Origin of the sequence: Cohnella algarum (genome assembly GCF_016937515.1) — a bacterium.
Taxonomy (GTDB): domain Bacteria; phylum Bacillota; class Bacilli; order Paenibacillales; family Paenibacillaceae; genus Cohnella; species Cohnella algarum.
The window spans coordinates 5,986,324-6,043,994 of record NZ_JAFHKM010000002.1; the positions used below are offsets into that span (position 1 = coordinate 5,986,324).

Below are 57,671 nucleotides of genomic sequence, written 5' to 3' on the forward strand. Positions count from 1 at the left end.
GCATCTCGTCCGCTTCCGCGGATTCGCCGGAATCCGTGCCGGAATTAGTGCCGGCCGAAGCCGTCCCGTCGTTCGGCACGCGGACGAAATAGCGGCCGCCCATCGTTTCGACCGCGTCGACCGGCACCATCAGCGCGTCGTCTTTTTGCTCGATGATGATTTCGACCGATCCCGACATCCCCGGCAGCACGTTCTCGATTTCATTCAGCGTGACGATGACCGGAAACGTGGAAACGCCGTTGGAAGCCGTGCCGTTTTTGGAAATTTCCGTCACCGTGCCGGTAATTTGCTGATCGCTCAGAGCGTCAAGCGTCAGGTTGGCGGTTTGGCCGACTTTCAGCTTCGTAATATCCAGCTCGTCGGCGGATATCGTCATTTGCAGCTTGTCGTAGTTCACGATCGTGAAAGCTTCCAAACGGGCCGCAACGTCGTCCCCCGGCTTGATGTTGACGGCCGTTACCGTTCCGTCGATCGGCGCGACGAGCGGATCCGGCGCTTTGGCTTTTTCCTGATAGTCCTGAATTTCAAGCTCGGTTTGTTGAATGTTCAACTGCGCGCTTCGAATGCTCATTTCCGCGGCATCCAGCTCCGATTGCTCGGCCCCGGAAATTTGCAGGCTTTTCCACTTCTCTTGCGCGGTTTCGAGCGTCATCTTCTGCTGTTCGAGCGTAAGCTGCGCCTTGCTGAGCGAAAGGCTGACATCCTCCCCTTCGAACGTTGCGAGGACGTCGCCCTTTTTGACGACATCGTTTTCCGCGACCAGCACTTCCGCGACCGTTGCCGCTTCCGACACCAAAGCCGTATCGGTCTCGGACACTTCGACCGAACCGGAGCCGGCGACGCTTTGCGTGATCGTCCCTTTCGTCACTCTCGATTGCGTGTATGTAATGCCGCTCGACGCTTCCGCCGTATTGTTTTCCCGGTACCACCAGTAGCCTCCGCCCCTGCGCCCGCAAGCAGCGCGACGACCGCGATCCATGTGATCCACTTTTTAATTCGATGTTTCTTCACCTTTTGAACCTCCCGCTCTTGGCCTGCTATGTACGACAACATAATTGGATACTAGCACCATCAAATGAACGGAAGATGAACGGGTCCTTAAGGCCAGATGAAAACTTTTCAAGCATTTCCGGTTTGCCGAATCCGAATCAAGCGGGGAACAACCGGAAGTACGTTCCACGGGACGCAAAGCTTCGTCGGCTTTAGCGGGATTGCGCGGGGGGCGGCAGCATGCAGATACTTGACGGACCTCCTGACGAGCATTTATCGGGGGGATCGAGTGAGGATACGCAGGAATAGGTTCCTCTTTGGATAAAATCCACTCTAGATAACGACTTCTCCGTTTTCCGCTAAAAAAACAACGCCCGCTCCGGAATGACCCGGAACGGGCTTGACGGCGCGATGCGCCGAGATCGAGGCAAACCTTAATACTGCACGAGCGATACGATGTTCGGGATGTCGGCAAGCTTCTCCCGGCCGTCCAGATAGCTCAGTTCGATCAGAAACGCGGCGCCGACGACGTCCGCGCCCAATTGCCGCAGCAATCCGCTCGTCGTGGCGATCGTGCCGCCGGTGGCCAGCAGGTCGTCGGCGATGAGCACCTTTTGCCCGGGTTGAATGCCGTCCTTGTGAACGGCCAGCTTGTCCTTGCCGTATTCCAGATCGTAACCCGCTTCGATCGTTTCGCCGGGCAGCTTGCCGCTTTTGCGGATCGGCACGAAGCCGACGCCGAGCGCGAGCGCGAGCGGAGCGCCGATAACGAAGCCGCGCGCCTCGGGACCGGCGACAACGTCGATGTCCATCCCGGATACCTGCTCTTTCAGCGCGTCGATCGCGGCCCGGTACGCTTCTCCGTCTTTAAGCAGCGTCGTGATGTCCTTGAAGCGGATGCCGGGCTGGGGGAAATCGGGAATGACCCGGATGTATTCCTTAAAATCCATGAATTTAAAATCTCCTTTGCGATTTCGCTTGTATGATAGCATTATACACCGGATCGAGAAGTCAAGCTATGCGCGAATTTCGGCAATTTTGCGGATTCGGTCGGCAAGCTCCCGCGGGCCGAGCGAGCCCAGCGCGGCGAGCTCGCCGTATTCCTTCTCCCGGCGGTAACGCGGCGATTGATCCAGTTCGCGGCGGGGAGGAGAAGCGTGAACAGTCACGTTCGATCGATCGACGGTCAAAAATCCGAGCTCGGCGAACACATCCTGCATCATCCGTACGACGGAAAGCGGCCAGCCGACCGCTTCGGAAACTTGGCGCAGAAATCCGTCCGGGCCGTCGATCCATTTCGCTTGCTTTCGAAACAGCGTATAAACCCGGCCGAACAGCTGGCGGTCCGGAAACGCCCGAATCCGCGCGCCGGAGCCGGCGGGAGCAGCGTAGATGTACACCGCCTCGATGGGGCGGCGTTCCGCGGACAGCGCGGACTTTAAGCCTTCCGCGTCCTCGCGGCTTTGCGGCAACCCGGCCAAAACGAGCCGCACGGCGTCCTGCTGCCGCTTCTCCGTTTCGCTGCCGATGTCGGCTTCCGAAGCCGCGGCCGCGGACGGTTCCGAACCTGACGCTTCCCCGGCGGCGGCTTCGCCCGCCGTCCATTCCCGATAAAGCGCGTAAACCGCCCCCGTCCTGCCCGCTTCCTCGGCGGCGAGCAGTTCCCGCTTGGCTTCGGCGGAAGCGCAAAGCACGAGGCAGCGGCCTTCTTCCTTCGCCCGCAGCCGAACCCCTTGCACGAAATCGCGTTCCTTGCGGCAGTCGTAAACCGGAAAAGCGTCGAAGCGCCAATCCTGCAGCACGAGTTGAACCCGGCTCCGCCCGTTCCATTCGTTTACCGAAAGCTCGCCCAGCAAATCCACCGATACGTCGGGCAGCAGGCGGCCGGCCTCCTCCCCCATGCCGAAGCCGACGGTTTCGAGGCGCCTCCCTTCCGCTTCGGCAACCAGGCGCAGATGCTTCCCTTCTTTGCCGATGGCGCGGGCTTCCGTCACGAAGGCGCCCCGAACGGCAAGGCGGGGAGCGGGGTTCGCGTTCCCGAAAGGCTCGAGCCGCTTCAGCGCTTCGGCCGCTTCGAGCGTCAGTTCCGCTGCGCCGCACACGAGGTCGGCCTTCTTTTTCGGCGTCCAATCGTCCGGCAGGATCCGCTCCCGGGCCAGTCTGGACATCTCGCGCTCCAGATCGGCCAGATGCTCCCGGCGCATGGTCAGTCCCGCCGCCGCTTGGTGCCCGCCGAAATGCTCCAACCATTCGGCGCATTCGGTTAGCGCCGCGTACAAATCGAAGCCGTCGATCGACCGCGCCGATCCCTTGCAAAGACCGGTCGCCTCGTCCTCGGCCAATATTATCGCCGGTTTGTAGTGCCGCTCCACCATCTTGGCCGCCACGAGGCCGGCGATGCCGGCGTTCCATCCTCGTCCGGCGATCGCGATGACTTCCGGCGCGCGGCCCGAAAGCTCCTTCACCCTCTCCTGCCACATGTGCTCAGCCGCCTCCACCGTCTCGTCGACGAGCCGCTGCCGCTCCACGTTCAATTCGTCGAGCCGGAGAGCGAGTTCTCCCGCCTCGTTCTCGTCTTCCGTCACGAGCAGCCGCACCGCGCCGTCCGCCCTCTCCAATCTTCCGCCCGCGTTAAGGCGAGGCGCCAGCCCGAAAGCGATGCGTCCGCTCGACAGTTGTCCCGGTTCGGCTCCGGAAATGGAAGCGAGCGCGCGCACCCCCGGCGTCGGCGCCGCGTTCATCCGCTCGAGGCCCAAGCGAACGAGGGCCCGGTTCTCCCCGACAAGCGGCATCAGGTCTGCGACCGTTCCGATCGCCGCGACGTCGGCAAGCTCCGGCTCCATCCGTCCGAGCAGCGCATGAGCCAGCTTGAATGCGACGCCGGCGCCGGAGAGGCCCTTGAACGGATAGCCGCAATCGGCCTGCTTCGGATTGACGAGCGCGACCGCCTCCGGCAAAACCGCCGGCGGCTCGTGATGATCGGTCACGACGACGTCTATCCCGAGGCTGCCCGCGTAAGCGATTTGTTCCACGGCGCTGATTCCGTTGTCCACCGTCACGATCAGGGTTACCCCGTTTTCCTTCGCCCGGTCGACGGCCGGAAGATTCAAGCCGTAGCCTTCCAGGCTCCGATGGGGATATATGTATCGAATTGCCCGTTCAGCCGGCGGAGCAAACGGATCATGAGCGCCGTCGACGTTACGCCGTCGGCGTCGTAATCCCCGTACACGAGAATGCGCTCGCCGTCCCGCAGCGCCCGCCGGATTCGCTCCACCGCTTTGTCCATATGTTTCATGCCGAACGGATCGTGAAATTCATCCGTTCCTTCCCCCAAAAAAGCCGCGGCCGCCTCGGGCGAAGATAAGCCCCGGGATACGAGCAGGCGGGCGACCAGCAATGGCAGCTTCAACTTGCGGGCCAGCTCCGCGGCCCGGTCCTCGTCCGTCGTTCCCAAATCCCACCGGTAGTTCCTTTTCACCTTGATTTGTCCTCCTGACAACAACACCGCCGGCTCCGTGCGGCCGTCGCGACGTCAACTCTCGTCTGCATTCGGTTGCCGCGCCGGTTTCCGGCGGTGCTTTCAATCGCGTTACTGCATAAGAATCGGCAGCTCTTCTTCGTGATGATTGGATTTGTACGGGTAGCCCGGATCGAAAGGCTCGACCTGAATGCTTGCGTCCGATACGTGAAGGAATCGTTTCATCAGCTGCCTCCGCACCCTCATGGCGATATCGTGACCTTCGAATACCGAAATGCGCGGGTTCACCCGGATGACGGCTTCGACGATGACGTAATGACCGCATTCGCGGGCTTTCAGCCGATCGACAGTCACGACGCCGTCGACCCGCTGGATCGCTTCAAGCATCGCCAGGTGATCCGACTCGCCCAGCTCCCGGCCTTCCGAAGGACGCGTAACCTTGATCACGAGCTGGCTGCCCATCCGCAGGACGAACACCGCGATGACCGCCCCCGCGGCCGGATCCAGCATGTAGAGAACGGGCATATCGAACAGCTGCCCGGCCATGGCCCCGGCCGTGCCGACGATCGCCGTCAGCGAGGCGAAAATATCGGACCGTTGATCGCCTCGTGCCGGTTCGAACCGGATCCCGAGCTTGGCCTCGTGTCTTTTCTTGTATCGCACGAGTCCTTCCCGTACGACGATCCCGGCGACGATGACCGCGACGGCGCTCCAACCGGGAGCTTCCGTCACGCCTCTGACCATGGAACGCAGCGACGTCAGCCCGATTTCCAGCCCCGCCACAAGCAGAAGCGCGGACAGGATGACGCCGGATACCCTTTCCGCCGCCCTGCGCTCGGAAGCCGAGTCGTGGCGGGTAGGCTTTGCGCCATTGCGATAGGACATGCAGGAAAGCGCCGCCCCGGAAAAATCCGCGGCCGAATGGCAAGCGTCGGCGACCAGCGCTTTGCTGCCCGTCAAATATCCGGCCGCGCCCTTGGCAAGGGTTAACCCGAACAGACCCAGCATCGATACGAAAGCCCCGTGTTCGGCGGGTTGCGAACGCTGTTTCGCCATATGGTTTGCCTCCCCTTAGTCGAAGTCGATCGGTTACGGCGCGTTTTGGACTTTTGCGGGCTTGCGCTGCTTCGCGTTGCGGCGGAGCAAATACCAAAGCGGACTGGCGATGAAAATGGACGAGTAGGCGCCGCTGATCAAGCCGAAAATCATGGCGAGCGAGAACATTTTGATCGATTCGCTGCCGAACGCGAACAGACAGATCGCCGCGAACGCGACGGTAAGCACGGTATTGATCGAGCGGGTCAGCGTCTGGCTGACGCTCGTGTTGACGAGTTGAATAAGATCTTCGTGCGATTTGATTTTGGCGAAACGCAGGTTCTCGCGGATCCGGTCGAAAATAACGACCGTGTCGTTGATCGAATAGCCGATAACCGTCAAAACAGCCAGAATGAAGGGCAGATTGACTTCGAGACGGAAGACCGAGAACAGCGTGATGACGAAAAAGGCGTCGTAAACCAAGGCGACGACAGCCGAAACCGCAAACCGCCATTCGAAGCGGATGGTGATGTAGAGCAAAATGCCGATGCTGGCTACCAGAATTCCGATCAGGGCGTTTCTTTCTTGTTCTTTTGCGATTTCCACGTCGACGATATTGATTTCAAACGAGGCATTCTCGTCGAACTTACTGCGAAAATCCGATTGCAGTTTTTGCTGTTGGGCCTCGTCGAGCACGGCTTCGAAGCGGATCGACAGCCGGTTGTCTCCGGTCGTCAGCGTATATCCGCCCAGCTCCTCGGCGTCAAGAAACGTCCTGACTTCGCTCGCGTCGTACGATTTGGTCACCGCAACGTCGACCGAAGAGCCCGATTTGAAATCGATGCCGTAATTGAGTCCGAAGATTAATAGCGAAACGATCCCGATGACGGTCGTGACGATCGAGGCGATAAAGAAACCTTTGCTCTTGCGGACGAAATCGATGTTTCTGAAATTATAGCGCACGGATTTCACTCTCCTTTACGCCATAATAAGACGGTTTGTCGAAACGACCGCTCCGGACGAGCAGATGCAGCAGGAAACGCGGCAGAAACAGGTTCGTGACAATATTGATGACGATGCTCCACAGCTGAACGACTGCAAAACCTTTGACCGCCCCTTGCCCCATATAAAACAGGACGGCCGCAGCGATGATCCCCGTAATGTGCGCGTCGATTACGGTACGGAAGCTGTGCTTGTTTCCGGCCCGAAGGGACGAGGCCACGCTTTTGCCGGAACGAAGCTCGTCCTTGATCCGCTCGGCGGTAATGATGTTCGTATCGACCGCGACCCCGACCCCGAGGATGAACGCCGCGATGCCCGGAAGCGTTAGCGTCGCATCGATGAGCCAGAATACGACGAGCAGCAGCCAAACGAACACGATCAGGCAAATGCTGGCGATGACGCCGGGCAGCCGGTAAAAAATAAGCATGAAAAGCAAAATGGCAACGGAAGCGATTATGCCCGCGATCGCCGTCTCTTCCAGCGATTTCTGGCCGAGCGTCGCGCCGACGCTTTGCGTGTATTTCTCGGTAAGCTTCAGCGGCAAGGCGCCCAGATTGATGATTTCCGCCAGGTCCTGCGCCTCCGACAGCGTGCGCTGGCCGGTAATGACGGCATTGCCGTCCGTCAGCGGCTGATTAACGACAGGATCCGACAACAGTTCCCCATCCAGAAAAATCGCCAGGTTCTTGCCGACCAAGCGGGTGGAAATTTCGGCGAAATCTTCTTTGTCTTTCACCTGGATTGCGATCATCGGATTGTTGAATTCGTCGAATTGGACTTTGGCCGCGCCTTCCACGAAATCGCTGCCGTCCAGCTCGACCTTGCAATAGTCCGTCGCGCTCGTGCAGCCGTCGGCGCTGCGGAATTGGAGCTCCGCGGGTTTCTTCATCAGCTCGCGAACTTTGGCCTCGTCTGCGATGCCGGCGATTTTGACGCGGATGCGGTTGCTGCCCTCCGTCGTTACTTCCGGCTCGGCCACGCCCGTCTGGTCCGCGCGTTTAGCCAAGCTGTGAGCCGTTTGGGTCAGCGATTCCTTGGTGACCGTCCCGCCCTCCGTCAGAGGCTCCGCCTCGTACAGAATTTCAAATCCGCCTTTCAAGTCGAGCCCCAGCTTCGTCGAATTCAGCAGTCCCGGGCTCGTCCAAGCGATAAGCCCGAAACAGACGACTACGACGAACACAAATGCGAGCAGTCGTTTCATTTTGTACTGGCGTCCCCTTTCAATCTCAATGTTCCTATTATACCTACCGGCCAAAATGGAAGTCAATTTGGGCCGTCTCCGGGGCGGTCTCACAAAAAAAGGCAGCCGCGGAAAATCCCGTCGGCCGCCTTGTCCGTATGATGGGCGCATCGTGCCGCGCTTCCCGATCGTTATCGGAATTCTCCGCGATAGATGCGCAGCGTGATGAAATTCATAAATTGCGTAACCCGCAGCGACAGAATGTCGCTGACGATTTGATGGAGCGAGGGCGTCCCGGTCTTATGATACTTGTCGCTGACGCATTCCCACACTTCTTCGGCTTTCACTTCTTCGTAGCCGAGAAGCCGGAATTCGTCCGCCTTGCTTTCGCAAAGCTGCTTGACGATACGGTTCAATTCCGGGTCCCCGATCTGCGTTTCGGAATTATTTCCGTTCATGGCCGCTTCCTCCCTCTTTCCCGGCGCGATGCCGGAACCTTAGTTCATTATTCGCCCCCGTCCGGCCGATATCCTGCCGCCGGCGAAAATTGGCAGCGCGATTTTTTTCCCGGACGGACAAGCGCGAGGAATGAGCGGACAACTCCCGCATATGCATGTACCAAGTAACCTAACGGGGAGTCGAGGTGGGCTATGTCTGCACGCAAGCAAACGTTTATCCAAGGCGCGATGATTTTGCTCGCCGCCGGGCTGATCAACCGGCTGCTCGGCTTCGTCCCCCGGATCGCGCTGCCGCGCATCATCGGCGCCGAAGGCGTCGGTCTTACGCAGCTCGTGCTTCCGTTCATGACGGTCGTCCTGACCGTCATCATCGGCGGGCTGCCGCTTGCGGTCGCCAAGATGGTGGCGGAAGCCGACACGCAGGGCAGATCCGCCCAGGTCAGGCGAATCGTCCGGGTCGCGATGACGATCGCGGTGACGCTGAGCATCAGCGTGGCGGCCGCCTGCCTTGCGCTTTCGGATTGGATCGCCTATGAAATGATGACGGATTCCCGCGTCCGGAGCGTGTTTCTCGTCATGGTCCCCATATTGCCGCTCATTGCGGTTTCGTCGGTTTGGCGGGGATACTTTCAAGGCAAGCAAAACATGCTGCCGACGGCTTTCGCCTCGACCATTGAAACGATCGTTCGCATCGTTCTCACTCTGCTGTTCGCCTACATGTTCTTGCCGATGGGCTTGGAAGCCGCCGCCGCGGGCGCGATGCTCGGCATGGGCGCGGGCGAATTGGCCGGGCTGCTCGTGCTGGCGTATCAGCTGTACCGCGACCGCAAATCGGACGCGGAATCGATTCCCGCCGGGGACGCCCCCGATCGACCGCCGCCCGGCGGGACCGGCAACGGAGCGGAGCGCTCGCTCCTGCGCCGCATGCTCGGCATCACCGTTCCGGTTACCGGAAGCCGGCTGATCGGTTCGATGTCCTACTTGCTGGAATCGATCCTGACCACGCGGGCGCTCGTCGTCGCCGGACTGTCCGTCGCGGCCGCCACCGCGCAGTACGGGGCTTTGCAGGGCATGGTTCTGCCGCTGCTGATGCTTCCGGGCGCTCTGACGTATTCGCTGGCTGTCTCTCTCGTCCCCGCGTTGTCCGAAGCGGCGGCGCAAGGCGACTGGTCCGGCATCCAGAAGCGCCTTCACCAGTCGATGCGGCTTGCGGTCGTTACCGGGGCGCCGTTCGTCGCGCTGCTCGGGCTGTTTGCCCACCCTATCTGCTCGATTCTGTACGATGACGACTCGATGGCGGATATGCTGCGTTGGCTGGCTCCGGTCGCGGTGTTTTTGTACATGCAGGCACCGCTTCAAGCGGCGCTTCAGGCGCTTAACCGCCCCGGCACCGCGCTGTTCAACACGTTTGTCGGGGCCGTCATCAAGCTTGCCCTGATCGTTCAGCTCGCGGCCTTGCCCGAGTTCGGGATCAAGGGGGCGGTCATCGCCAGCTCCGTCAATATGGGCCTCGTCACGCTGCTGCATTGGATCAGCGTCGCGCGCCTGACCGGCTTCCGCTTGCTGCCGCTGGATTTCATCAAGGTGCTGGCGGCGATGACGCTGATGGGAGCGCTGGCCCTGTGGATTTGGAACACGCGCCTGCTTCCGTGGGATTTGTTGAATTTGGGCGCGGCTTTTCTCGGCTCGGTTTGCCTTTATTTGCTCGTTCTGATCGCGCTCGGGTTGATCGATCGCCACGACGTTTCGCGCGTGCCGATTGTCGGACGGCTGTTCCGTTGATTCGCGGTCCGTCCGGTTTTACGAACGATTGGCGGATTTGCGGCCGATGTAAAGTTTGGCGTTGTGGTCGATGCTGCAAAAAAACACGTCGTCAAAGGACCGAATGCCTCGGGAACGAAGCTCCTTTTTTAGCCAGAAACGGTTTTTCCCGAGCTTCTCCAGGTTTTCGTCCAGCACCTCGCCGTCCATGATCAGCGCGATCGGCAGCAATTCGTAACGGACTTTGGGAACGGTCGGTTCCGTCTCCTTGTCGCCGCCTTGTCCGCCGGCTGTGCCGGATTTTTTGTCCTTCGGAATGACGGACAGTTTCCCGTCGGATTCGAGAACCGCAAGCTCCACTTGCTCCACGCTGTCCACTTGATTTTCCCTGAGCTGGGTCATGAGGTCGTCCAAATTGTAGCGCTGGCTTCTCATTTCCCATGCGTTCAAGTGCCCGTTGCGGATCAGCACGCTCGGTTTGCCGTCGAACCATTCGCGAATGCGCCGGTTTTTTAACGTTACAAACGCAATCAGCAATTGAATGACAACCAGCAGGATGATCGGAATGACCGTTACTTTCATCGAACGGTCCGGATTTTCGATGGAAATGACCGCAATTTCCGCGATCATGATGGAAATGACCATATCGAATACCGACAGCTTGCCGATTTCCCGTTTCCCCATCAGCCTCAGCATGACAAATACGAAGACGTACATTATAACCGTGCGAAGAAGGATGGTCGCCAGTTCCATTTTCCGTCCTCCTATTCCTGATGCAGGTTGTAGTTTCACCGAGGCTACTTCCGCTCATTCGCCCGGCGCGGACGGAATTTATGGCATTTCGGTACTAGCCCGGAAGTCCAAGCCATAAGCTGGTACTAAACGATATGTGACAGGAGGGTACACGTATGAACCGCTTCCCGAAAGTGGCCGGAAACCGGATCGCTTCTCCCCTCGTTTCCGGGCTTCTCTGGTCGGTCATTTGGCTTGCGGCAGGGACTTTGCTGATTTCGCTGCTGCTTTATGCCACATCCCTGAACGAATCGGACCTCGTCAAATGGGTATTCGGCATTCACGGATTCGCTTCGCTGTGCGGCGGGTTCACGGCAGCGAGAAAATCGGGGGAAAAAGGATGGCGGATCGGCTTGATTACCGGACTGTTCTACGCGGTGCTCGTCCTGCTCGCCAGCTTTCTCGCCAACGATCTCGGCTGGAGCCTGCGCATCCCGATGATGGCCGGCATCGCCGCGCTTGCCGGGGCGGTCGGAGGAATGCTTGGCGTCAATACGGGCGGGCCTACGCCGGCTTCGAAAAGATAGCGGAGATGTTGCCGGCCGAACAAGCCGGGGAGCAAGAAACGACGGCGCGGGGATCTCTCCCCGCGCCGCCGTTTCGCTTGCTGACCGCTATGTTGCCGCGAATTATTCGGCGCCTTCGGCAGGTGTGTCGGCCCGAGCCGTAACGTTGTTGATCGCGGAACGATCGAACGTCAGCTTGGTCACGTCGTTTACCTTCAGGACGACCTTATCGTCGGTAATCTCCTGGATGGAGCCGTGAAGGCCGCCGATCGTCGTGACTTTGTCGCCTTTCTTAAGGGCGCGCAGCATGTTGTTGCGCTCCTTCGTCTTCTTCTGTTGCGGACGAATCAGCAAGAAATAGAAAATGACGAACATGAGCACGAAAGGCAGAAGCGTCATCAGCAGGCCGCCTCCGCCTGCGTTGGTTTCACCGCTCAACCACATTGTAGTTCCCCCCTTTCTTTAAAAACCGCTCTCGTTGCGAGCCATGCCGTATTTTTCGAAAAATTCGTCCCGAAAATCTCCAAGCCGATCCTCCCGAATCGCCTGCCGGACCTGTTCCATCAACGAAACGAGGAAGTGCAGGTTATGAATCGTCGTCAGGCGGAGACCGAACATCTCGTCCGCCCTGACCAAATGGCGTATGTAAGCCCGGGAATAATTTCGGCAAGCGTAACAGGAGCATTCCGGGTCGATCGGACCGAAATCGCTGGCGTGCTTCGCATTTTTGATTACGAGTCGCCCCTGGCTGGTCATCATCGTCCCGTTGCGGGCGATTCGGGTCGGCAGGACGCAGTCGAACATGTCGATTCCGCGCATGCTGCCTTCCACCAGGCAATCCGGCGAACCCACGCCCATCAAATAGCGGGGCTTGTCCGACGGCAACAGCGGCACCGTCTCCTCCAACACCTCGTACATCAACGGTTTCGGCTCTCCCACGCTTAGTCCACCAATAGCATACCCCGGAAAATCAAGGGAAGTCAAATCGCGCGCGCTCTGCTTTCGCAAATCGGCATACATTCCCCCCTGAACGATCGCAAACAGCGCTTGATCGTGCGGTCTCGCGTGCGCTTTCAGGCACCGTTCCGCCCATCGGGTCGTTCTTTCCATCGAAGGCTTGACATACTCGTACTCCGCCGGATAAGGGGCGCACTCGTCAAACGCCATCATGATGTCGGGGCCGAGAGCATTCTGGATTTCCATCGCGACTTCGGGCGAAATGAACAGCTTGTCTCCGTTCAGATGCGAACGGAACTCCACGCCTTCTTCGCGGATTTTCCGCATTTCGCTTAACGAAAATACCTGAAACCCGCCGCTGTCGGTCAAAATCGCCCGATCCCAGTTCATGAACTTGTGCAAGCCTCCCGCTTCGCGGATCAGCTCGTGGCCGGGACGGAGGAACAGGTGGTACGTATTGCTTAAAATAATTTGCGCGCCCAACGTCTTCAATTCTTCCGGGCTCATGCCCTTAACCGTCGCCTGCGTGCCGACCGGCATGAACGTCGGGGTGTCGATGACGCCGTGCGGCGTATGAACGCGCCCGAGGCGGGCGCCGGTTTGCGCGCACGTTTTGATTAACTCGTAACGGATCGCTGCCATTTTGACCGAATGTCCTCCCTCAAGTAATAAACATGGCGTCGCCAAAGCTGAAAAAGCGGTATTCCCGGTCAACGGCTTCCTTATAAGCGTTCAAGATAAATTCGCGTCCGGCAAGCGCGCTTACCAGCATGACCAGGGTTGAGCGGGGGAGATGGAAATTCGTCAACAGCGCCGACACGAGCCGGAACTCGTACCCCGGATAAATGAAAATATCCGTCCAACCGCTGCACGCTTCGACAGGCTTGTCTTGAAACCGTTGTCCGATCGTTTCCAGCGTCCGCGCCGACGTCGTTCCGACGGCGACGATGCGGCCTCCGTCCCGGCGGGTCCGGTTGATCAGCTCGGCGCTTTGCTCGGAAACGTTGTACCACTCGGCATGCATCTCGTGCTCCCGGACGTTCTCCACGGACACGGGCCGGAACGTGCCGAGGCCCACATGAAGCGTGATCGGACACAAATTGACGCCCATCTCCCGCAATTCGTCCAGAAACGACTCGGTAAAATGCAGCCCCGCCGTCGGCGCGGCGGCCGAGCCTTCATGCCGGGCGTAGACGGTCTGATACCGATCGCGGTCTTCCAATCTTTCCTTAATATACGGAGGAAGGGGCATTTGCCCGAGTCGCTCCAGCAGTTCGTTGAAAATGCCTTCGTACTGAAACCGGAGCCTGCGGGCGCCCATGTCTCCTTCGGCTTCGACAAAAGCGGCGAGCAGCGGCTTGCCGCCCGGCGCTTCGGCTCCGAACCGCAGTTCGGTTCCTTGGCGAATCTTTTTCCCGGGTTTGACCAGCGTCTCCCACACGTCGCCTTCGAGCCGCTTGAGCAGCAGCACTTCCGCCTTGGCGCCCGTATCCGCCTTGAAGCCGAGAAGCCGGGCCGGGAGCACCTTCGTATCGTTCAGGACGAGCGTGTCTCCCGGACGCAAATACTGTTTTAAATCCGGAAAAGACTTATGCTCGACCGTCCCGTCCTCCCGATGCAGCACAAGCAGCCGGGACGAAGTCCGCTCCTTGAGGGGAGTCTGGGCAATCAGCCGCTCGGGCAAGTCAAAATCAAAATCGCCGACATTCATTCGCCGCCATCCTTCTCGATCGTCGCATTATTATAGTAGTATTTCAGAATCGCCTGGTAGTCATACCCTTGATCGGCCAGCCCTTTGGCTCCCCATTGGGACATGCCGAGGCCGTGGCCGAAGCCTTTGCCCGCAATGACGAATTGCGGATCGGCCGTCGCCGCCCGAAGCTCCCCGCTTCCGCTTAAAACAAACAGGTTGTCCTTGCTTCCTCCGCCGATCGTCGCTGCCGCTCCGTCCGCGCCCAACACCTGAAGCGAACCGGAGACTTCCGGGTACTGCCGCACTTCGCCGTCCGCGCCGGCAATCGCAAACCTTCCGGTTTCTTCGATGTCGATCAGCGTGCTCTTCGTGCCAAGCGCCCCGCGCCAATTGTCCGGCGCCCCGACGTCGACCGTCTTTCCGTTTGCTTTGATTTCGGTTACACGGCCGGAAGGGCCCTTCCCCGTTATCTCCAACGTTTGCAGAGTGCCTTGAATTCGCGTCGCTTCGGTCGCGCGCTTGTTGATCGAGGTTTTAAGCTCTTCGGCGGTAAACGGCCCCTCGATCCAGCTGTAATTCGTATACTCGGGCACTTTATCCAACGGCACGACGAGCATTCCCGCGCTTAACCGCTTGATCGGCTCGTTCGTTTCCGCAGGTCCCGGCCGGAACGCGACGTCGCTTCCCGTAACTTTGAGCAGCGGGAGCTCCGCGGCGTTTTTTTGGCCGCTGTCCGCCAGCAGGTCGCTGCGGATATACCCGACTTCGCCGGTCGAAAGCGCCGCTTTGTACCAGTCGAGCTTTCCCTCTTGCGGCCCCGAGTCCGGACTTTGGACCGCGGTGGAAAGAAACGAGTTGTCCCCGCGCCAAATTTCCGTTTTGTTGTCGGCCGTGATGCCGCCTGCATTCGAGGAGAATACCGCGTTGACGATTTTGCCTCCGGAGACGATGACTTCGCCGGAAGTCGCCTCCACCGCCGCGATCGCTTCTTCCGTTTCGGCGGAAATGCCGTTGTACGCCTGGCTGACCGTCGTATCCACGACGTGGGCGATTTGAAAATTCATGCCCAGCGAAAGCGCGTAGGATCGCGCCGCGACGGCCTGCGCCTTTTGCGCTTCGGCGGGCCAGCCGGCATAGATTTCGGAGGCGACGACGGAATACAGGTATTGATCGAGATCGACCTCGTTGACGACGGCCAGGCTTCCGTTAAGGATGCGGACTTCCATGCTGCCGCGATACGTCCGTTTGTTCCGCTCGGCCAATTGAATCCCGTTCTCGCCGGACGGATCCGCCCGCAGCATGGCTTCGGCCGAAAGAGCGTAAGTCGGCGCCGTCGCGCCGGCCGCATCGGTCAGATCCTGACGCAGCACGACATAGGGCTCGCTCGCATCCGGGGCGCGCGCCGCAAGTCCCGCGGCCGCGACCGTCTGCTGCAGCTTGGTCAGCTGGCTTTGGTCGGCGGCTTGTCCTGCCCGGACGACGTAAACCGGCTTGCCGCCGCTCAGCTTGCGGGCGACGAACGCCTCCACATTCGCGTTGCCGAATTGCACGGCGGCGTTCTGCGCTTCGAATTCGCTGGCGTAAGGCCCCGCTTCGAGCGCCAAAGGTCCGCCGACGGCGGCGGTCGTCAGCGATTCGACGCCGCCGGCGACTCCCGCGCCCGTCCATTTGGACAATGCGGACGCTGCCTGCGCGGCGGTCGAAAAGCCGCCCTCCGCGACCTGATAGACCGTCTTTCCCTGCTTGCTGAGCTTTGTCACGTAAGCGCCGGCCGTCGATGCCTGCATCTTTTTGAGGACGGAGATCGCGGCGGTTGAATCCGCCGTCTCCAGCACGATCGCCCGGTATCCGTCCGGAGCGACCTTAACCGTCTGGCCCGGCGATACGGCGCTGATCGGCGCATTCCCTTGTCCGCTTGCGAAGACCAGGGCCATTCCATCCGCGGAGGACAGCGAAGCGACCGAAATCAGCGATTTGTATTTGCTTCCGATATCCGCAAAAATCGCGACGCGGATCGTATCCGGCACGTCCGCAGCGCCGTAGGCGATAGCGGCCGGCGCAAGCGATAGGGAGGCCAGCAGCGCGCCGAGCGCGGCCGTCCGCTTAAGCGGGCTCCATAACCGAAATGTCATGTTGGTCTTCCTCCGTCAATTAAGTTGCGTTCGATCGGCGCGCAATTGTTCGTCTGCATGTTCGCCGTTGTCGCAAAAGCCGATGAATCAGCGGCCGGCAAGCGGGTTGAACCGCTCTGAGATCCCGCGGGCCGCACTTCGTATCGCATCGCCGCTCATCCTTGCCCTTCCGGGACCGGAAGGCCCAAATGCCGATAGGCGGACGGCGTCACGACCCGTCCCCGAGGCGTCCGCTGCAAAAATCCGATCTGCATCAAATAGGGCTCGTACACGTCCTCGATCGTCTGGCTCTCTTCCCCGATGGAGGCGGCAATCGTATCCAGGCCGACCGGTCCTCCGCGATAGTTGGCAATCATGCCCTGCAGCAGTTTATGGTCGATCGCGTCGAGTCCCATCGGATCGACCTGGATCCGCTCGAGCGCTTCGCGGGCGATTGGCTCCGTAATGATGCCGTCTCCGCGCACTTGCGCATAATCTCGGACCCGCTTCAGCAAACGGTTCGCGATCCGCGGCGTTCCGCGCGAGCGCCGGGCGATCTCGGACGAAGCTTCGCCGACGATGCCGACGTTCAGCAGGTCGGACGTTCGGGAGACGATGTAGGACAACTCGTCCACCGTATAAAATTCGAGACGGCTGACGACGCCGAACCGGTCGCGCAAAGGCGCCGACAACAGGCCCGCCCGCGTCGTCGCGCCGATCAGCGTGAATTTCGGCAGGTCGAGCCGCACCGAGCGCGCGCTCGGACCTTTGCCGATGATGAAATCGAGCGCGAAATCTTCCATCGCCGGATACAGCACTTCTTCGACCGTCCGGTGCAGCCGGTGAATTTCGTCGATGAACAGCACGTCGTTTTCCTGCAAATTCGTTAAAATCGCGGCGAGATCGCCCGGCCGTTCGATGGCCGGTCCGCTGGTCGTCCGAATGCTGACGCCCAGCTCGTTGGCGATAATATTCGAGAGCGTCGTTTTGCCGAGTCCCGGAGGCCCGTACAACAGCACATGGTCCAGCGCTTCCTTGCGCATTTTGGCCGCTTCGATGTAAATCTTCAAATTTTCCTTCGCTTGCGATTGGCCGATGTACTCCGCCAAATACCGGGGACGCAAGCTGAATTCGACCGCCTGGTCCTCCATCATCAAATGAGCGGTGACAATCCGGTCTTCCACCCGTTAAGTCCCCTCTGCCTCGTTATCCCTGGAACAATTGCTGCAACGCCTGCTTCATGAGCGCTTCAGGCGACTCGTCGCCCTTGATCCTGTCTTTGAGAACGTGCCACGCCCGATCCAGTTCGGCGTCGCGATAGCCGAGGCCCGCAAGCGCCTCGCGGGCGACCGCCCAGGCGGAATCGTTCCCGGCCTCGTCCGTCCTGAACGGCGCGGGAACGCCCGCTGCGGCGGCAAACGCAAGGCCGTCCTGAACGGCGCCGAGCTTGTCCTTCAAATCCAATATCATCCGCTGCGCCGTTTTTTTGCCGATGCCGGGCAGCTTGGTCAAAAAGCTTAAATTTTCCTGCTGAATCGCCGCCGCAAGGGCGCCCGGACTTCCGCCGGACAAAATGCCCAGCGCCACTCGCGGCCCGATGCCGGAAACGTCCAGCAGCTTGCGGAACATGGCCTGCTCCTCGCGCGTCGCAAAGCCGAACAGCTGAATGGCGTCTTCCCGCACGTGGTGGTGGATGAACAGCATCGTGCTCTCTTCGTTGCGCCCGAGCGCATACGGGTTCGGCGTAAACACCCGGTAACCGACGTCCCTGACGTCGAGCACGACATACTCCGGTTCCACATGGACGATTCGCCCCCGCAGAAAATCGATCATCAACGCTTCACTCCGTTCATGCGTTCGTTCAAATTAAGGGAATGCGCGTGGCAGATCGCCACGGCGAGCGCGTCCGCGACGTCGTCCGGCTTCGGTACGGCGGAAAGCTTGAGCAGCCTTTTCACCATTTCCTGGACCTGCTTCTTCTCCGCTCCGCCATAACCGACGACGGATTGCTTCACCTGCATCGGCGTGTATTCTCCGACCGGGATGCCGCGCTGCGCCGCCGCCAGAAGAAATACGCCCCGCGCTTGCCCGACGGAGAACGCGTTGGTCACGTTTTTGCTAAAAAACAACTTTTCGACCGCGATCGTTTGAGGCTCGTATTTGTCCAACAATGCGCAAGAAGCTTCGTATATTTGAACCAATCTTTGCTCCGGCAACGTGTTCGCTTCCGTCTGAATGCTGCCGTACTGAACGGGCACAAGCCGGTGACCGATTTTGTCCACGAACCCGAACCCCATAATCGCAATGCCTGGGTCGATGCCCAATACCCGCATGAGGGTTCCCCGCTCTCTGTCTTTGCCTATGTAACGTATTCTAGTAACACGCAATATTTAATTCGTCTATTCGTAGATTATATCAAATGAAAGCAAGAATGAGAACAAAGAGCCGAACATCCTTTCGATTCGGAAGGCTCATAACAGGATTGAGCAGGGGAACGCAGGATTGCAGTTGGGTTGAGCGGGATGACTCTGAGGCTCGGCGAAGCTTGGCTGGATTTTATCCAACCAAAATCGGCTTTTTCGCGAAACTTTTCGGCTTCGTTGGATTTTGTCCAATCTGGCAAGGCCTTTTCGGTGCTTTCGTCCAAATTCAAGCTCCTCATTGGATAAAATCCACTCTAGACAACGGTTTCCGCGTTTTCCGCTCCCTTGATTGGACAAAATCCAACGTAAGCTCTCTCCGCAGAATCGGTCCCCTTCCGCCGTCCCCTAAGCTTCCACAAAACGCTTTCGCGAGGGGGAAGAACGTAAACGTTCGGATGATGCAAAAAAACCGTACCTGCAGCAGACACGGTGCCTGCATGAGGTACGGCAGTCGTAACCGGATAACGTCCGACAAGCGCCGAACGGTTGGGACGCTGGTGGTCCCCGCGAATAGAGCCGGAATCGCCATCCTTGGTTCGTTTCTTGCCTAGCGGACTCTATGGACCTGCACGTAGTGATCCACCGTGTCCACGATCCGAATGGTCGCCCGGTCCGTTTTGACGACTCCGTTGCTGTAGGTGACGGCAAACGTGAAGGTATATTCTCCTTCTTCAAGATCGACTAACGGGAAGCCGGCGTCCTCGCTTCGCAAGGTGCCGTTCCATAACGAGAGCCGGGGCGGATTCGTTCCGGACAACTCTTTCTTTAATCCCGAGCCGGCATCCGCTGTCACGCGGACCGGCTTAGTCGCGGACGCGCCCGTATCCGTCACGACGGCATCCAGCACGAACGCTTCTCCCGCCCAGAACCAATCGGCGGGCCTCTGGGCATCGGGATGCTTCGCGTTATAATTCAGGCGGTTCGCTTCCCATTCCTCCGTATGCGACACCCTTCCCGCAATCTCCAATGGCAGCACCGACAACGTCTTGGTAGCCGTAACGAATTCTTTGCCGTCGGATACGACCAGCTTGATCGTCCAAACGCCGACCGTCTCCATGCGAAGGGTCGGGCCTGTTGTCGGGTACGGATAAGTCCAATGGTAATCGAAAACTTGAGCCGGTCCGGCCGGGGGCGCAATCGAGTACGTAATCGCAAGCGGATCCCGATCGGGGTCGTCGACCGCCGTTCGGAATGCAACCGTATCCCCCTCGTAGATCAATGTCGGATTCCAGCTGAAATCCCCGGTCGGCGGCTTGTTCGTGTCTATAAAGAAATATTTCGGCGCGCTCCAATCCGACCAGTCGTAACCGTCATGTACGCGAACTTGGACGTAAAGCAGCGTTTCTTCCGGCAAATCTGCCGTCGGAACCCAACTTGGCACTCCACCTGCTCTCGCTCCGGTGTCCAAAGCGACCACGCCCCCGCTGTTGGAGCGGATAACCTGCAGCTGATATTGCGTTTGCGGATCTCCGTCGGCATCGCCGTACGTCCAATGGAACGTCGGACGCAGGATATCGTAAACCGTTGGGTTATTCGCATTTGTGCTGGCCGGTTCGATTACGTTAGCGGAAGGCTTGCGGTTTACGACCGAGACGTTATTCGTCGCTTCGCCGTACAGCCCGTAGCTGTTAATGATCACCTGACGGATCTGGAAGGTACCCATCGTGTTAAACACCTTCGTCCAATACGTCCGTGAATCGCTCTGCAGCGTCTCCGACCCGCCGGCCAAATTTTTGATCCAGTATTGATGCGCCAAGTTCTCCCGAGGCCCGTCTTGCGGATCGCTCGCCGTTGAGTTAATCAAAAACGGCGTTCCCCGATACCCAACAACGGGATCGACCGTGAACCCAGGATTCGGCGGCAACACCGGAGATCCGGAAGCGACGATCAGATCGGAGTCCCAATCGCTCCACGCGCCGTACTCGTCCTTGACGGACAACTCCACGATGTAGCTGCCGGCGGTCAACCGGTGCGGCTGCGCGTACACATACGTCATCGAATTGGCGTTTCGATATCGGTATTTCCGCTCGATGACGCCGCGCGTCGCCGCGTAGTTGATGCCGGTGTTCTCGGTGGAATACTGGCCGTTGCTCGGATCGTACCGGTCCGGATCGTACGACCGGTCGACATACGAAATCGTATGGTCCGGATTCAAAATCACATCCTGATCCGCAATCGGTGCCCGGTGCACCCGGATTTTACCCGTGACCTCGTTCGATTCCTTACGGTATGCGTCGAACGCATTGTCCGGGTACCGATGCTCCGGATGCGGATCGTCCTTCGTTTTGAACGTGAACGTGTACTCGCCCGGCCATGCGAACGACGCAACTGGATTGGCAAAGCTCTGGCCGTTACCGCTCCAAATGCCGATCGGCTGCAAGAATACGTACGGATTGTGCGAATACCTCCACGATTCGAACGCAGTCAGTCGCGGATCGCCTTCCGGATCGTTATAGATGACGTCATACGTAATCGTCTCTCCAACCAGCACGACGCCCTCGATTGTTCCCGTTTGATTTCGGCCCGCATAGAATCCCGCGCTGATGAACGACACGTCCTCATGGCCGCGGCTGATGACGCCGAATCGGCCGGTCGGCCAGCCGGTTTCCGTAATGTTCGCCTGCCAAAGCTTATTGATGTACACGTCGAATCCGCTGCCGGTCGGGATCATCATGACCTCGTATGTGTTTCCGGAAACGATCGGATAGGCTTTGCTGAATACCGTGTGCGCCGATCCGCCGACCGTTTTCTTTACGCGCAGCTGGCCGTCTTCGAACTCGATGCTGTAATAGTTGTAGTCGTCCTGTACCCGGTACAGATACCCAACGCCTTTGCCCGTCGCGTTGTTCGGCATGAAATTGGCGCGAACCGTATTTCCGACGGGAACCGAGGCCCCGATCGCGATGTCCGGCGTCGGCTCGCCGGCCTCGAACAGCTTCGGTTTCGAAAGCGATCCGGACGTTCTCAGCAAGTAGAGCTGATGTCCGCTCGCGTCGCCTCTCTGCTCGATCAAAAAGCTTTGATCGTCATGCGGATAAATGTACGCCGGCATATACTGTAGTGTCGGCGTCGCGCCGCTGGCCATGACCCCGAACGTATCCGAATTGTAGGATGCATAATGCACCTGGTAGCCCGAACCGTTGTAATACATGCCGAACAACGTCACGACATTATCGGAGCCGATAAACATTTTATCGACGCTGCCCTGGAACAAATTCCCGAACGGGTAAAGCGATTGAAGCAGCTGTCCGTCCGCATTGTAGACATGAACAACCGGGTTTCGACTCGAGTTTTGCGTGCTGATCCAAATCCGATGGGCCGAATCTTTCCCCAAAATTTCCACAATTCCGCTGTTATCGGGAATCGATAATGGCGTTTTGAATGCCATACCGGACAACGTATGCCGCTGAATCGAGTAGGAGCCATAATGATTATGAATGCCGTAGCTCGTGCCCTCCGCATCGAACCCTAAAAACGTGTAGGGGCTATTGCTCTGAGTGCCGCTTGCAGGGTTCCCCAAATCAAAAGCGACCGAGAAGTCCCCCGTATTCCGGCTGAACTGATTATTTGTCCAGTAACCGTTTTTGTTCTCGAACGAGATCGCCCGGCCGAACCGCTGAGACACGCCGAGAATTGAACTGGGCACGCTGCCGTCTGTAATCGGGGCGGAGGCCACCCATTGACCGTAAAAGTTGTACTTGTTATTTTCAACGAAAATGCCATCCGGAAGTCCGGCAGCGGTATGAATCCCCGAATAAGACCCTGCGTCGTACGGTATCCGATGTTTTTCGGCCCCTGTATCCCGGTCCAAGGCAATAAGGTTGTATTTTTGGGGATTACCGGGATCCATGACACCGACATAGACCGTATTGTTATGAATAAGGAGTTGACCGTCCGAACTGCCATAATGAATTCTCCCGCCTACCTCCCCCCGAGCAAAGCTAAGATTGTTTCCTAAATATTTCGACCATACCAGTCCGAACGATTTGTTATAAACGTAGAGTGAGCCCGTATAATCGGATCTTCTGGTTTCAATGTAGGTATACTTCTCGTCCTCCCGAATGGCGATGATGGCCTGGCCGGCCAATTGCGGAGGCGTTACCGTCTGGAAGGATGCGTTATTGTTTTGAAGCCCGGCAAAGGGAGCCTGATTCAAATTTTCTTCCAAACCTAACGAGTTAATCCCGTAGTAGTAGGTTGATCCCTGGAAAAAGTATCCGGCCTTCACTTGATTGTTCCGGTCATACAGCTGGTAAAACGGGAATTGAACGACTTGTCCAATGTTGCTGAGTTTAATGGTCGTCTTCGTCTTTAATATCCCGTTCTCCAGTTTCCAGTTGTTCTTGTTTCCGACCGCTCTCGTGTTCAGATTGACGAAGCGCCCGGTTGCGTAGAGATCCGACATGAGATAGGAAAACGTCTCGGGTGGATCCGTGATGCTGCCGCTCGTTTTCACGTCGATCGTCGGCGCCAGGTTTTTGATGTCGGCCGTCCGCTGCGCCTCCGGCTGCGAGTCCGAGTTTCCGCACTTGCCATAATCCTCGCAAACCGATTCGCGGAACAAATACTTGCCGACCCGCGTCGGCTTGAACGCATAGGAATCCACATTGGCCGTCGAATACGTCTGCCAGGCGTCGTTATCGAAGCCGTCGTTATTCGCATCGTACTTGTACTGGAACACGCGGGAGACGATCTTGTCGCCGTCCGGACTGTAGGCATTGCTTTTGACTGTCAGCGTTCCGAGCCGGGTTTCCTCCGGAGGCACCGAAAGCGTGACGATCGGAGGCTCGTCCGGAATGACCGTAATGTCATGCGTCGTCACGTCGGACCAGCGGCCTTCGTCGTCCTGAACCTTTAGCGTCACCGTTTCCGTGCCGGGAACTGGGTACTTATCTTGCTTGTTGGTCCAAACATAGTCCACAATGTCCCTGCCGATCGGACTGTAGGATCGGCTGCCGTCAATCGGAGAAGGCAGCGGTCGATTCTCTTTCACGACCGTCGGTGCATCGATAATCGCGATTGGCTTCGGATCGATGACATTCAGCGTGGCCGAAGCCGTCGCCCGTTCGCCGTGCGAGTCCTCAACTGTCACGTACACCGTATGGGAGCCGATTCGATTCGCCGTGATGCCGCTAAACGATGAACTGGTTAAATTCATATTGTACTGCGAAGGCAGGCCGGCGAGCCATTCGGTGCTTTTCGTGAAGTCCCATCCGACAACCTCTACCCAATCGTCCGGATAGTCCGGATCGCTGATCGACGTGATTTGGAGACTGACCACATCTCCCACATTTGCGTTTGGTTTGGACCAAGCGGCTTGAACAACCGGAGGGTGATTCACGTCCGGTTCCGGCGTCCCCCCGCCGCCCGAACTTTCATAGAAAAAGGTGACCCAGGATTCGGCCGATCCATCGTACAGATTAACGGTGATCGACCCTTTGATGTTATTGAGCGCGTCCGAATACCCGTTTCGACTTTGGTTCCGACCGAGCAAGGTTCCGTGCGAATTATTTGGGCTTATAGTTTCAGTTGCCGGGAGCGAATCGACGTAAATCGATTTTTCTTCTACCTTGCTGAAGCTGCCCGTTGAGCTTGTCCGAACCATGTGCCGGACATGAATCGTGCCCTCCACGTCATCCGGTGGCGGCGTCGGCGTAGGAGGCGGAGTGCTACCGCCACCTCCATTTGGTTTGTAATAAAGGTGTAGTACGTAAGAATTATAAGTTCCGTCGTACGTGAATGCTGGTGGATTGCCCGATACGGCATTAGACAAAGAGGGCGATTTGTCGTCTTGCATTGTTTTGTCGTAGCCAAAATACGTGTAATTCTCATGAGTGGGTGGCGTCTTGCCGCTATAGGTGTTTCCTCTCACCATGACTTGATCATAGTTTCCGAAAATCGAATCAAGGCTGTTTCCGTTCGTGTCCCAGTATTTCACAATAAACTTTGGCGTTACTTTGATCTTCAGGAGCATGGGGAAATAGACCGTCAACGATTTCTTATTCGCCCCTACTTCGACATACTGCGGAGCAGCAGCGCCAATAACGGATGAATCGGTCAGTTTTAAGGTGAAGCTTACCGATGAAGTGTTCAAGCCTTGTTTGGACGATTCTATGATGCTGGCTCCATAGCTTGAGCTTATGTTTCTGTTATAGATCTCCCATGAATCTACACGGGATTGTTTCCATACAGCTTGCCAGTTAGGTGAAGTCGTATTGTAAAGTGCTCCTGTATAAGCAGAAACCTCGACATCCTCAACCAATTTGTTGTAAGGGAGATCAAAACTGTAATTAAAGGACACACCGCCCGCAGCCCCAGCGGTTGTTCCCGGATTTACCGGCCACCAGGAGCCGTCGTCCCGCGTCTGCGTCGTATAGCTGAACATAGCAACGGCGTAAAAAATATTGCCGGAATTGGTTGTCATGTCCCCGATACTGTAGCCAGATACATAGGACAAGGTGCTTGCCGCGTTTGCTGTCTTTACATTGCGAAAAGGTACTGGCGAAGTGATCCCCGAAAGGATCGCCAGTACCAATAGAAGGGAAAGATAGGCTTTCTTTTTCTTCATTCGGATGCCTAACCTCCGTTAACTTTTATAATAGGGATTTTGAATGAATACGTAGTTTTTGCTGTCATAAAGAAGCTGAATGTACTTCACGTCGCTGATTTGGAGTTCTTTCCAATCCGGGTCTCCGTACAATTCGTCTCCCGAATTCGTTAACGGGTAATATTCAATATAGCTTCCATCCGTATCCTTGGCCGAAAGTTTTTGAATTTTTAATCGGCCTCTAGGAATACCATTATCTGAAAGGAGTTGAATACCAATGTGAGATGTACCGGAGTAATGTATTTTAATGTACTCTTTGCTCTCAATCGAAACGATGGAGAAGCCATAGAAAATCGAATCCCAAGAATCGGGCTTAGAAGGATCTTTCTTAAAGCCATAAGGAATCATGATGGGCAATTGGCTTTCTTTTATATCCCAAACCTCGGTTCGTGGAACCCCGGAAGAAGTAAGAACATTCGGGTGCTTACTGAAAAGATAGGTGTATTCTTCAACAGGCGCGCCCTTAATTACGTCGTCCACAACCGGCACATCTTTCTTCCCGATCCATACGTACTGATCTACGCCATTCCACTCCACTTCCTGCCCAAGCGCCTCCGAGACGAACCGCAGCGGCACGAGCGTCCGGTTGTTCTTCACGACGGCCGCCGAGTCGAACGTTACCGCCTTGCCGTCCACCGTTGCCGTTTTGCTTCCAATGATCAAAACGATCGTCTTCCCATCCTGCTTGATCGTGATCTTGTTATTGGCGTAGTTCACGTTCGCGCCCAGGTTTTCCGAAACGACGCGAATCGGCACCAGCACCCGCTGATTGGCATCGGCCTGCGGCCAGACGTCAGGAAACGCAAGACGTTTCCCGTCCAGCAGCACGTTTATGTTCGGGATCCCGTACGAAACGGATGAAGCTGCCCCCGCCGCAGGCACCGTCAGAAAGAACGTCAACAGCAGGCTCAGCGTAAATACGGATTTCCTTTTCATCCCATATCTCTCCCTTAATCGTCAACTATTTGTTTCCAATTATACCAAACGCATGCGCCCGTATCGCCTGAAAAATCGACATTTATTGCGCTTCTTGCGCTTCGGAAACAGGCCGGCCTATTCAGTTCTCAATGTACGAATGCAACGCACGCCAAGGACGGACCCGAAAACGGCAAACAAAAGGAAGCACCCAAAGACGCCATCGGGCGGTCTTCAGGTGCTTCCTGAACGATTTCAATATTTTGGTTACCCCTATTATAAAAAGGGAATCCGAAATTCGTCAAGCAAAATGCGATTTTAACCGATTAATGTTCCGTTCCGTTCACCGGCGTCATCACATCGGCCGTTTTTTGCCGGGCAAAGTCGCTGAACGTCGACAGCACGCTGTTGAATTCATCGCGGTCGGTCACGCGAATGCCTTGCGTCAATTCCTTTAGCCGCTCCTTGGACAAGCTGCTTTCAAGCGAACCGACATCGAGTTGGAAAAAAGTCCGAATCGCGTTTTCCTTCCGCGGCGGACCGTCGTACAGGGACAGATTGCCGTCTTCATCCATGCCGATCGTCGCCGTTTTGCGGCAAGCGGGCGAAAGATCGTCGACGGATTCCTCCATCACGACTCGTCCGCTTTGATCAAAAGAAGCGCTCCATTCCCGATGCGCTTTCAGCAGCTCGATCGTTTCCAGCGTCGTATGCCGCCCGAGCTTTCGGGATTCTTCTCCGCACAAATAGACGCGATGCAAAACGATTTCCACTTCGCCTTCCCGTTTGGCTAACACCGCCATCGTCTGACCTCTAGGCGTCGTTTCGTCCTCGTACAAGGAGGGGGAGTTGTCCGACCAAACCGGCAGGTCGCCTCCATGACCGGGAGCTATGGCCGTCCAACCGCTCACGTATTGATACGAAAGATAGGCGCCGGCGAGGGTTGCCGCAAGGACAGCCCCCGCCCACACGCCCAAAGACCAAATCGGCCTGCGTTGACGTTTCAGACGCTTCTTTAAATTTTTCAGCCTTATGCCGAACACGGCGAATCCCCTTCTTTGCTGCTTTTATCCCTATTCTGCCCGGGGATTCCGTCATTATTCGCTAGTTGTTACCACTTGATCCAGGGTTGGCTCTTTTTCCTTCGTTGTCTAGGTTTCGATTCGGCCGCCTTCGATTTGACTTTCAGCTTTACGGTTTTCTTTTTGGCCGCGGTTGTCGCGGCGGGAGCCTCTCCCTGTTCCTTCGAGACGGGACTTGGCTCCTCCACCGGACGGTCGCAATCGTCGTTCAAGCCCCCCAGCGGCGGCAAGGAAGGAATCGGCGGAATGCCGGAAAGCGGCTCATAAGCAACCGGATAGCCGTGACCGCCATAACCACCATAACTGCCGTAACCTCCATAGCCGCCATAGCCGCCATGCGGCGCGGCAAACGCCGGAGACACATTCGGGCCGGCAAACTCGGGAGCCGCGTTCGGCGCGATGGAAGCCGGAGTAAGGTTGGACGCAACCGAAACCGGGGATACGTTCGGCGATGCGAATGCCGGCGAGATGTTCGACGCGACCGAACCCGGAGATACATTGGACGCAAACAAAGCCGGAGAGACGTTTGGCGCAAACGTAGAAGGAGAAACATTAAGCGCAACCGAAGCCGGGAATACGTTCGGCGACGCGAACGCCGGCGAGATGTTCGATGCGACCGAAGCCGGAGATATGTTCGAAGCCGCCCCCGTCGTCAATGCTCCCGGCCAGTTTTCTCCTGCCGCCGGTGCGACTGTACCGGGGAAATAGGATGTCCCCGCCCCCCGACGGCGGCGTTCGGGCCGGCATGATCCGGATACCCGCCAAATGAAAACGGCGAGCTCATGGAGCCGGCGACCGGATAACCTCCGTTTGGCATCAACGAGGCCGGAGATACGGCCGGTCCCGTCCAGATCGGCGCTCCTTTGCATGGGTCGCATCCCCCTTTCGGCCACTGCGCAGCCGGGGACACGTTGGACGGGAATACGCCGGACGGGGACACGTTGGACAAGGCGGCATTTCCCGGAGAAACGTTCGCCGGCACCGCGCCGGGAGAAACGAACGGAGCCTCATGACCCGGATCGTAGCCTCCGCCGTATCCGCTATGGCCGTAAGGGTCGGTCCATCCGCCCTGCGTGCCGTAACCGCCATACGGGTTTGCCGCTTCCGCCCCGACAGGGAAAGAAGAAGGTCCGAATGCGGCATTATCGCTTGCGGGCGACACCTGCGCATGATCGTGCTCCCAGCCGTAGCCGAAGCTGCTTGGAGAAGCGAATGCGTCCGTTCCCCATCCGTAACCGTGTCCGAAGCCGCCTACGTTGTCCGGGCACGGCACATCCTGTACCGGAGCCGTGACTTCATAAGCCGGAACCGGAAAAGGCTTGAACAAATCGCCGTGCGGCTCGAAGTCGATTTTGGCCGATTGCCCTTCGAATACAGGCGCCGGAGCGGGGGAAACGTTCGGCTGGAGGTTGGGCTGGCTATTAGGCTGAAGGTTGGGCTCGACATTCGCAAGAAGATTGGAAGGCGCGGTGAGGATGTCGGACTCGAGCGGCTTCTGCGAAGCTTTGGCCGGGGCCGGCGCGTGTTGGATCGGTTTCTCGGTTTTCCCGCCGGCTTCGGGCTTGACCTTGGCTTCCGGTTTCGCTCCGGTTTCGGGTTTCGCCCCGGTCTCCGGTTTCACCCCCGTCTCCGGCTTCGCTTCCGGCTCCGGTTTCACCCCCGTCTCCGGCTTCGCTCCGGTATCGGGCTTGACCCCCGTGCCGGCTTTGCCGCCGGTTCCCGGTATGACGCCCGTTTCGGCTTGCGCCTGCACTCCGGGGACGACGCCCGTGTTTTTCTTGCCCGGAGGCCACCAATTGCCTCCCGGATTCGCGGCTCCGCCGCCGATGACCGTCCCGCCTCCGGATTCCGCCATCGCTTGGCTTTGGCCGACCTTCGGGATGTTGACGACCTCTCCCGTCAGCAGAACGTTCGGATTTTTCAGTTGCGGATTCGCCTTGATGAGCGACTCCAGCGGAACGCCCCAAGCCTTGGACAGCTTCCACAGCGTATCGCCCTGTTGTACCGTATGCTGATGCATAATTTCGAACGTCGGCTGGGCAGGCATCGGAATTTTGACTTTCATGCCTGCGTCGATTTCCTCCGGGTTCGAAATTTCCGGATTCGCCGCAATCAGCTCCTCCAGAGATACGTTGTACTTTTTGGCGATGAAATACAACGTATCTCCTTTTTTCACCATATGGATTTTCACGCCGTTCCCTCCTGAGCGCATGATCGTTCACGTGCGGGCGAATGCCCTGGCACCACCATTACATCCTATGCAGGAGATGGGCGTTTGACATCTATGCGCGAATAAAAGTTCCGGGCGCATCCCAACGCGAAAAAAAACCGGAAGCCCCCGCTCGGGCCCCCGGTTGCCGCTTGCCATTTTGATTTAAAATGCCTGTACGCCTTCTACCGTCACGATTTTGCGGAATTCCTCCAGCAGCTTCGTCGTGATCGGACCGGCATGGCCGACGCCGATGACGCGGCCGTCCACTTCCCGAACGGGAATGACTTCGGCGGCGGTTCCGGTGAAAAACACCTCGTCCGCGGTGTACACGTCGTGCAGCGTGAACGGCTCCTCTTTGAGCGGATAGCCGAGCTTGCCGCACAGCTCCATGATCGCGCCCCGCGTGATGCCCTCCAGCGCCCCGACGTAGCAAGGCGGCGTGTAGACAGTTCCGCGTTTGACGATAAAGATGTTGTCGCTCGAACCTTCCGCCACGTAGCCTTGGGAGTTCAGCATGATCGCTTCCCCGACGCCCGCCAGGTTGGACTGGATTTTAACCAGCACGTTGTTCAGGTAGTTGAGCGACTTGATTTTCGGATTCAGCGCGTCGGGCAGATTGCGGCGGGGACTGACGGAAACGGAACGCAAGCCTTCGCGGTACGCTTCTTCGGGATAAATCGAAAGCTGCTCGACGATAATGATGACCCACGCCGCCGGACACCGCAGCGGATCAAGGCCCAAATTGCCGGGGCCGCGGGATACGACCAGCCGAATGTAGCCGTTTCTCATGTCGTTTTTGCGGATCGTCTCGACGAGCGCCTCCTGCATCTCCTCGTAGGAAAGCGGGATGTTCAGCATGATCGATTTGGCGGAATCGTACAGCCGGTCAAGGTGCTCCTTGCAGCGGAAAATGTTGCCTTCGTAGATCCGAATGCCTTCAAAAATGCCGTCCCCGTACAAAAATCCGTGATCGAAAACGGATATTTTCGCGTCTTCCTTCGTCACAAAACTGCCGTTCAAATAGATCCATTGCTCTGCCATCTTGTTCGACCCTCCGGAATTGGCAATTTGCTATGCTTCTTCGTAAGGATAGCTCGGGTACGAGCCCAATATGCGAACCTGGCAGCCGATCGCCTCGATTTCGGCGAGGGCCGCAGGGAGAAGCACGGTGTCCAGCGACATCTCGATATCGATAAAAAAGTAGTAGTTGCCCAGCTTCTTTTTCGTCGGGCGGGATTCGATCCGGGACAGATTGATCCGCCGCCAGGCGAACGCCGACAGCACCTGGTGCAGCGCGCCCGGATAGTCCTCCGGCAGCGTGATCAGGATGCTCGTCTTCCGCAGCGGCGCGGTATCGTCCTCGAAGGACCGCGGACCGACAAGCAAAAACCGGGTATAGTTGTTGTCGTGATCCGTCACGCCTTCTTCCAGCACATCCAAACCGTATTCGGCGGCGGCCGTTTTCGTGCCGATCGCGCACCAGCCGCGGTCCGGGTTTTCGGAAACGGTCCGAATCGCCTCCGCCGTGCTGCTGAGCGTCTCCAGCTCGGCATGCGGCAGGCGGGAGCGGAGAAAATCGTAGCACTGCGCCATCGCGACCGGATGGCTGAACACTTTTTGGATGCTTGCCGGGTTCCAGCCGCCTCCCTCGCCGCCTTTAAATTCATGCAGGCGGCCTACGAGATTTTGCACGGCGGGAAACACCCATTCCGCCCGAATCGGGAGATCGACTTCATGCACCAGCCAGTCGGTGTGAAGGCTGACGGAGCCGTCGATCGTGTTTTCGATCGGAATGACGCTCCAATCGGTATCTCCCCGGTCCGTCGATTTGAAGACGTCGGCGATCATTTTATGATAAACCAGCTCGACCGGCCGATTGCGAAAAAAATATCGCGCCGCTTCGTCCGAAAAGCTTCCTTTCGGAAGCGCGGCGACGGTCGGCTTCGATGAAGCGCTCACTTGCTTGCCTCCGTTTCCGGGGCCGGCAGCACCTGCTGCGGCTCCTTCCCAAAATCGGGATCATCCGATCCGATCGTCCGGATCTCCGGTCCCTTAAGGCTGATGTCCAGCCAACGGATCTCCACCTCGATGCCCTCGCGGGCCATCGCCTCGGTCACGAAGCGCTCCAGCTCCCCGTGACGGTCGGGAGCCGCCTCCGCGAGCGCGAGCAGCGTCGGGCCCGCGCCCGAAAGCACCGCCCCGAACGCGCCATGCTCCGGCGCTTCGCGCAAAATCGTCTCCATGCCGGGGACGAGCGCCGCGCGGAACGGCTGATGCAGCCGGTCGCGCATCGCGTGGCGCAAGACGTCCAGCCGTCCCGTCGCCAGCGCCGCCGTAAGCAGCGAGCTGTGGCTCACGTTGAAGACGGCGTCGCCGAGCGTCAGCCGCTCCGGCAGCACGCCGCGGGCCTTTTTCGTCGAGAGCTCGAACGCCGGAATGACGACCATCGCCGCAAGGCCCCGCGGCGGATCGAACCGCACCGCTTCGGCGCGCTCGCCGTCCCAGGCGGCCGCGACGATGCCGCCGAACAGCGAAGCTCCGACGTTGTCCGGATGCTTCTCGATTTCCGTCGCCATCTGAAACAGCCGATCATCGGACAGCTTGCCGCCGATCAGCGCGTTCGCGGCGACAAGCCCGCCTACGATCGCGGACGCGCTGCTGCCGAGCCCCGGGTCAGCGGAATGTCGCTGCGGATCGCGATATGCAGCTCGGGCAGCTTCGCGCCCGCTTTTTCGAACACGGACTGCGCCACCTGATACACGATATTGGACTTGTCCGTCGCGACGCCGTCAAGGCCTTCGCCCAGGAGCGTTATCGTCGTCTCCTCGCCCGCGGCGCAAGGGCGCATGTCCACCCACGCGTACAAGGAAAGCGCCATCCCGAGCGTATCGAACCCGGGCCCCAGATTGGCCGTGCTGGCCGGAACCCGGACAACGACGCGGTCGCGGACGGCCGAATCGCTTCCGGAAACCAATGTATCGTTCGGATAACGCATATGAAAACTCCTTTAAATGTCATGTTGTGCGGGTACGAATGCCTTTCGGGCACGAAAGTTTTCGGGCATGAACGCCTGTGCGAGCGCGTTGCAAATGCCTTAACGAGCCTCTTCGCTTCAGCCCTCGACGCGGTATACGCTCTTGATTTCCCGGATGAAGGATAACGCCCCGAACGCCTTCAGCACGTCGCTTAGCGCCGCTTTGCTGACGCTGTGGGTCGTGATGATCAGCTCCGCACCGCCCGCTTCGGCGGTAACCGGCTGCATGACCGACTCGATGCTGACGTCGAACTTGGAAAACACCTGGGCGATTTGCGCCAGCACGCCTGCCCGATCCTCCACGTTCAGCAGCATGAAATATTTGGAGGCGATCTGTTCGTCGCTTTTCAGCTTCTTTTCTTTGTACGCGATTGCCGCCTGGCGTCCGTTGATGCCCAGCTTCGCGTTTTTGACGACGGCGACAAGATCGGCGACGACCGAAGTCGCCGTCGGCATCTCGCCCGCTCCCGGGCCATAAAACATCGTTTCGCCGACCGCTTCGCCGTACACATACACTGCGTTGAACACGCCGTTCACCGAAGCGATCGGGTGGCTGCGCTTCACCATCGTCGGCTGCACGCTGACGCTGATGTAGTCGTCCTGCCGTTCGGCGATGCCGAGCAGCTTCACCTCGTAGCCCAACTGCTGGGCGTAGCGGATATCCTCCTGCGACACCGAGCTGATGCCTTTGACGTCGACGTCTTCGAGCGACACGTTGGCGCGAAAGCCGAGCGTCGACAAAATCGTCATTTTGCGGGCGGCATCGAGCCCTTCCACGTCGGACGTCGGGTCGGCTTCGGCGTAGCCGAGCGCCTGGGCTTCCTTCAGCACGTCGCCGTACGCCGCGCCTTCCTGGCTCATTTTCGTCAAAATATAGTTGGTCGTCCCGTTGACGATGCCCATGATTTTCGTAATCCGGTCCGAGGAAAAGCCTTCGATCAGCGTCCGGATAATCGGAATGCCGCCGGCCACGCTCGCTTCGTACAGCACGTCGCAGCCCTTCTCGTGGGCCTTCGCCAAAATCTCCTGGCCGTGCAGCGCCATCAGGTCCTTGTTGGCGGTGACGACGTGCTTGCCGCGGTCGAGCGCCTCCAGGATCAGCTTCCTCGTTTCTTCGATTCCGCCCATGACCTCGACGACGACGTCGATATTCGGATCGCGAACGATTTCCCACGGATCCTCCGTCAGCTTGGACGGCTCCACCGCGATGCTTCTCGATTTAAAGCGGTCCTTCACCAAAATTTTCTCGATCGAGATCGGGGATCCCGTCTGGCTTTGCAAATCGTCCTGGTGCCCTTGCACGATGCGAACGACGCCGGTGCCGACGGTCCCAAGACCGAGCAAGCCGACTTTTACCGGTTTGATCATGTGTACGTTTCCTCCTCGGGTAAGCCAGCGATTTCAGGCTTCATTCCTTTTTAAATATAACGGATCGCCGCGGCCGAAATCAGCTTCGGCCCACGACCGTCGCGCGCCGGACGCCGTCCAGCGATTTCAGCTTGTCGATCAATTCGCCCAGCGTTCCGGCCAGCTGCGAAGCGTCAATCGTCACGACCACGTTGGCAAGGCCCTGCAGCGGGATCGATTGCGAGATCGTCATCACGTTGCCGTCGTTCACCGCGAGCGTGCCGAGCACCTTCGACAGCACGCCGGAGCGGTGCTCCAAATCCATCGACAGCGTCGCGATGCGTTCGCGGGCCGTCTGCTCAAGCGGATATACGCCGTCCTTGTACTTGTAGAACGCGCTGCGGCTAAGGCCGACGCGTTCCGCCGCCTCGTGGACGGTGGCCGCTTCTCCGCGTCTCAGCAGCGCCTTTGCCTGCTCCGTTTTCAAAATGCCCTCCGGCAGCAGATCCTCGCGGACAACGAAATAACGCTCGGCCATTTTCCGTCCTCCCAGAAAAGACGAATGTCTGTTCATAGTGGACATTATACCGAAATCGGCGCTTTCCGGCAATAGGCTCGGAAACAAAAAAAGCCCGAACGCCGCAAAGGCGCCGGACCTGAAAGCTTTACTCGTCTTCGAACAAATACGCGTCCTTGCCGCCTTCGAAAAATTCGAACTCGAAGTCGCCGACCCGAATCGTGTCTCCGTCCCGGGCGCCGCGTTTGCGAAGCTCCGCGTCGACGCCGATATTGCGAAGAATGCGGGCGAACCGCATGACCGCTTCGTACGAACCGAACTGGGTCCGCTTCAGCAGCTTTTCGATCGATTCGCTTTCCACGACGTAGACTTCGTTGTCGCGGGAAATCGTAAATTCATGTTGATCGGGCTTGCGCTCCATCCGGTAAACGACGTTGTCCGCCGCTTCGGCAGCTTCGTCGTCCGCCGTCTCGGCTGCGTCCGGCAGCGATTCGAGCAGCTCGGCCGCCTTGTACAGCAATTCATTGACGCCCTGACGCGTAATCGAGGAAATCGGCATGATCAACGTGCCGGGACGGGCGGCTTCGACTTTTTCGCGAAATGGCGCCAGATGCTCCTCGGCCTCGGGAATGTCCATCTTGTTGGCCGCCACGATCTGCGGCCGATCGGCGAGCTTTTCGTTGTACAGCTTCAGCTCGTCGTTGATTTTCACCCAGTCGTCGAACGGGTCGCGCCCTTCCATCGCGGACATGTCCACGACGTGGATAATGACCCTCGTCCGCTCGACGTGGCGGAGAAATTCATGGCCCAGGCCTACGCCGGCATGCGCGCCTTCGATCAGCCCGGGAAGATCCGCCATGACAAAGCTGCGATCGTCGTCCAGCTCGACGACGCCGAGATTCGGCGTGATCGTCGTAAAGTGGTAGGCGCCGATTTTCGGGCGGGCGCCCGACACGACCGACAGGAGCGTCGATTTGCCGACGCTCGGAAAGCCGACGAGCCCGACGTCCGCCATCACCTTCAGCTCCAGCACGACCCACCGCTCCTGGCCTTCCTCGCCGTTTTCCGCGATGGCGGGCGCCGTGTTGGCCGGGCTCTTGAACCGAATGTTGCCCCGTCCGCCGCGGCCGCCCTTGGCGATGACCACTTCCTGATCGTGCCGGGTCATATCCGCGATCAGCTCGCCCGTGTCGTCATCGTAAACGACGGTTCCGGGCGGCACCCGCACGATCAGATCCTCGGCATTGGCGCCGTGCTGGGATTTGTTTCGCCCTTTCTCCCCGCGCTTCGCCTTGAAATGCTTCTGGTACCGAAAGTCCATCAGCGTCCGAAGACCCTCGTCGACGCGAAACACGACGCTGCCGCCGTTGCCGCCGTCGCCCCCCGCGGGGCCGCCTTCCGGGACGTAAAGCTCGCGGCGGAACGCGACGAGCCCGTCCCCGCCGTCTCCGCCTTTTACAAATATTTTCGCCTTGTCTACAAACATGATGAATTCACTCCGTTATGCAGGCTGATCGATTCGTTCGTTAGGCGGAAAAGCGACGGTCCAGCGCAGGCGGCCGGCCTCTTCGCCGCCCCCGGCCTCCGAAGCTTCCTTGACGCTCCCGAAGCCGTCCAAAGCCCGCTCCATTTCTTGCGGGACGATGTCCCTCGCCGGCACTTCCCCGTCGAATTCCATGGACAATCGCGCCCGCCGCCCGTCCGCGCCGAAGTAAAGCCAAAGCGTGGGCGGCTCCTCGCGAGGGACCGCGGCATGAATTCGAACGACGTTCACCAGGGCGGCCACCGCGCCGGTGAGCTTGTCCGGGTCCGGACCCGCGAGCTCCGGCTTCCAGCCTTCCTCGATTTCCGCCTCCAGGCGAATCGTATGGCCCGCCGCGCGAAAAGACAGCAAGTAGACGGCCAGCCCCGGAATCCCGATCCGCGAAATGCGGCTGTCCTTCTCCATGCGCAATCTTATTCTGTCCACGACGTCAATGGCTTTATCGTATTTTTTCAACTTCAGGTAGCCGTACAAAATTTGCACTTCGTTCATCCAATCGTGCCGGTGCTGGCCCAGCATCTCGACGGCTGCGCGCTGGGTATGGGCGATCAGCCGATCGTGCCGGCGCCGGTCTTGCCGGCGGTCGGCGGCGACGAACAGAAGCGCGGCCAGGGCGCTCCACAGCACAAAAACGATCAAGGGCCACCATGCTTCCCGCCAGACGAACACCGCGGCGCCCGGAAGGAGATGTGAGACGGCCAGAGCTGCCGCCCACGCGATCCGATGGTTTGACATTATGCGACTTCCCCGCTTCGGTCATTTGAACCAAAAACCCCGGCTCACGCGGTGGCCGGGGTTCTGGGTGAGAATTATTAGCCTTCAAGAGCTGCGGCAACAGGCGCTTGTTCGGCAGGGTATACGCTGACTTTCTTGCGGTCGCGTCCCCAACGTTCGAACTTGACGACGCCTTCGACTTTCGCGAACAGCGTGTCGTCTTTGCCGATGCCGACGTTGTTGCCCGGGTGGATCTTCGTGCCGCGTTGGCGCACCAGGATGCTGCCCGCGGTGACGGCTTGACCGTCGGCGCGCTTCGCGCCGAGACGCTTCGAACGGCTATCGCGGCCGTTCTTCGTGGAGCCTACGCCCTTCTTCGAGGCGAACAACTGAAGATTCAGCTTCAACATGGATCTCAACCTCCTTTATTCGCTATTTTTTCTTTTATTTTCACGTACTTGCCGTATTCGTCCGCGATGGACTGCAACGCGACAAGCATGCCTTCCAGCAGCAGTTGCACTTGGCCGTTCCGTTCTTCGTCTTCTCCCGCCGGAGCGGTCGCCGACAAAAAACCGGAAACAACCTCCGCGTCGGGAACAAGCCCCGTCAGCTTCTCAATCGCATTGACCGCTCCGATCGTCACGGCCGATACGCCGGCGCAAACGATATCTCGTCCGGGGTCCGCGTATTTGGCGTGGCCGGTTACGGCAAAGCGTTCGATCCGACCGTCAGCCTTGCGAAAGATATTCACCGTAATCATCGGGCTCTACCAGCTTAAGCCTTGATCGATTCGATGGTCACTTTCGTGTACGGTTGACGATGACCTTGCTTTTTGCGGATGTTTTTCTTCGGTTTATACTTGAAGACGATGATCTTCTCGCCTTTGACGTGCTTCTCGACTTTAGCCGTTACGGATGCTCCGGAAACGAGCGGGGATCCGGTCACGAAGCCGTTGTCGCCGGATACGGCGAGAACGCGGTCGAACGTCACGCTGTCGCCTTCGTTAGCCGCCAGCTTCTCCACGAACAGAACGTCGCCGGCTTGCACTTTGTATTGCTTGCCGCCGGTTTCAATAATCGCGTACATTTGTGCACCTCCTCATGTCCAAGACTCGCCTCGATGGGTGCCGGACGCCGCGGCGAAGCGAGCTTCGCGGGCAATCCCGGTCTTCCGAACCCGTGGAGTGCGGTTACAGCATGCAATTCCACTAGAGCACTTTGCACGCACTATAGAATTCTACCACAGACCCTGCGCAATTACAACAAAAAGCTTAGCGAATGAAGATTTTCCCTTTGCCTTTGCAGGAAACGCACGTCTCGTAAAAAAACGATTCGACGTTGGCGCGCGCTTTTTTCCGGGTGAGCTCCAAAAGCCCGAGCCGGGTCCAGCCGAGCACCTGGCATTTCGTCCGGTCCCGTTTCATCGCGGCTTCGAGCTGCCGGACGACCTCGTCGCGGTGCCGCTCGGTTTCCATATCGATAAAATCGACGATGACGATGCCGCCGACGTCGCGCAGCCGAAGCAGGCGGGCGATTTCGACCGCCGCCTCCGCGTTCGTGCGGAATACCGTTTCTTCGAGGTCGACCGTGCCGGTGAATTTCCCCGTGTTGACATCGATGACCGTCAGCGCTTCGGTCTGGTCCCAGACGAGGTAGCCGCCGCTTTCCAGCCAAATCCGGTGCTGGAACGCCTTCTCGAGCTGCTCGTTGATGCCGAACTTGTCGTACAAGGCAACCGGATCGCGGTACAGCCGGAGCCGGTCTTCGAGCCCGGAGGCGGTCTTCAGCAAAAAGGAACGCGCATGGCGGAAAGCGTGCTCGTCATCGATGATGAGCTCTTCCGTATCCGGCGTAAACACGTCGCGGATCAAACGCTGCACGAGACCGAAATCCCGGTGCAGCTCGCTGGGCGGGGCGGCCGTTTCCGCCGCTTCGACGATCCCCTCCCAAATGCCGCGCAGCTCGTCCAAATCCTTCGCGAGCGAGTCCGCGCTTTCGCCTTCCGCGTTGGTGCGCAAAATGACGCCCTCTCCCGGCTTGCGCAGCTCCTCGGCCATATGCTTCAGCCGGACTCGTTCCTGCTCGTGCTCGATTTTTTTCGAAACGCCGACGTAATCCGCATACGGCATGTAGACAAGCGACCGGCCGGGCAGCGAGAAATGCGTCGTCACTCGCGCCCCTTGCCGCCGAGCGGCTCTTTCATCACCTGAACGATCCGCTCGTCCCCGACTTTAAGCAGATCCGCGATCGGCGGCTTTACTTTGGGCTGCTTGTCGAGGTGGGGATGCAGCACGTCGTCGACGTACAGGAACGCGTTTTTGGACAGGCCGATATCCACGAAAGCCGCCTGCATGCCGGGAAGCACGTTGACGACCCGGCCTTTGTAAAAATTGCCGACCAGCGAAGAGCTCTCGGAACGCTCGACGCTGAATTCGGTCAGTTTTCCGTCTTCGACAAGGGCGGACTGCGTGATGTTGCGCGAACAATGAACGAGCAGCTGTTTCATGCCTGCCCCCCTCTCCCAAACCCGTTTCTCCTATTTTACCTGAAAAAGCGCAAGTCCGCATGCCCGTTTGTCAGCGTGCCGATAAAGCCGTCGATCATCGTCCCTTCCGGTACGACCCGGGCGATTTTTCCCCGGCTCATTACATAAACGAGGTGATAGCGCTCCTTCATCAGGAGATGGACGACCGAAGAGAGCGGCCGGTGCTCGGCGACCACGATCGGCTGCGCGAGCGTGCCTCCGTCGATCCGACTTTCGAACCGTTTGGCGCGGTGAACGAGAAACCGAAGGAACACGTACGGAACGTTTTTTAAATACATCCAGTTCGAAGCGCATAAAAACAGGCCGATCAGCAGCAGGTTGAGCTGCAGCAGACCGCCTCGGAGCAGCGGATACACGGACAGCAGGACGACGAACGCGCTTAAACCCACGCTGCCTCTCGCCGTCCATAGCAGCGTCTTGTGGTACGGCAGCCGCAGGCTCATCCACGCCTGGACCATTCTTCCGCCGTCCAGCGGCAGGATCGGCGCCAGGTTGAACAGGGCGATCGTCGCGTTCGCCTTCAGGAAGTCGTCCACCCATAACGCGTCGACCAGCCCCGCTTGTCCCGCGACCCACGCCCCGCCGGCCAATATCGCGTTCTGCAGCGGCCCCGCAACCGCGACCCACACTTCCTCCTTCACCGGAGTCGTCCCCGCGCCTTCCGTCTCCATGACGCCGCCGAACGGAAGGAGCTTCACTTCTCGGACCGCCCAGCCGAAGCGAAGCGCCATGATCAAATGGCCGAGCTCGTGTACGAGCACGATGCCGAACAGCGTCGCCGCCTCCAAAAACCGTCCCGTCAGGACGGAGCCGATCATCAGGAGGACGAACAGAGGGTGCAGCTTGAACGAAATGCCCCGCCATTTAATCAAACGGCACCACTTCCGCCGGGTCGAGCGTTTTTCCGTTTTGCTTGATCGCAAAAAACAGCGTGCCTTCGCCCGCAAGGCTGCCGTCGCCCGTCCGTCCCGTCCCGAGCTCGCCGAGTTTTTGCCCCGCCTCCACCCAATCGCCCGGCCTCACCTCCGGGTCGATGACGTTCCCGTACACGGTGACGACGCGGTTGGCATGCTGCACCGATATCGTTGCCGCCCCCTCCTCGTCGGCCGTCACTTGCGTCACCCTTCCGGTATGCACCGCCGCTACCGGGCTGCCTTCCTCGGCCGCGATCCGCACGCCGTCTCCGCCTTCGCCGAACGTTTCGACCAAACGGCCGGCAAGCGGCGGCACGACCGCATCCCGGCTCCACTCCGCGCTTACGGGCCGCGATTGTTCCTGATGCCGGAAACTCGGCAAAAACGAAGGCGAACCTCCGAACGTGTTTCCATACCAGGCCTCGACCGCCCGGAAATCCATGTCGCGCGTCACCGCGTCCAGCGCCCACTCTTTCGCCTCGGCGCTTCCGGGAAGCTCCAGCCGCAAGCCCGCCCAAGCCGCCGCCAACAGGACCCCTGCGATCGCCGTTCGAATGAGCAGCCCTTTCATAAACCTTCCTAACGGATGATTAGGCCCTTTTCCGTAGGAAGAGTCGTTTTTATCCGTTTTCGCGCGTGCGCTCTCGCCGGGTTGGCTTCGCAAACCGGTAAGCCCGCTCGGCTCCCAATCGCCGCCGTTCAACCGGCGCTGCCTTTCCTTCCACCATCTTTCCGGATCGGCTTCGTCATGATTTTGACGTCTTCGTTCCCCGACGTTCTTCCGAGATTGCATCGAAATCGCCCCTTGTCCGCAAAAATGGTTTGTACCACGATATGGCGGACAAGCGAGCTTTAGACCAACGCAAAAAAAATACGCCCCCTCCCCGCCGGCGGCGGTTCGGGAAGGCGCAGACGGTCTGCGGTCAGTTGTCGTCCATCGAATATTTTTCCTGATGGGCCTTAATGCTGAAGACGAGGCCGATACAGATCATGTTCAGGATAAGCGACGTGCCCCCGTAGCTGATGAACGGAAGCGTAATCCCGGTAATCGGCATAATGCCGATCATCATTCCGATGTTCTGGAAAATTTGGAACACCATCATCGAAGCGATGCCGATAATAATGAACGACCCTCGCAAATCGTAGCACTGGTAAGCGATCAGGATCATTCGGTAGATAAAGATAAAATAAAGCAAAAGCAAAATGGCCGCGCCCTGGAACCCGAACTCCTCGCCGATGACGACGAAGATGGAATCCGAGTAGGTGTAGGGGATGAATTTCCGGTTTTTCGATTCGCCCTGCATGTACCCGTCGCCGGTCAAGCCGCCGGATCCGATCGCGATTTTGGCGTATTCGGACTGTCTTCGCTCGTCCGCCGAAGCCTGTTCCGGATGGATGTACGTATTGATGCGCTCGTACCAGTGGGATTTCTCGTGAGTGGAGAGAAATTCCTTGATTTCCGTATTGAACACGTTGAACAGCGTCACGAACAGCACGAGACCGGCCGCGACGGCGCCGAGTCCGATCAGCACGTACGTGTAGCGGACGTTTCCGATCCACAGCATGCCGAGCACGATAAAAATATAAATGATTGCGTTCCCGAGGTCCGGCTGAATCATAACGAGCGCGAACGGCACGATCGAGACTCCCGCAATGGAGAGAACGTCGGTGCGGAACCGAAGCGGATCCCCCTGACGCCTGCCCATGACGGCGGCTACGGCGATGATCAGGAACAGCTTCATCAGTTCCGCCGGCTGAAACGTCAGCCCTCCCCCGAGATCGAACCAGCCGCGGGCCCCGTTGCGGGAAATCCCGAAGAAATAGACGAGAATCAGCGTCAAAATGCCGATCGCATACCAGACGTACCAGGTCTTTAAAAGAAGCTTGTAGTCGAACAGCGTGATCAAAAGAAGAACGACAAACCCGACGCCGTAAAAAATCATCGTCTTCACGTCGGAGTTGGCGAAGTTGGCGGCGTCGTTGATCGTCGCGCTGCGGACGACAAGCGTGCTGATCGCCATGAAGGCGAACAGGATGAGCAGCATCGGCCAATCTATATTTTTCAGTCGGTTCAGCAAGCGGAATCAACCCATTCCGAAAAACTTCTTGACCCGCCCGAACATGCCGCTTTTCTCTTCCAAATGCATGAGGGGAACCGTCTCCCCGAGAATGCGCCTGGCGATGTTGCGGTAAGCGATGGCCGCGCGGGAAGCGGGATTCATTACCGTGGGCTCGCCATGATTGGCGCCTTTGATGACGTTCTCGTCATCCGGCACGATTCCGATCAGGTCGATGGCGAGCACCTGGCAAATATCGTCGACCTCCAGCATGTCGCCGCTTTTGAGCATATTCGGGCGAATCCGATTAATGACGAGCTTGGGCGAGGCAATGCCTTTTTTCTCCAGTAGGCCGATAATCCGGTCCGCGTCGCGAACCGCGGCGTTTTCCGGGGTCGTGACGACGATCGCCTCGTCCGCGCCCGCGACCGCGTTCTGAAAGCCCTGTTCGATGCCGGCCGGACAGTCGATGATCACATAGTCGAAATCCGGCTTCAGTTCCTCGATCAGCTTGCGGACCTGTTCCGGGGATACGTCGTTTTTGTCTTTCGTTTGCGCGGCCGGAAGCATGTACAGCTCATCGAACCGCTTGTCCTTCACAAGCGCCTGGTTCAACCGGCAGCGCCCTTCCACGACATCGATAAGATCGTAGATGATCCGGTTTTCGAGTCCCATGACGACATCCAAGTTGCGAAGGCCGATGTCCGTATCGACCATGCATACTTTTTTGCCCATTAGCGCCAGTGCCGTTCCCAGATTCGCCGACGTCGTCGTTTTGCCGACGCCGCCTTTGCCTGAAGTTACGACGATCGCTGCTCCCATCGTTCTACACTCCTTTGAAATGCAAGACTTGTTTGCGGTGGTGGTGCAAATGCGTCAGCTTGTCCATTTCCATCACACCGTCGCGCAAATAAGCATATTCCATCCAAGGTTCGGACGAAGTCCATTCTTCGGGCGGCCGGCTGATGACGTCCGCTATGCGAAGCTGCGTCGGCGTCATGCGCGACGCCGCGATGATCGCGCCGGTACCGTCCGGATAACCGGCGTGGGCGATTCCTCTAAGCGCTCCCATAATATAAATATCGCCGGTGCAGCGCACGGTGCCGCCCGGATTGACGTCGCCTATCAGCAGCAGATCGCCGACCAGCTCGATCGTCTGACCCGAACGAACGATGGCGGCGATCGTGTGCATTTCGTTTCCGGGGGCTGCCGCTTCTTCCGTTTCCGCGTCGCTTTCGATGCTCTGGACCAGGAAATTGCCCTGTCTTCTAATCGCGGAACGTATCCGCTCCTTGTCTTCTTCGCCTAACTTGCGGGAACCGAGTTTGACGGTAACATGCACGATCGGCCCCGCCAGCTGCTGCTCGTGCTTGTCCAGCTTGGCTTGAAGCTCGTCCAACAGGGACACGAAGTCGCACTGGTCGTCAAGCAGGAAGACGAGCCCTTCTTTGACGCCTTTGATCGTAATCGCCGATTTGCCGTTCAATTTTACTCGCTCCTCCCTACGTTACCAATTCTGCCAGACCGGCCCGAATTCCTGCACGCTCCCCCGTCAGGCTCCGTTTTCGTCGGCGGAAGAGGCGATGTTTTTGACGAGCCATCTGCGAACCGGAATATATAGCAGAAGCGCGAGCAGCACCGAAATCAAAAGAGTAGGCACCATGTGCCAGTAGACCGCGAACGCGAACGTTATGTTAACCAATTGAAACAGCTCGTAAATGCCGAAAATCGCCAAATCGAGAATCGCGCTCCCGAGGGCGACGCAGCCGAGCGTAAGTCCGAGCGTGCGGGAACGACGTTCCGGAATAAGGCCGAACAGATAGCCGAGCAAAGCCATCGTAAAGCCGTAAGCTCCGATCAACTGGCCGTAGAACAGAATGTCCTCCAGAAGGCCAAAGCCGAGCCCGAAGAAAAAGGCCCGGTGCCGATTCCCGAATAAAGCGACGAAGATCGTCATAAGGAAAGGCAGATGAGGAAGCAGACGGTCGCTCCACCCCGGCGGTACGAGCCAGGGAAGAACGGAGGTCTGAAGCAGCAATAGCAGCAGCGTCGCCAATATCGTCCAATTCAGCCGCAGCTTCACGGAGCGTCCACATCCGGAGTCACCACGACGAACACATCGTTCAAGTGGTCAAACTTGGCGGCCGGCTCCACCTGAGCCGTTTGCGTAAGTCCGAAATCCCCGACCTGGCTGCTGACGACCGTGCCGATAATCAGCCCTTTGGGCAGCACGTTGCCGCTGCCGGACGTAATGATGATGTCGCCTTCCTTCACGACGTCGTTTTCGTCGATTTTGCTCATTTGCAGCACGTTTTTTCCTTGTCGAAGTCCACGATGCCGAACGCCTCGTCCTCGCGGCCGAATACCGTCGCGGCAATCGAGATGGAATCCGTCGACGTCGCGCTCATTTCCGTAATCGGCGTCACCGTGGACGTGAACTCGGAAACGCGGCTGACGAGTCCGACGAGGCCGTCCACCGTCGTTACCGCCATTTTTTCCTTGATTCCGTCATGAGAGCCGAGATTGATCTTGATTGTCGGATCGTATGGATTAGAGCTGTTGGCTACCACCTGGGCTATCAAATACCGGTAATTGTTGTACAGTTCCTTCTGTCTTTCGGTAAAATTAAGCGCCTCTTGCAGGTACTCGTTCTGTTTCTCGATCAGATTGTAACGGATCTTGTCTTCCGTGTAGCGGGCAACGGTTTGCCGGAGCTCCTCGTTTTCCTTATACACGTCGGAAAGCCGGCTGAGGTCGCGAAAAAAATCCGCCACCGCCCCAACCGGCCGATAAAGCGCGCCTTGAAGGGTTCCGAATGCGTCGTTGATGAATTTCTCGGGCCAGGTCATCTTCTGCCTTCCGAACGTGTAGCCGAGAAGAGAGACGACCAGAATGACCCCGATCATCAAAATGAACAGACGCTTGTTGCGCATAATCTTAAAAATAGCCGTTCACCCGCTTTCCTTTCACCGGGCACTGCCTGACAACGATCAACGGCCGGATCGCCCGTTTCTCGTTTTGAATAGATGAATGTTCTCCAAGGCCCGCCCCGTCCCGATTGCGACGCAATCGAGCGGATTCTCGGCCACGATGACCGGCATTCCCGTTTCCCGGGCGAGCATTTTGTCCAGATTGCGCAGCAAACCGCCGCCTCCGGTCAGGACGATTCCGCGGTCCATAATATCGGCGGAAAGCTCGGGAGGACATTTCTCCAGCGTCACTTTAACCGCTTCGACGATGGCGTTAACCGTGTCGCCCAGCGCTTCCGTAATTTCGTCCGACGTAATGGCGAGCGTCTTCGGCAAGCCGCTGACGAGGTCGCGGCCGCGAATCTCGATCGATTCGACCCGTTCGAGCGGCAGCGCGGAGCCGATTTCCATTTTCAGCTGTTCGCTTGTCCGCTCCCCGATCATCAAGTTGTACAGGCGCTTGATGTATTGGATGATCGCCTCGTCCATCTCGTCTCCGGCCACCCGAATGGAACGGCTCGTCACGATGCCGCCCAGGGAGATGACCGCGACTTCGGTCGTGCCGCCGCCGATATCGACGACCATGCTGCCGGTCGGTTCCCAAACGGGCAGATCGGCGCCGATCGCGGCCGCGAACGGCTCTTCGATCGTGTAGGCTTCGCGGGCTCCGGCTTGCTTCGTCGCGTCTTCCACGGCCCGCTTCTCGACGGCGGTGATGCCGGACGGCACGCAGACCATGACGTTCGGATGCCGCGGAAACAAGGAGCGTTCCTTCTGCGCGCGGCGAATGAAATACTTGATCATCGTGGCCGTCGTTTCAAAATCGGCAATAACGCCATCCTTCATCGGACGAATGGCGCGGATGTTGCCGGGGGTGCGGCCGATCATTTTTTTGGCGGCTTCGCCCACGGCTTCGATTTTTTTCGTATCGGTACGAAGGGCGACCACGGAAGGCTCCCTCACGACAATTCCTTTTCCTTTGACATAAACGAGCGTGTTAGCGGTACCGAGGTCGATCCCCAGATCGCGAGTGAAACCACCGAACATATAGTTTAAACCTCCTGTTGGGACAATCCTATATATTATATTACATGCAGCCCGTCTCCTTCAAACTGATATAGCGATTGTCACCTATTACCAGGTGATCCAACAATTCGATGCCGATTAGCTCGCCCGCTTCCGTCAATCGGCGCGTCAGCAAAATGTCCTCCTGGCTCGGCGTCTGGTCGCCGCTCGGATGGTTGTGCGCGCACAAAATCGAGGCGCTGCTCCGCTGGATCGCGGCCCGGAACACTTCACGCGGATGCACGACCGAGGCGTTCAGGCTGCCGACCGACAGCGTTTTGCGGCCGATGACGTGATTTTTGGTGTTGAGGAACAAGCAAACGAAATGCTCCTCCCGCAGATGCCTCATTTCCTCCATCAGCAGATCGGCCGCGTCTTGCGGCCTCGTGATCCGAACCGTGTCCGGCATCTTCGATCGCGCGATCCGCCGTCCGAGCTCGATCGACGCTTGGAGCTGCAGGGCTTTCGCCGGGCCGATTCCCCGGATATGCGTGAAATCCTCCCAATTGCGTTCGGCAAGGTTCTTAAGGCCTCCGCAATCGTGCAGCATTCGCTGGGCCAGGTGGATGGCCGATTCGTCGCGGGTTCCGGTGCGAAGCAAGATCGCCAGCAGCTCGGCCGTGCTTAGCGCGGCGGGACCGTGCGCTTGCATGCGTTCGCGAGGTCGTTCGCCGGGGGGAAGTTCGCGCAGCAAATAGACGGATGGGTTCATTCGGATCCTCTTCTCGCTAGTCCGCGTCGGCCGCGGGTTTCGGCTAAACGTCGTCGGGCAATCGTTACGGAAATCGCAGGCCGAACGGCTCCAGCATGTCCGCGACAAGCGAAACCGGAAGCCCGACGACATTGAAGTAGCACCCCTCGATTCCTTCGACCAGCAAGGAACCGATTCCTTGAATGCCGTAGGCTCCGGCCTTGTCCATCGGCTCGCCGGTTTCCGCGTAACGGCGGATCTGATCGGAGGAAAGCTCCTTCATCCGCACGCGCGTAACCCGATGAGAGGTCGCGGACCGCCCGCAGTCAGGTTCGAGGCACGTCACGCCGGTAAACACTTCGTGCGTTCGGCCGGAAAGGCGCCGCAGCATCGCAACGGCGTCGGACAGGTCTTTCGGTTTTCCCATGATTTCGCCGTTCAGGGCGACGACGGTATCGCTGCCGACGACGATGCGCCTGCCTTCGCCGGCCGCGGGCGGAAGCGTCTCCGCGACGGCCTCCGCCTTGCGCAGCGACAGCCGCTCGACTACTTGGGGCGGCGTCCATTCCGGCGGCGTGCTTTCGTCCGTATCGCTCGGCCGGATGACGACCGGCAGTCCGAGCAGCCGGATCAGCTCTTGCCTTCGCGGAGAAGCGGATGCCAGAATAAGAGTCACTTCGCTTGCCGATTGAAGCTCGTTCATAAGCTTTTCCCGCTTTCGTTACATTCTTCTGTACAGCCAAATAGCCAGCACCGCGCCGATGATGCTGAGCAGGCTTACGTTCAATCCGAATTGAAGGTTGAAATCAAGCACCAGCAAATCGACGGACGGCGACAGGTTTACTTGCTCGGTGCGCGTCAAAAAGGACAAGCCCGGCACGCGTTCCAGCCAGCGGGCGATCAATGCGCCTCCAATCAGGCCCAAAAACACGAATAACAGCAAAATCCAGCCGTTTTTCTTCACGATTCAACGTCTCCCACCAATTTTTGACACCTGATTCATTCATTATACGGCCCTGCGTCCCGTCGCACAATGCTCCAATAGGAACGTCTTTGAACGTTGCGACTAACGGCCTAATGCCGCGGGAATCCGTTCGCCTGACCCTTATTGCAGTCATTATAGCACATATGTTCGCATTTTGCCAAAAATAAGGGAGACCCGTTTTCATGCACCGTCCGCGATCGGAGGAAATCCAAAAGCAGCGAACGATTTCTTCATTCGCTGCCCGGTCGACATATGCGATTTTTGGGTAAAACGGCAGCTTCGCCGGATCGGACGCATTTCCGACGAAGCGCATCCGAAGTTCAGCTTCCGCTCTCGAGCGAAACGGTCATCCGAAGCTGCCTGTCGGCCAGCACCGCGGACATGACCGACGATTGCACGCTCCACAGCGTCGACCGGTCCGGCTTTTCATTATATGCGGCCAGGCTTTTCAGCGCCTCGTTCAGCTCGTTCGCCGCCGTTTTGGCCGGCTGCCTCAATTGTGCGTCCCACTCGTCGACGGAGCCGGCCGCCCCCGTCCATGCGTTTCGCAGCGTTTCCACGGTCTGCATATCGCCGGATGAAAACGGCTGCGGATTCGCCGCCGTCAGCGCGTCCGACGTCATCCCGATCAGCTTCAAGTACAGCGCCGAGCTTGTATCCAGAAACTCCGGCAAATTCGGCTCCGACTGCGCCCCGGAAAAGCTGAGCTTGACGCTCTCGATCGGCTTGATGTAGACGTCCGTCCCGTTGAGCTGCGTCGCCAGCAGTTCCGCCTCTTCCTTCGTTGCCGCCGCCCCGGCGAATACCCGGTAGCCGTCCGTCGTGTCCCCGGCGGCCGCCACCCCTTTCGCATCCAGGGCAGCCAAAGCCTCCTGCATGCTTGCTTCGGTGCGAAAAACGCCGTATTGCAGCATATGGAAAGTAAACCCGGGTACCTCGGCCGCTTGAGCAGCGGCGTCGGTCGGATCGTTCGCCTCGGGATTCGCTGCCGGCGCTCCCGACGCGTCGATCCCCGTCCCTGCCGGGGAAGCCGGGGCCGGGCCGTCCGACGCGAGCGGGGCCATGACGCTTTCCGAGCGGCCATACTCGTCTTCGGCGGGAAACAACGGCTCTCCCGCAAACAAATTCAGCAGCAAATAGCCGAACAAACCGCCCGTGAGCAAGGCTCCGGCGACCGAAGCGATCACTCGCCACCAGGACGGTGTCCTTTCCGGAGAGCGGGTGCCGTTCCACGTATCCGCGAAGGGGCCGTCCTCCTCCCCTTCTTCCCACGGATCGCGCCCTTCGCCGCTTTCGACGGCGTCGTAGCCGCGAACCGTCGGCGGTTCCCCGGAAGGGAAGCTCCAGGTTATGTTTTGGCCGCGGACGGGAATCGATTCGTCCGTTTTCGGCTGCATATAAGCGGAAAACGAGTAAAGCTTCCCGGTTTCCGCAACGGGCTCCTCCGGGTGCGGATGCTCGCCGCGCTTCGCTTTTTCCTTCCCGGCTTCGACCGTCCTCGCTTCGGGCTGCGGCGGTTTTCGATCGAAATCCCGCCTTGGATTCCGGATGATTTCCTCCAGTGCGCGTATATCGTCCTGATAGGGACTATGCCAGGCTTGCCACTCGTGGGCCGCCGGCGTGCTTTCTTCGTAATCGGCGTTTTTCCCGTCAGTCGGTTTTGCGCCGGCCTCGGGTTTTGCCGCAGACCTTTTTCCCGTTTCGCTGTGCTCGGCACCCGCGGGCTCCCGATTCGTTTCCCGGGGACTCGTCCCGTCGAATCGGAACGTCATTCTCGCCTTTTGCTGCATATCGACCGTCTCCCCTTGTCCCTCGTTCTCACCCTAATCTATGAGAGACAAGCGGAAAATATGATGGACAACCTCGAATTCAAGCAGCAAAAACCTCGCAAAGCTCCGCCCAAGCCCGTCGCACCCGCAAAGTTCCCTCCAGTACCGCCGACCTGCAAAGTTCCTCCCAACCACGTCGTACTTGCAAAACTCCCACGATCCCGCCGTACCTGCAAAGCTCCGACTGAACTCAACGCCCATTGCGGAGCTTCATTGGATTTCTTCCAATCAAAAGCGGCTCTTTTTGCGGGAGCGCCGAATACGTTGGATTTCATCCAATCAAATGACGCCTTTTTGAGAAAAGAGCTCGATTCCCCCGTTCCTCGTTGGATAAAATCCAGCATAACCAGTCATTCTCTCGATTCGGACCAAGCCGGTTGGAAGAAATCCAACATAGGGAAACCTCCTAAACGCTGACCGGATCCCATTCGTCAGTTATCCCATTCGTCGCCTATACGAATTACGCCTGTGAACGTTCTTGGAGTTAAGAGAACTCCCGGGGATCATAAATGGCGGAGATTTACGGCGTAACGCAAGGAGTGACGCTCTCATTTTGAGAGATTGATGCTTTGCAAACGGGCTTTGCCTATAAAATGGAATAGAAGGTGTCTCCCCAAAGGCATTGGCACCGCCATCGACCGCCATAAATATGCGTTTTGCGGGCCGAGATGAGTCATCACGACTCAAATGGATCGTCGGCGTACGTGCGGGAGGGGCGAGATGGGCAATATTTACTCAAGTGCGTGCGGCTGCATGCGTTTTGCGGGCCGAGATGAGTCATCACGACTCAAATGGATCGTTGGCGTACGTGCGGAGGGAGCGAGATGGGCAATATTTACTCAAGTGCGTGCGGCTGCATGCGTTTGGCGAGGCGAGATGAGTCATCACGACTCAAATGGATGGTTGGCGCGCGTGCGGAGGAAGCGAGATGGCTAAATGCTCTCTTCGTTGAACGAAACAAGGCACGGCCGTCTGCACCCCTGTGCAATCCGGCCGTGCCTTCCCTTGCAGAGAAAGCTTACGCTCCGTACGCTCAAACGCCCTGGCGGTCCCGAAGCAGCCGGACAAGCCCGTCCGCCGCTTTCCAGATGTCGCCCGCGCCCATCGTCAGCACCAGATCGCCCGGCGCGACGCGCGAAGCGAGCAAGTCCCGCGCCTCTTCCTTCGTCGGAACGTAGGAGACGTTGGCATTGCTGTTGCTCTCGATAAGCTCGACCAGCTTTTTCGAATGGATGCCTTCGATCCGCTTCTCGCCAGCCGGGGAGTAGATATCGGTAATGAGCACCTCATCCGCGTCCTTGAACGCTCTGCTGAACGCGTCCAGCAGGAAAAACGTCCGCGAATAGCGCTGAGGCTGAAAAACGGCGATAATCCGTTTGCCCGTCGCTTTGGCTGCCAGAATCGTCGCTTCGATTTCCGTCGGATGGTGCGCGTAATCGTCGATCACGAGCACGCCGTCCACGTCTCCGAGCACCTGGAACCTGCGTTTGGCGCCGCGGAACTGCACGATGGCTTCCGCAATCCGCTCGAACGGCACGCCGGCCTCCAGGCAGACGGCCACCGTCGCCAGCGAGTTGTATACGTTGTGCCGTCCCGGAACCGACAATCGGATCGTGCCGAGATTTTGGCCGTCTTTAAGCACGCTGTAGCTCGCGCAGCGATCGCCGAGCTCGATATCGGCCGCCGAGTAATCGGCTTCCCGGTCGATTCCGTACGTAATCGTCCTCGACGAAGCCGGAACTTTCGGGAGAATCGACCGAACTTCGTCGTCGTCCGCGCAGACGACCGCGCAGCCGCCCGGCCGGACGTGGCCGAGAAATTCGGTGTAAGCTTCCTTAAGCTTGCCGAAGTCGCCGTCGTAATTTTCCAAATGATCGGCCTCGATGTTGGTCACGACCGCGATCGCCGGACGATACTGCAAAAACGAGCCGTCGCTTTCATCGGCTTCCGCGACGACGTAATCGCCCTTGCCGGCTTTGGCGTTCGTGCCGACGTTGACGATTTCGCCGCCGATAATGTACGTCGGGTCCAGGCCGCACGTCTCCATGACGAGGGCGATCATCGAAGAGGTCGTCGTTTTCCCGTGCGCTCCCGCCACCGCCACGCCCTTGCGGTCGTTCAGCAGCCGGGCGAGCATTTGCGCGCGGTGCAGCGTCGGAATGTTGAGCGTTTCCGCCTCGACCCGCTCCACGTTGTCTTTGGGCAGCGCCGTCGAGTAGACGACCAGATTGGCGCCCCTGACGTATTCGGGCTGGTGCCCGATAAAAATTTGCGCCCCTTTGGCGGCAAGCTTCTCCGTCAACTCTTGCCTGGCGACGTCCGAACCCGTCACCTCATACCCCATTTCCAGCATGACCCTGGCTATGGCGCTCATCCCATAACCGCCGATCCCTATAAAATGAACGCGTTCTGCCGTTCGCAACGACGCTTCACCAGCCTTTTTCAGAATTCGTTTGATGGAGCAGCCACGAACGGACATCGGCGATCAAATACAGCGTACCGGTTACGACCGACAGCGTGCGATCGGGGCTGTCGTCGGCAAGCCTACGCAGCTTTTCCAAAGCGAGTTTCCAATCGGGTTCGACGATGACGGTTTCGGGTCCCGAGTCGCCGCTTTTCTTCAATCGCCGGGCTATTTCGGCCAAGTCCGCAGCCTTCATTTTTTTGTGGAAATCCGGCTCCGTAACGATGAGGGAATTCACCAATGGTAGTATATGCCGCAACGTCTGCTCGTGATTCTTGTTAGGCATCATCCCGATCACGACGTTCAATTTCTCGTGCGGATAGACGTCCCGCAAAGCGGCCGCCAGCGCCTCCATCCCTTCCGGGTTATGAGCGCCGTCCAGCAAAATGCGCGGCTGCCGCGACACCATTTCCAGCCGGCCGGGCCAGGACGTATTTCGCAGACCCGCGAGCAACTGGTCGTCGTCGACGATAACCGCGTAATATTGCCGCAGCACTTCCAGCGTCATCAACGCCACCGCCGCGTTCGTCTGCTGATGCGAGCCGTTCAGCGACACCGCCAGCTCGGAAAGGGAGCGGAACGGGCCATGGAACGCAAATCGCTGTTCGTTTTCCGAAACGGAGATCGTTTCGTAAGAGAACCGTTCGCCGAGCAAATAAAGCGTCGCTTGCTTGGCCGCAGCCGTCCGCCGGATCGTCTCGACGGCCTCGGGCTGGCTCGCCGCGGAAATGACCGGCACCCCCGCCTTGATAATGCCCGCTTTCTCGGCGGCGATTTCGGCAAGGCTGTCGCCGAGCAAATCCATATGATCGTGCCCGATGTTCGTAATGACGCTCGCGATCGGCGTCACCACGTTCGTCACGTCGAGGCGTCCGCCGAGGCCCGTTTCCCAGACGACGAAATCGGGAAACGAGACGGTTGCGTAGTACAGAATCGCCAGCGCGGTCGTTACTTCGAACATCGTCAGCGGGCCCCACTCGGTCTCGGCCATCCGGTCGGCGAGCGGCTTCAGCCGGTTGGCGAGCCGAAGCAGCACGTCGTCCGGAATGTCCTCGCCGTTATATTGAAATCGGTTGGAATACGACGTGATATACGGCGACGTGAACGTCCCGACGTCGTACCCCGCGCTCCGAAGCACGCTTGTCAAATAGGCGCAAACCGAGCCTTTCCCGTTCGTGCCTGCGACGTGGATGAATTTCAGGCGGCGGTGCGGATGTTCGAGCCACTCCAGCAGCCGGTTCATCCGGTCCAGGCCCGGCCTGATGCCGACCGTCGGCATCAGGCCCGTAATCCAGGCCACCGCCTCTCCGGCGGATTGAAACGCGCCTGTCGTCTCTAGGTTGTCTTCGTTTTCGCTGTTCATGAAACGTTCCTCCGTTAGCTCCGAAGCTCGGCGATCCGGGCGACCACCTTATCGCGCTTGTCTCGGTAATCCTCGCCTTTCGCCCGTTCCTGCTCGACGACGTGGGCCGGCGCCTTGGCGAGATAGCCTTCGTTGGCCAGCTTTTTCTCCACGCGTTCGACTTCCTTGTTCAGGTGGTCCAGTTCCTTCTCCAGGCGGGCGATTTCCTGGGCAATATCGATCAGGCCCGCCAGCGGGAAGTAGAGCTCGACCCCCGTCACGATCGCGGTCATCGCCTTGTCCGGAGGAGTAAGCCCGCCGTCGAGCGTCAGATTCGACGTATTGCAGAACCGGTGCAAATACGGCTCGTTCCGCCGCAATATTTCGCTTTCCGACTCGCCGGTCGGCTTGACGAGAAGCTCGATTTTTTTCCCGAGGGATACGTTCACTTCCGCCCTGACGTTGCGCACCGCGCGGATAACGTCCATGAGCAGGTTCATTTCGCGGACAGCCTCCGGCGCCTCGAAGCCCGCGTCGTAGACCGGCCATGTAGCCAGCGTGATCGTTTCGCCCGGCTCATGCGGCAAGTGCTGCCAGATTTCCTCCGAAATGTACGGCATGAAGGGATGCAGCAGTCGCAGCGTGCGGTCGAGCACATAGGCGAGCACCGATTGCGTGTTCCGCTTCGCGGCGGCATCCTGGCCGTACAGCGTCAGCTTCGCGAATTCGATATACCAGTCGCACAGATCGTCCCACAGGAAGTTGTACAGCAGCCTTCCCGTCTCGCCGAATTCGTACGTTTCCATCAAGCGCGTAATGTCGCGCGCGGTTTCGTTGAACCGGTGGAGGATCCAGCGGTCGGCCGTCGACAGCTCGCCGGACAGGTCGATGTCTTCCGCGCGGAAGCCTTCCAGGTTCATGAGCGCGAAGCGCGAAGCGTTCCAAATCTTGTTGGCGAAGTTTCGCGCCTGCTCGACCTTCTCGAGCCGGAAGCGCAAATCCTGTCCCGGCGTGCTTCCGGTCGAAATCATAAAGCGCATCGCATCGGCGCCGTACTGCTCGATGACCTCGATCGGGTCGACGCCGTTGCCGAGCGATTTGGACATTTTCCGGCCTTCCGCGTCGCGCACGAGACCGTGAATGAGCACGTCCTTGAACGGAATGGCATCGGTAAACTCCAGGGCGGTAAAAATCATCCGCGCGACCCAGAAGTAGATGATATCGTAGCCGGTTACGAGCACGTCGGTCGGGTAGTAGCGTTTGAAATCGTCGCTTTCGGCCGGCCAGCCGAGCGTCGAAAACGGCCACAGCGCCGAGCTGAACCACGTGTCGAGCACGTCCTCGTCCTGCTTCCAGACGCTGTCCGGCTTGTCCGCGCCTTCCGGCGCCTCCATGCCGACATGCATGTCGCCGGTTTCGGCGTTGTACCAGGCCGGAATGCGGTGCCCCCACCACAGCTGGCGGGAAATGCACCAGTCACGCACGTTCTCGATCCAGTGCAAGTAAATTTTCTCAAAGCGGTCCGGCACGAAGTTGACGCCTTGGCCCGACTTTTGGGATTCGATCGCCTTCTCCGCCAGCGGCTTCATCGCGACGAACCACTGCGTCGACAAGTACGGCTCGACGACGGCGCCCGAACGCTCGCTGTGGCCGACCTGGTGAACGTGGTCCTCGATTTGGACGCAGACGCCCTGCTCCTGCAAATCCTTGACGATTTGCTTGCGGCAATCGGCCCGGTCCATCCCCTGGTACGGACCGGCAAACTCGTTCATTCGGCCGCTTTCGTCCATGACCGTTATTTGGGGCAAATCGTGACGCTGGCCGACCTCGAAGTCGTTCGGATCGTGCGCCGGCGTAATCTTCACCGCTCCGCTGCCGAACTCCTTGTCGACGTATTCGTCGCCGACGATCGGAATTTCGCGGTTCACGATCGGGAGCCGCAGCATTTTGCCGATCAGGTGCTTGTAACGCTCGTCTTCCGGGTGAACGGCGACGGCCGTGTCCCCCAGCATCGTCTCCGGCCGCGTCGTCGCCACCGTCAAATGGCCGCTTCCGTCCGCCAGCGGATAACGGAGGTGATAAAGGTGCCCGTTGACCTCTTTATATTCGACTTCGATGTCGGACAAGGCGGTGCGAGCCGCCGGGTCCCAGTTGATAATCCGTTTCCCGCGGTAAATAAGCCCCTTCTCATAGAGACGGACGAACACTTCGCGCACCGCTTTCGACAGGCCCTCGTCCAGCGTGAAGCGCTCGCGCGAATAATCGAGGCTCAGGCCCATTTTGGCCCATTGGCTGCGGATCGTGTCGGCATACAGCTCTTTCCATTCCCACACTTTTTCCAAAAAGGCTTCCCGCCCGAGATCGTACCGGCTTTTGCCTTCCTCGCGCAGCTTCTGCTCGACCTTCGTCTGCGTGGCGATGCCCGCGTGGTCGGTGCCCGGCAGCCACAACGCGTCAAAGCCCTGCATCCGCTTGAAACGGATCAGAATGTCCTGTAGCGTGAAGTCCAGCGCATGGCCGATATGCAGCATGCCCGTCACGTTCGGCGGCGGGATCACGATCGTGTATTTGGGAGCGTCGGGCCGCTTCCCCGCTTGGAAATACCCGCCGGCAAGCCAGGCTTCGTACCATTTTTGCTCGGCTAACTTCGGATCGTACGTCGTCGGCATTTCGACGGTCGTTTTTTCTTGGGACTCGCTCATCGTCGGACACAACCTCCATAAGGGACAAAAATACAAAAACCTCCCGTCGCAAAGGACGAAAGGTTCGCTTCCGTGGTACCACCTTCATTCCGCTCGGCCCACCGGCCGCTCGGCACTCAAGCGCATGTTAACGGCTGCCGCCGTCCCGTTCTACTGCGCGATCGTTCAAACGGGAGACTCCAGGGCGACTTCCGCAAGCTACCGTCCTGCGGCTCCCTTCCAGCGCTGCCGGATGCAGCGGGACCGCTCTCTGTAGGCGTAAACTGCGTACTCTTCCCTATCCTCGTCTTTATTTTCCTATCATACCCGTATGGACGTTTCCAGTCAATATGAGGGCAAACGCCCGAGCGTATCCATAGTTCCCGCTAATGCTCGCAGGGTTCGCCACTGTCCGCAAGTTTCTCTTTCACTCCGTTGGAATCATGAACTAAAGCATTCTGAAGAAAAAATGAAAACCGCCCCGCGGAACTCCCGATTCCGCGAAGCGGCCGAAATTACGGAATATGAATGACTTGGCCCTCGACGACATGAGGCTCGGCGAGCCGATTGTACAATTGCAGCTCTCTAGGCTGAACGTTGTACCTGACGGCGATCGCTTCGAGCGTATCTTCCCGCTGCACGATGCAAAGCTTCAATTTGCGGAACGATTGTTCCTCGCCGCCTTTGGACAGGAATAGCCGCGTCCACTCGATTTCGTCGCCCGCCTCCGGCGCTTTGGCCGAAAGGGACGGCTCATCCGCCGGCGCGGAAGCGGAAGCGGCCGGCTCCGGCTCGCGCTTGGACGCCTTTTCGCCCAACTGCGTCAACAGGCCGAGACCCGACGCATAGGAGGGCTCCGCGTTCGCCGAATCGGCCGACTTCGCCGTTAACGCGATTTTCGGCTCCCGCGGCTGCGGCGGATGATCCTCCGGCTGAAGGGCAATCGGTTCGGCCTGCGGTTCATTGGCTTGCGGTTCAGCTTGAGGTTCAGCCTGCAATTCGGCCTGCAGTTCGGCCTGCAGTTGCAGTTCGGCATGCGGCTTGTGCTGCGGCTCGGGTTCCGCCGCGGAAACCGAGATCGGTTCGGACGACGGCTCAGGCTTCGCCTTGGAACCCGAAACCGGTTCCGGCTCTCCTTCCGGTTCCGGCTGAAGCTCCGTCCGGAAGCCTTCCCGATACGAGCCGCCGTCCTTCACGCCGGCGAAATCGAATCGATCGGGCGCCCCATAGAGCGCCGCATCCTCATCCCGGGCATCCGCGGCGTACGGAGAGTTCGGGTTCTCCCGTCCCGCGGGCCGCTCCGCCGCGTATTCCTTGTCCGTCCCCGCATCGTAAGTCGTCGAAGGTTCAAAAGGCGGCGATTGCGAATAATAAAAATTTTGCGGTTGAGCGAAAGCTTCCGCTTGGCCGTAATCCCGATCCGCCGAATCATCGGCCTGCGGCTGCCCCCAGGATTCCCCGATCGGCCCGGAGTCTTGCTCCCGGTAGGCATCTTTCCCCCCGAACGGGGAAATTTCCTCGCTCGACTCGCCATACGTCCGATCCCGGTACGGGGTCACGTCTCCGAACGCTTCCGGCGAGGCCTGCCGCTCGCGCGCGGCGACCGGAGCCTGGTGAACGACGGTAAACCCGTCTTCCCGCCATACGGGCGCCTGCGGAGCGGAAACTTGCAGCCCGCGCAGCGACAGCACGCCGGTGACGTTCAGCGAACGGATCGACAGCACGTCGACGTCGAAATTGTCGATCTCGACGGCAAGTTCGTCCTTGCTCTGC

Annotated in this window: 50 protein-coding genes, 3 pseudogenes and 1 other annotated feature (2 of these 54 only partly in view); of the genes and pseudogenes, 3 read left to right on the forward strand and 50 right to left on the reverse strand. The window is 58.7% G+C overall.

Annotated features, from left to right (window positions below):
• The 8 genes and pseudogenes from JW799_RS29440 to JW799_RS27205 form a co-directional block, all read right to left on the reverse strand.
• On the reverse strand, positions 1 to 979 hold the 5' portion of the coding sequence (locus JW799_RS29440; RefSeq protein ID WP_205432638.1) for an efflux RND transporter periplasmic adaptor subunit. 530 nt of this gene lie to the left of the window's left edge; 979 of the gene's 1,509 nt are visible here — the first part of the coding sequence; the start codon lies at positions 977 to 979; the stop codon falls past the left edge of the window.
• A gap of 445 nt (positions 980 to 1,424) precedes the next feature.
• On the reverse strand, positions 1,425 to 1,940 hold the full coding sequence (locus tag JW799_RS27175; RefSeq protein ID WP_080837198.1) for an adenine phosphoribosyltransferase: 516 nt from the start codon (positions 1,938 to 1,940) through the stop codon (positions 1,425 to 1,427).
• Positions 1,941 to 2,006: 66 nt separating this feature from the next.
• Positions 2,007 to 2,792 carry a single-stranded-DNA-specific exonuclease C-terminal domain-containing protein gene (locus JW799_RS30445; protein ID WP_476695933.1) on the reverse strand — a complete coding sequence of 262 codons (786 nt, stop codon included), beginning with the start codon at positions 2,790 to 2,792 and terminating at the stop codon, positions 2,007 to 2,009.
• Positions 2,793 to 4,285 (reverse strand): annotated as a pseudogene (recJ, locus tag JW799_RS30450) (single-stranded-DNA-specific exonuclease RecJ); the annotation flags it as partial.
• A gap of 294 nt (positions 4,286 to 4,579) precedes the next feature.
• Positions 4,580 to 5,524 carry a cation diffusion facilitator family transporter gene (locus tag JW799_RS27190; RefSeq protein WP_080837194.1) on the reverse strand — a complete coding sequence of 315 codons (945 nt, stop codon included), beginning with the start codon at positions 5,522 to 5,524 and terminating at the stop codon, positions 4,580 to 4,582.
• 33 nt (positions 5,525 to 5,557) lie between these two features.
• Positions 5,558 to 6,466, reverse strand: a complete 909-nt coding sequence (gene secF, locus JW799_RS27195; protein WP_080837193.1) for a protein translocase subunit SecF — start codon at positions 6,464 to 6,466, stop codon at positions 5,558 to 5,560.
• On the reverse strand, positions 6,456 to 7,706 hold the full coding sequence (secD, locus tag JW799_RS27200) for a protein translocase subunit SecD (RefSeq protein ID WP_080837192.1): 1,251 nt from the start codon (positions 7,704 to 7,706) through the stop codon (positions 6,456 to 6,458). Before secD ends, secF begins: the two co-directional genes overlap by 11 nt.
• Positions 7,707 to 7,876: 170 nt before the next feature.
• A complete protein-coding gene (locus tag JW799_RS27205; protein ID WP_080837189.1) occupies positions 7,877 to 8,143 on the reverse strand; it encodes a post-transcriptional regulator in 267 nt (88 codons plus the stop codon).
• 192 nt (positions 8,144 to 8,335) lie between these two features.
• Between JW799_RS27205 and spoVB the strand changes: the two genes are divergently transcribed.
• Entirely contained in the window at positions 8,336 to 9,925 is a 1,590-nt protein-coding gene (spoVB, locus tag JW799_RS27210) for a stage V sporulation protein B (protein ID WP_080837187.1), read from the forward strand.
• An 18-nt stretch (positions 9,926 to 9,943) separates the two neighbouring features.
• Here the strand turns inward: spoVB and JW799_RS27215 are convergent, their stop codons facing one another.
• The gene (locus tag JW799_RS27215) at positions 9,944 to 10,657 is read right to left on the reverse strand and encodes a DUF421 domain-containing protein (RefSeq protein WP_080837185.1); all 714 of its coding nucleotides are present in this window, start codon (positions 10,655 to 10,657) and stop codon (positions 9,944 to 9,946) included.
• Between the two features lie 155 nt (positions 10,658 to 10,812).
• Here JW799_RS27215 and JW799_RS27220 point away from each other — a divergent pair, with 155 nt between their 5' ends.
• The gene (locus JW799_RS27220; protein WP_080837183.1) at positions 10,813 to 11,223 is read left to right on the forward strand and encodes a TIGR04086 family membrane protein; all 411 of its coding nucleotides are present in this window, start codon (positions 10,813 to 10,815) and stop codon (positions 11,221 to 11,223) included.
• 102 nt (positions 11,224 to 11,325) lie between these two features.
• Here JW799_RS27220 and yajC read toward each other — a convergent pair whose 3' ends face one another.
• From yajC to JW799_RS27280, 12 genes are all read right to left on the reverse strand, one after another.
• Positions 11,326 to 11,646: a preprotein translocase subunit YajC gene (gene yajC, locus JW799_RS27225; protein ID WP_080837180.1), complete on the reverse strand. Its 321-nt coding sequence runs from the start codon at positions 11,644 to 11,646 to the stop codon at positions 11,326 to 11,328.
• 18 nt (positions 11,647 to 11,664) lie between these two features.
• Complete coding sequence (gene tgt / locus JW799_RS27230) at positions 11,665 to 12,801, reverse strand: tRNA guanosine(34) transglycosylase Tgt (protein ID WP_080837178.1); 1,137 nt, start codon at positions 12,799 to 12,801, stop codon at positions 11,665 to 11,667.
• Between the two features lie 19 nt (positions 12,802 to 12,820).
• Positions 12,821 to 13,870: a tRNA preQ1(34) S-adenosylmethionine ribosyltransferase-isomerase QueA gene (gene queA / locus JW799_RS27235; RefSeq protein ID WP_080837176.1), complete on the reverse strand. Its 1,050-nt coding sequence runs from the start codon at positions 13,868 to 13,870 to the stop codon at positions 12,821 to 12,823.
• Positions 13,867 to 15,984, reverse strand: coding sequence for a SpoIID/LytB domain-containing protein (locus JW799_RS27240; RefSeq protein WP_205432641.1), 2,118 nt, complete (start codon positions 15,982 to 15,984; stop codon positions 13,867 to 13,869). The genes queA and JW799_RS27240 overlap by 4 nt, the downstream gene beginning before the upstream one ends.
• A gap of 155 nt (positions 15,985 to 16,139) precedes the next feature.
• Entirely contained in the window at positions 16,140 to 17,147 is a 1,008-nt protein-coding gene (gene ruvB / locus JW799_RS27245) for a Holliday junction branch migration DNA helicase RuvB (RefSeq protein WP_205432643.1), read from the reverse strand.
• A 22-nt stretch (positions 17,148 to 17,169) separates the two neighbouring features.
• Positions 17,170 to 17,796: a Holliday junction branch migration protein RuvA gene (gene ruvA / locus JW799_RS27250; protein ID WP_205432653.1), complete on the reverse strand. Its 627-nt coding sequence runs from the start codon at positions 17,794 to 17,796 to the stop codon at positions 17,170 to 17,172.
• Positions 17,796 to 18,296: a crossover junction endodeoxyribonuclease RuvC gene (ruvC, locus tag JW799_RS27255; RefSeq protein ID WP_080837168.1), complete on the reverse strand. Its 501-nt coding sequence runs from the start codon at positions 18,294 to 18,296 to the stop codon at positions 17,796 to 17,798. Before ruvC ends, ruvA begins: the two co-directional genes overlap by 1 nt.
• Positions 18,297 to 18,373: 77 nt before the next feature.
• Positions 18,374 to 18,610, reverse strand: coding sequence for a hypothetical protein (locus JW799_RS27260; RefSeq protein ID WP_205432655.1), 237 nt, complete (start codon positions 18,608 to 18,610; stop codon positions 18,374 to 18,376).
• Between the two features lie 323 nt (positions 18,611 to 18,933).
• The gene (locus tag JW799_RS27265) at positions 18,934 to 23,667 is read right to left on the reverse strand and encodes a glycoside hydrolase family 78 protein (RefSeq protein WP_205432657.1); all 4,734 of its coding nucleotides are present in this window, start codon (positions 23,665 to 23,667) and stop codon (positions 18,934 to 18,936) included.
• Positions 23,668 to 24,972: 1,305 nt separating this feature from the next.
• Positions 24,973 to 25,929, reverse strand: coding sequence for a copper amine oxidase N-terminal domain-containing protein (locus JW799_RS27270; RefSeq protein ID WP_205432659.1), 957 nt, complete (start codon positions 25,927 to 25,929; stop codon positions 24,973 to 24,975).
• A 305-nt stretch (positions 25,930 to 26,234) separates the two neighbouring features.
• Positions 26,235 to 26,951, reverse strand: a complete 717-nt coding sequence (locus JW799_RS29850; protein WP_205432661.1) for a BofC C-terminal domain-containing protein — start codon at positions 26,949 to 26,951, stop codon at positions 26,235 to 26,237.
• 68 nt (positions 26,952 to 27,019) lie between these two features.
• A complete protein-coding gene (locus tag JW799_RS27280; protein WP_205432663.1) occupies positions 27,020 to 27,352 on the reverse strand; it encodes a hypothetical protein in 333 nt (110 codons plus the stop codon).
• 37 nt (positions 27,353 to 27,389) lie between these two features.
• Between JW799_RS27280 and JW799_RS27285 the strand changes: the two genes are divergently transcribed.
• On the forward strand, positions 27,390 to 27,698 hold the full coding sequence (locus JW799_RS27285) for a hypothetical protein (protein ID WP_205432665.1): 309 nt from the start codon (positions 27,390 to 27,392) through the stop codon (positions 27,696 to 27,698).
• Here the strand turns inward: JW799_RS27285 and JW799_RS27290 are convergent.
• The 29 genes and pseudogenes from JW799_RS27290 to JW799_RS27425 all read right to left on the reverse strand — a co-directional run.
• A complete protein-coding gene (locus tag JW799_RS27290) occupies positions 27,643 to 29,181 on the reverse strand; it encodes a LysM peptidoglycan-binding domain-containing protein (protein WP_205432667.1) in 1,539 nt (512 codons plus the stop codon). The genes JW799_RS27285 and JW799_RS27290 overlap by 56 nt on opposite strands.
• A 183-nt stretch (positions 29,182 to 29,364) precedes the next feature.
• On the reverse strand, positions 29,365 to 30,243 hold the full coding sequence (gene ilvE, locus JW799_RS27295) for a branched-chain-amino-acid transaminase (RefSeq protein WP_080837159.1): 879 nt from the start codon (positions 30,241 to 30,243) through the stop codon (positions 29,365 to 29,367).
• Positions 30,244 to 30,273: 30 nt separating this feature from the next.
• Positions 30,274 to 31,161 carry a prephenate dehydratase gene (pheA, locus tag JW799_RS27300; RefSeq protein WP_080837157.1) on the reverse strand — a complete coding sequence of 296 codons (888 nt, stop codon included), beginning with the start codon at positions 31,159 to 31,161 and terminating at the stop codon, positions 30,274 to 30,276.
• A pseudogene (thrB, locus tag JW799_RS27305) lies at positions 31,158 to 32,197 on the reverse strand (homoserine kinase). The gene pheA and the pseudogene thrB overlap by 4 nt, the downstream one beginning before the upstream one ends.
• Before the next feature lie 117 nt (positions 32,198 to 32,314).
• A complete protein-coding gene (locus JW799_RS27310; RefSeq protein WP_080840877.1) occupies positions 32,315 to 33,601 on the reverse strand; it encodes a homoserine dehydrogenase in 1,287 nt (428 codons plus the stop codon).
• A gap of 82 nt (positions 33,602 to 33,683) precedes the next feature.
• Positions 33,684 to 34,121 carry an ACT domain-containing protein gene (locus JW799_RS27315; protein ID WP_080837154.1) on the reverse strand — a complete coding sequence of 146 codons (438 nt, stop codon included), beginning with the start codon at positions 34,119 to 34,121 and terminating at the stop codon, positions 33,684 to 33,686.
• A 127-nt stretch (positions 34,122 to 34,248) separates the two neighbouring features.
• Positions 34,249 to 35,586, reverse strand: a complete 1,338-nt coding sequence (obgE, locus tag JW799_RS27320; protein ID WP_080837152.1) for a GTPase ObgE — start codon at positions 35,584 to 35,586, stop codon at positions 34,249 to 34,251.
• 15 nt (positions 35,587 to 35,601) lie between these two features.
• Complete coding sequence (locus JW799_RS27325) at positions 35,602 to 36,378, reverse strand: Spo0B domain-containing protein (RefSeq protein WP_080837151.1); 777 nt, start codon at positions 36,376 to 36,378, stop codon at positions 35,602 to 35,604.
• A gap of 77 nt (positions 36,379 to 36,455) precedes the next feature.
• Positions 36,456 to 36,767 carry a 50S ribosomal protein L27 gene (gene rpmA / locus JW799_RS27330; protein ID WP_080837150.1) on the reverse strand — a complete coding sequence of 104 codons (312 nt, stop codon included), beginning with the start codon at positions 36,765 to 36,767 and terminating at the stop codon, positions 36,456 to 36,458.
• Between the two features lie 5 nt (positions 36,768 to 36,772).
• Positions 36,773 to 37,117, reverse strand: coding sequence for a ribosomal-processing cysteine protease Prp (locus JW799_RS27335; RefSeq protein ID WP_080837148.1), 345 nt, complete (start codon positions 37,115 to 37,117; stop codon positions 36,773 to 36,775).
• A gap of 14 nt (positions 37,118 to 37,131) precedes the next feature.
• Positions 37,132 to 37,443, reverse strand: a complete 312-nt coding sequence (gene rplU, locus JW799_RS27340; protein WP_080837147.1) for a 50S ribosomal protein L21 — start codon at positions 37,441 to 37,443, stop codon at positions 37,132 to 37,134.
• A 184-nt stretch (positions 37,444 to 37,627) separates the two neighbouring features.
• A pseudogene (locus JW799_RS27345) lies at positions 37,628 to 38,862 on the reverse strand (Rne/Rng family ribonuclease).
• Positions 38,863 to 38,897: 35 nt separating this feature from the next.
• The gene (locus JW799_RS27350; RefSeq protein WP_080837143.1) at positions 38,898 to 39,773 is read right to left on the reverse strand and encodes a M50 family metallopeptidase; all 876 of its coding nucleotides are present in this window, start codon (positions 39,771 to 39,773) and stop codon (positions 38,898 to 38,900) included.
• Complete coding sequence (locus tag JW799_RS27355; RefSeq protein ID WP_205432669.1) at positions 39,766 to 40,608, reverse strand: M23 family metallopeptidase; 843 nt, start codon at positions 40,606 to 40,608, stop codon at positions 39,766 to 39,768. The genes JW799_RS27350 and JW799_RS27355 overlap by 8 nt, the downstream gene beginning before the upstream one ends.
• A gap of 130 nt (positions 40,609 to 40,738) precedes the next feature.
• The gene (locus tag JW799_RS27360) at positions 40,739 to 41,893 is read right to left on the reverse strand and encodes an FtsW/RodA/SpoVE family cell cycle protein (RefSeq protein WP_080837139.1); all 1,155 of its coding nucleotides are present in this window, start codon (positions 41,891 to 41,893) and stop codon (positions 40,739 to 40,741) included.
• A gap of 6 nt (positions 41,894 to 41,899) precedes the next feature.
• Positions 41,900 to 42,694 carry a septum site-determining protein MinD gene (gene minD, locus JW799_RS27365; RefSeq protein WP_080837138.1) on the reverse strand — a complete coding sequence of 265 codons (795 nt, stop codon included), beginning with the start codon at positions 42,692 to 42,694 and terminating at the stop codon, positions 41,900 to 41,902.
• A 4-nt stretch (positions 42,695 to 42,698) separates the two neighbouring features.
• Entirely contained in the window at positions 42,699 to 43,358 is a 660-nt protein-coding gene (locus JW799_RS27370) for a septum site-determining protein MinC (RefSeq protein WP_205432670.1), read from the reverse strand.
• 66 nt (positions 43,359 to 43,424) lie between these two features.
• Positions 43,425 to 43,955: a rod shape-determining protein MreD gene (gene mreD, locus JW799_RS27375; protein ID WP_205432671.1), complete on the reverse strand. Its 531-nt coding sequence runs from the start codon at positions 43,953 to 43,955 to the stop codon at positions 43,425 to 43,427.
• Complete coding sequence (locus tag JW799_RS29090) at positions 43,952 to 44,173, reverse strand: rod shape-determining protein MreC (RefSeq protein ID WP_240353429.1); 222 nt, start codon at positions 44,171 to 44,173, stop codon at positions 43,952 to 43,954. Before JW799_RS29090 ends, mreD begins: the two co-directional genes overlap by 4 nt.
• Positions 44,170 to 44,805, reverse strand: a complete 636-nt coding sequence (gene mreC / locus JW799_RS27380) for a rod shape-determining protein MreC (protein WP_240353430.1) — start codon at positions 44,803 to 44,805, stop codon at positions 44,170 to 44,172. Before mreC ends, JW799_RS29090 begins: the two co-directional genes overlap by 4 nt.
• Before the next feature lie 57 nt (positions 44,806 to 44,862).
• Positions 44,863 to 45,888 (reverse strand): rod shape-determining protein, encoded by a 1,026-nt coding sequence (locus JW799_RS27385; RefSeq protein WP_080837129.1) that lies wholly within the window; start codon positions 45,886 to 45,888, stop codon positions 44,863 to 44,865.
• A 40-nt stretch (positions 45,889 to 45,928) separates the two neighbouring features.
• Positions 45,929 to 46,618 (reverse strand): RadC family protein, encoded by a 690-nt coding sequence (gene radC / locus JW799_RS27390; protein ID WP_205432672.1) that lies wholly within the window; start codon positions 46,616 to 46,618, stop codon positions 45,929 to 45,931.
• A 64-nt stretch (positions 46,619 to 46,682) separates the two neighbouring features.
• The gene (locus JW799_RS27395) at positions 46,683 to 47,300 is read right to left on the reverse strand and encodes a Maf family protein (protein ID WP_205432673.1); all 618 of its coding nucleotides are present in this window, start codon (positions 47,298 to 47,300) and stop codon (positions 46,683 to 46,685) included.
• Between the two features lie 18 nt (positions 47,301 to 47,318).
• A complete protein-coding gene (locus tag JW799_RS27400; protein ID WP_080837006.1) occupies positions 47,319 to 47,561 on the reverse strand; it encodes a DUF4321 domain-containing protein in 243 nt (80 codons plus the stop codon).
• 341 nt (positions 47,562 to 47,902) lie between these two features.
• Complete coding sequence (locus JW799_RS27405) at positions 47,903 to 49,372, reverse strand: SPOR domain-containing protein (protein WP_205432674.1); 1,470 nt, start codon at positions 49,370 to 49,372, stop codon at positions 47,903 to 47,905.
• 1,072 nt (positions 49,373 to 50,444) lie between these two features.
• Positions 50,445 to 51,890, reverse strand: a complete 1,446-nt coding sequence (gene murC, locus JW799_RS27410) for a UDP-N-acetylmuramate--L-alanine ligase (protein ID WP_205432675.1) — start codon at positions 51,888 to 51,890, stop codon at positions 50,445 to 50,447.
• Entirely contained in the window at positions 51,841 to 53,238 is a 1,398-nt protein-coding gene (locus tag JW799_RS27415) for a bifunctional folylpolyglutamate synthase/dihydrofolate synthase (RefSeq protein ID WP_205432676.1), read from the reverse strand. Before JW799_RS27415 ends, murC begins: the two co-directional genes overlap by 50 nt.
• Before the next feature lie 14 nt (positions 53,239 to 53,252).
• On the reverse strand, positions 53,253 to 55,919 hold the full coding sequence (locus tag JW799_RS27420; protein ID WP_205432679.1) for a valine--tRNA ligase: 2,667 nt from the start codon (positions 55,917 to 55,919) through the stop codon (positions 53,253 to 53,255).
• 48 nt (positions 55,920 to 55,967) lie between these two features.
• Positions 55,968 to 56,212: a binding site (T-box leader), on the reverse strand.
• Between the two features lie 201 nt (positions 56,213 to 56,413).
• On the reverse strand, positions 56,414 to 57,671 hold the 3' portion of the coding sequence (locus JW799_RS27425; RefSeq protein WP_205432680.1) for a LysM peptidoglycan-binding domain-containing protein. Its footprint extends 254 nt past the window's final position; the window shows 1,258 of its 1,512 coding nt (coding positions 255-1,512); its start codon lies beyond the right edge, outside the window; the stop codon is at positions 56,414 to 56,416.

Coding starts and splice junctions, on each gene's coding strand:
- ruvC (WP_080837168.1), bottom strand. CDS start 18,296: ATGCGGGTATTGGGCATCGACCCAGGCATTGCGATTATGGGGTTCGGG.
- ilvE (WP_080837159.1), bottom strand. CDS start 30,243: ATGGCAGAGCAATGGATCTATTTGAACGGCAGTTTTGTGACGAAGGAA.
- JW799_RS27405 (WP_205432674.1), bottom strand. CDS start 49,372: ATGCAGCAAAAGGCGAGAATGACGTTCCGATTCGACGGGACGAGTCCC.
- ruvA (WP_205432653.1), bottom strand. CDS start 17,796: ATGATCGATTTTCTGCGGGGGCGAATCGTCCATGTGGAACCGGAGTAT.
- JW799_RS27325 (WP_080837151.1), bottom strand. CDS start 36,378: ATGTCAAACCATCGGATCGCGTGGGCGGCAGCTCTGGCCGTCTCACAT.
- JW799_RS27420 (WP_205432679.1), bottom strand. CDS start 55,919: ATGAGCGAGTCCCAAGAAAAAACGACCGTCGAAATGCCGACGACGTAC.
- JW799_RS27395 (WP_205432673.1), bottom strand. CDS start 47,300: ATGAACGAGCTTCAATCGGCAAGCGAAGTGACTCTTATTCTGGCATCC.
- rpmA (WP_080837150.1), bottom strand. CDS start 36,767: ATGTTGAAGCTGAATCTTCAGTTGTTCGCCTCGAAGAAGGGCGTAGGC.
- secD (WP_080837192.1), bottom strand. CDS start 7,706: ATGAAACGACTGCTCGCATTTGTGTTCGTCGTAGTCGTCTGTTTCGGG.
- JW799_RS27355 (WP_205432669.1), bottom strand. CDS start 40,608: ATGCAATCTCGGAAGAACGTCGGGGAACGAAGACGTCAAAATCATGAC.
- tgt (WP_080837178.1), bottom strand. CDS start 12,801: ATGGCAGCGATCCGTTACGAGTTAATCAAAACGTGCGCGCAAACCGGC.
- JW799_RS27190 (WP_080837194.1), bottom strand. CDS start 5,524: ATGGCGAAACAGCGTTCGCAACCCGCCGAACACGGGGCTTTCGTATCG.
- JW799_RS29090 (WP_240353429.1), bottom strand. CDS start 44,173: ATGAGCAAAATCGACGAAAACGACGTCGTGAAGGAAGGCGACATCATC.
- JW799_RS27175 (WP_080837198.1), bottom strand. CDS start 1,940: ATGGATTTTAAGGAATACATCCGGGTCATTCCCGATTTCCCCCAGCCC.
- JW799_RS27285 (WP_205432665.1), top strand. CDS start 27,390: ATGGAAGCCGGAGTAAGGTTGGACGCAACCGAAACCGGGGATACGTTC.
- murC (WP_205432675.1), bottom strand. CDS start 51,890: ATGTCCGTTCGTGGCTGCTCCATCAAACGAATTCTGAAAAAGGCTGGT.
- spoVB (WP_080837187.1), top strand. CDS start 8,336: ATGTCTGCACGCAAGCAAACGTTTATCCAAGGCGCGATGATTTTGCTC.
- JW799_RS27270 (WP_205432659.1), bottom strand. CDS start 25,929: ATGAAAAGGAAATCCGTATTTACGCTGAGCCTGCTGTTGACGTTCTTT.
- JW799_RS27315 (WP_080837154.1), bottom strand. CDS start 34,121: ATGGCCGAGCGTTATTTCGTTGTCCGCGAGGATCTGCTGCCGGAGGGC.
- JW799_RS27385 (WP_080837129.1), bottom strand. CDS start 45,888: ATGTTCGGTGGTTTCACTCGCGATCTGGGGATCGACCTCGGTACCGCT.
- JW799_RS27415 (WP_205432676.1), bottom strand. CDS start 53,238: ATGAACAGCGAAAACGAAGACAACCTAGAGACGACAGGCGCGTTTCAA.
- queA (WP_080837176.1), bottom strand. CDS start 13,870: ATGAATGTCGGCGATTTTGATTTTGACTTGCCCGAGCGGCTGATTGCC.
- rplU (WP_080837147.1), bottom strand. CDS start 37,443: ATGTACGCGATTATTGAAACCGGCGGCAAGCAATACAAAGTGCAAGCC.
- obgE (WP_080837152.1), bottom strand. CDS start 35,586: ATGTTTGTAGACAAGGCGAAAATATTTGTAAAAGGCGGAGACGGCGGG.
- JW799_RS27205 (WP_080837189.1), bottom strand. CDS start 8,143: ATGAACGGAAATAATTCCGAAACGCAGATCGGGGACCCGGAATTGAAC.
- mreC (WP_240353430.1), bottom strand. CDS start 44,805: ATGCGCAACAAGCGTCTGTTCATTTTGATGATCGGGGTCATTCTGGTC.
- radC (WP_205432672.1), bottom strand. CDS start 46,618: ATGAACCCATCCGTCTATTTGCTGCGCGAACTTCCCCCCGGCGAACGA.
- JW799_RS27220 (WP_080837183.1), top strand. CDS start 10,813: ATGAACCGCTTCCCGAAAGTGGCCGGAAACCGGATCGCTTCTCCCCTC.
- minD (WP_080837138.1), bottom strand. CDS start 42,694: ATGGGAGCAGCGATCGTCGTAACTTCAGGCAAAGGCGGCGTCGGCAAA.
- JW799_RS27335 (WP_080837148.1), bottom strand. CDS start 37,117: ATGATTACGGTGAATATCTTTCGCAAGGCTGACGGTCGGATCGAACGC.
- JW799_RS27240 (WP_205432641.1), bottom strand. CDS start 15,984: ATGACATTTCGGTTATGGAGCCCGCTTAAGCGGACGGCCGCGCTCGGC.
- JW799_RS27215 (WP_080837185.1), bottom strand. CDS start 10,657: ATGGAACTGGCGACCATCCTTCTTCGCACGGTTATAATGTACGTCTTC.
- yajC (WP_080837180.1), bottom strand. CDS start 11,646: ATGTGGTTGAGCGGTGAAACCAACGCAGGCGGAGGCGGCCTGCTGATG.